This is a genomic window from Streptomyces antarcticus (genome assembly GCF_026627255.1).
Taxonomy (GTDB): Bacteria; Actinomycetota; Actinomycetes; order Streptomycetales; family Streptomycetaceae; genus Streptomyces; species Streptomyces antarcticus.
Window position 1 is genome coordinate 1 of sequence record NZ_JAPNLM010000037.1, and the last position, 56436, is coordinate 56436.

Below are 56436 nucleotides of genomic sequence, written 5' to 3' on the forward strand. Positions count from 1 at the left end.
GCGGACGGGTCTTGGAGCCAGGGCCCGGGGGGCGGGTCTCGGGGCCGGGGCCAGGGGGTCGGGCCTCGGGGCCGGGGCCCGGGGGCGGCGGACGGCGGTCGGGTCTCGGGGGGCGGATCCCGGGGGCGGCGGACGGCGGTCGGGTCTCGGGGGGCGGATCCCGGGGGCGGCGGACGGCGGTCGGGTCTCGGGGGGCGGATCCCGGGGCCGACGGACGGCGGTCGGGTCTCGGGGGGCGGATCCCGGGGCCGACGGACGGGGGACGGTGGTCGGCGGTCAGCTGCCGGCGGTCAGCTGCCGGCCGGCAGGCGGCAGGGGTCGGCGGGCGGCCGTCAGCGGCCGGCCGGGGCCGGGGGCCGGTCGGCGTGCAGGCGGGTCGCCACCCAGGCGCCCACCAGCGCGACGCACGCCATCGGCAGGAAGACCACGACGAAGGCCCCCGGGTGCGTGGCGCCCGCGTCGGCGGCGTCCGCCACGGCGTGCGCGGCCCCGACGGAGCCCCCGCCCAGCGCGGCGAACGCGGCGCCGCCCCCGGCCAGCAGGACCACGTTCGCCAGCGCGTCGGAGATCTGCAGCGCGGCGGAGTTGGACCCGGCCTCCTCCGGCGCCGACAGCTTCAGCAGCAGCACGCTCGTCGAGCCGATCACCAGGCCCATGCCGAGGCAGCCCACCGCCCAGGCCAGCGCCAGCGTCCACACCGGCACGGACTCGATCAGCACCGCGGGGGCGGCCGCGATGGCCACCGCCACCATGATCATCCCGCCGACCATCAGCCGTTCCCGGTACGGCGCCATCCGCCCCTTGGACTGCATCCACGACCCGGCCGCCCAGGTCACCCCGCCCAGCGCGAGCGAGAACCCGGCCATCGTCGGGCTCAGCCCCCGCTGGGTGACCAGCATCAGCGGTACGAAGCTCTCCGCCGCGATGAACGACCCCGCCGCCACCCCCCGCAGCAGCACCACCGACGGCAGCCCGCGCCGCGCCCGGTACGTCCCGCGCGGCAGCAGCCCCAGCACCGCGGGCACCATCAGGGCCGCGCCGGCGGCGGCCGGCAGCAGCGACAGCCACCGCAGGTCCTGGGCGGCGTACTGGAGCAGGCCCGCGCCCGCCGAGATGCCGAGGGCCAGCCGGATCCGGCGCCGGTCGAAGGCGGCGGGCCCTGCGGCGGTGTCGACGGGGCCGGAGGCCGTCCGGCGGATCGCGGGCAGCGCGACGGCCAGCGGAACGACCACGAGGGCCGGTATCCCGAGGAAGACCCACCGCCACCCGAGGTGCTCGGTCACCGTCCCGGAGGCCAGCGGGCCCACGATGGACGGCACCACCCAGCTCGCGGCGAAGGCCGCCATGATCGCGGGGCGCAGCCGCTCCTCGTACGCCCGGCTGACGACGACGTAGAGCGCGACGATGACGAGCCCCCCGCCGAAGCCCTGCACGGCCCGCCCGAGCACGAACACCCACATGGAGCCGGCCGTCCCGGAGAACACCAGCCCGGCGGCGAAGGCCCCGATGCCGACGGTGAGCGGCCGCAGCGGCCCCTGCCGGTCGGCCCACTGGCCGGACAGGACCATGCCGAAGAGGCTGGTGGTGAAGTAGGCGGAGAAGGCGAAGGCGTAGAGCGCAATCCCGTCGAGCTCGCGGGCTGCGACGGGCATGGCCGTGCCGACGGCGGTCGCCTCGAAGGCGATCAGGAAGACGACGGAGATGATCCCGATGCTGAGCGTCCGGTACGCGGGCCCCAGAATGCCGCCCGCCGGCGGGGTCGGAGCCGGGGCGGCAATCTGGGGCACACGGGGTTCAAGGGCGCTCATCGCCCCAGAGTAAGGGGCGTGGACAGCTTTCAGCCCTGTCAATTGGGCGGATCCCCCCTCAGCCCCCAGCCCTAGGACCGAGCTGCCACCCAACCCGCCCGGCGCCCACGCCGTCAGCCGGCGGGCAGCGCCGCCGCCTGCTCGGGCAGCCCGCCGCCGTCCCGGCAGCCCAGCTCCCTGGCCAGGGCGCGGGCGGCGGAGTGCGCGATGAGGAGGTAGTCGTTCCCGAGCTCGGCCTTCCGGGAGACCCGTTCCCACTGGTCCTCGAAGGTGGTGGTGACCCTGCGGCTCCCGTCGCCCCAGACCCGGGGACTCTCGCAGTCGAAGGCGATCGCCCGGGCGTTCTCCCTGTTCGTCACCCGGACGCCCTTGCCGAGTTCGCCGTCGGGCCCGGGCCTGAGCCGGATCTCCCCGACCCGGCCGCCCGCTCCGACCTGCCCGGTCGCCAGACACACCGGTACGGGAGCCAGGTCCTCCACGGCCTGTGCCATGGCCGCGGCGCTGACGGCCTGGTCGTCGTCCGGAATCAGGTACGAGGACTGCAGCACCCGCTCCATCGCCTCCCCGGCCGCCGCGTCGAGCAGCCCGGGACAGCCGTCCCCCGTAGCCACGATGGCCTGCTTCGCCGGGCGCCTGGGAGCCTCGGTGTCCGCACCGCACCCCGCGGTCAGGACCGCTCCCGCCACCAGCGCGCAAGCCCGCGCCACCCGCTTCCCCGACCACCCCACGCCTCGGCCCTCCGGCGCCCGGGGCGCGGTCGCGGTCACGTACCGCACTGCGTCTGCTGCTTCGCCACGTCCATGAGCTTCGTCATGAGGCCGGTGAAGTGCGGGCGCGAGGTACCCCGCTTCATGTGCTCCACGGAGCCGCTGATCATCAGTTCGAGCCCGAAAGAGTCCTGCGCGCCCTGGCAGGTGAAGGTGACGAATGCCCCGGTGTCCCACACGTAGCCCCTGTCGCCCAGGGGCAACGGGTCCGGGGCGGGCTGGCCCGGGTCGGGCTGGAAGAAGAAGCTCTCCCCGAGAGGCTGTCGCCGGATCGCGACGCTCACCCGGTGTTCGCCGTCGACGACGACCTCGCACGACGCCTCGCGCCGCGTCGCGGTCAGCCGTGCGTCGATCGGCGACATCTCCTTGACGGTCTTCCCGGGCCCCATCAGCGGCTCCAGGTCCGACCGGGTGAACGCGCCGAAGCACGTGCGTTCGGGCAGGTACGAGGAAGCCGCCGGCTCCTCCCCCGAGCAGCCCGCCAGTACCGTGGCCGCGACCAGCACGGCCCCGGCCGCGCGAAGGACCCGGGCGCACCCCATCACTTGCCTCCGTTCGACGTGGCGATTTGACCACGGCCGACCGCGTGGCCGTTCGCCGTCTCGGACGAGGCCACACCGGCCAGGGCGTCGATGCTCCGCTGGTTCATACCGGTTCCCTCAGCGGCCTTGCGCACCGACTCGGCCGCGGAAACACCTGCCTGCTTCTGCGCGTTCGTGTAGTCGATCACGGCCTTGTCATCGGCTTCGTCGTTCTCCTTCGCCTGGTCCTTCTTGGCTCCCTCGACCACGCTCTCCGTGATGTCCTCCTGGAGCCATTCCAGGACGTCCCCGGCCAACGGAACCAGTTCGAGGTATTTTCCACCCGCGGCACTGATCCCGCGGTTGATCCACTTCGCGTTTTCCTCGACGCCCTTGACGTATTCCTCCGCCTTGTGGCCGTTCTCCGCGAACGAACCCTCGGCCCTCGCCTCCGACAGGATGCCCGCGATCTGGCCGCCGGGGTGCACCACGGTCTTGATCGCCGCGTCCAGTTGCTCGTACTCGTTGCGGTGCTCGAAGACGTCGTTGATGAGCATCGTCGTGTAGGTCCGCTGGGAGGTGGTGATGGCGCCGTAGGCGTCCGGGTCCTGGGCGACCGCGCTGATGAAGTCCGCCATGGTCTTCTTGTCGAACACGGCCCGTTCTCCGTTGGCCTTTATCATGTGGCTCGCGTCGTCGGCCGATGCCTGGATGTCCGGCGCGTACTCCGCCGCCATCTGGCCGAAGTGACCGGAGAGTCCCTTCAGCGGCCCGTCGGGCTCGCCCGGCTTCGCCGCCACGAGTTCCGGCTTGTCGCCGACCTTCTCGACGACCCGTTCCATGACGGATGCCATCTCCTTGGTGTGCGCCACGGGAGGGGAGTCCTCGTCTCCGGGGCCGCGGTGGGAGACGGCGGCCATGAGCGCGTCGCCGACGGCCTGCTGGGCCGGGTGCAGGTCCCCGGTCCTGGTGATGTCGAAGCTGTCCATGTGGGGCTTCTTGTCGAGCACGTAGTCGACCATGCCCTGATCCTCGCCGTGCTTCCCGCCGACCGCCTTGTCGTCCTTGGTGACGATGCCGTCGTGGTTGCTGTCCTCGCGGACCGGCTCGTTGAAGAAGGCCGTCGCCGCGTCCGGGTTGTTGACGAGGGCCTCCATGAGCCCCGTCAGCGGGTAGAAGCCGCGGTCGCCGCCCTCGCCCTGATTGAGCGCCATGTCCATGCTCATGGGGGTGGTGTACTCCCACGCCTGCGGGTTCTTGCGGTCCATGGCGATCATGTCCCGCCCGACCGAGGTCAGGAACTCCGTGTCGTACTTCCCCTCGCGCAGCAGCGCGCCGAGCGCCTGGTAGCCGTAGATCTTCGTCACTCCGCCGGTGACGTCCATCTCCTTGCGGCCGGCCTTCATCAGTCCGGTCGTCCAGGCGGCGTCGAGGTGGTGGGGGATGTCCTTGTGCGTGGCCAGGCCGAGCAGGGCGCCCATGTCGCTCTGGATGTTCGCCACCATCAGCGCGCGGTCCCGGCCGATCGGGCCGAGGCCCGTCGCGTCGAGCGACATCTTCGAGTACATCTCCAAGGTGCCCTCGGGACCGATGGTCCGGTAGAAGCCCGTCGCGAACTCCGGGTCCTCCCGGTTGTCGTCGAGCAGGTCCTCCAGTTCGCGCAGCGCCTCGACGTTGCGGGCCGTGCCGCCCTCGCCGGTGACCTTCTTCATCAGGTCTGCGGCCCGCGCCGCCTGCTCGGCGTCCAGGGTGGTGAACGCGGGTCCGCTGAAGTCGTGCTGGTCCCCCGCGTTCGCCCGCAGGACGCGGCAGAGCGAGTCGTCGGCGTCCGCCGCGTCCTCGACCGCCCGGTTGATGCGGGCCTGCCAGGCGTCGCGGTTCGTGCGCAGCGACTGCTGGTAGTCGGGGTCGTGCCGCGCGGCGTTCCGCTCTCCCTCGGTGGCGAGCGGCAGGGCCGTCACGCGGCCGGTCGCGTCCACCTGGAAGCCGGCCGCCGGAGCCTCCGCGACGAGCCTCTTCAGCTGGTCCTGCGCGGCTTTGAAGGTGGCATGGGCGTCGGCTAGGACGCCGTGCATGCCCGTGGCCTCCTTGGCCGCGTCCTCGAACTCCTTGGCCGTCTTGGTGACGAACTCCCGCGCCACACCGGCGGTGACCCCGCTCCACTGGGCTTTGTCGGCCTTCGCCTTCAGGCCGTTGCGTGCCCCTTCGGCCATCTCATGCAGCTTGCCCGCCATGGCCTTCCAGTCGGTCACGGCGGCCTGAAGCTGCGCCAGCGGCGCGTTCATCACGTTCTCGTACGTCAGCACGGGGGCGCCTACTTGAGGTAGCTGTCGAGGGCGGACGTGGTGAAGTCGGCGCGGAGCTGCTGCTCGTCCTTGGCGTGCGAGGAGAGCGAGTAGTTCAGGCCGTTGGAGATGTTCGCGCAGGCGGCCACGAGGGTCTTGACCTGGCTCTCCCAGGTGGTCTGCGCCTTGGACAGGGCCGCCCCGCTCGCGAAGTTCTCCTTCGTGAGCGCACCCGCGGCCTCGGTGGTGGCGGTGGCCGCGTGCTTTCCGTCGGTCTGCAGGCGCGCGTGCAGCTTGTAGGCCTCGGAGCCGATGGCGCCGATGTGGTCCTGGTTGAGTTCAAGGTCCCCGCCGCCACCACCACCGCCGGGCTCGGGGGCCACCTGGTTGAGCCGCATGGCGACCTGGGCGGTGGCCGTGGCGCGCGCCGCCGACCATTCCTCGTCGAACGACATCCCGTGAACTCCCTCTGAAGGTGCGGTCCGGTCAGCGGTTACTGCGGCGTACGACCACGGCTGTGACGGCGCCGCCGATCAGCAGGCAGGCACCCAGCCCGATGCCGAGCCAGGGCAGAAGGCTGCCATCTTTCTCCGCCGCCTCGGCGCGGGGCGCCGGCGACTCCGCCGCCTTGCCGTCCGGGGAGGCCCCGGGCGCCGGCGACTTGGCCGCCGCGTCGGCGGCGGCGAGGTCGGGCAACGGGAACACGTCGGCGGGACCGGGGTCGCCCGGCGTGGGCAGCGCGATGCGGGGCCGGACGACGCCGTAGCCGACGTAGTCGTTGCGCTCGGCACCGTCGGTGGGCTTGCCAGCGGTGTTCAACAGGACGCGGAGCACCTGGTTGTTGGTCCAGTCCGGATGCGCGGCCCAGAGCAGGGCGGCGGAGGCGGAGGCGAGGGCCGAGGCGTCACTGGTGCCGTGATTCTTACAGACCCCTGACTTACTCGTGCAAGCCGTGACAATGTCGATTCCCGGGGCTGAAAGGTCCACCTGCGGACCGTGCTGCGACTCGGCCGTCGCCTTCCCGTCCGCACTGACCGCACCGACCCCGACCACTCCGGGGGTCGCGGCGGGGTAGAGCGTCGCATTGGTGGTGTCGCCACTATTGCCGACGCCAGCAAAGATCAGCTTCCCCTTGGACAGTGCGTACTTCACGGCAGCCGCCCGTTCGCGATCTTCCTCGGGCTTGGCACCCATCGCCATGGAAATATTGATAATCTTGGCGTCGCTATCTGCCGCGTACCGAATGCCCGCGACGATGTAGGGGGTCGTCGCTCCCTCCATAATGTCAGGTACGCGGATCGGAAGAACCTTGACGCCAGGCGCGAGCCCGTAAGCGCCATCGCCCGTCGGGTGCTTTCCCGTACCGGCGATGATTGCAGCCATGGTGGTGCCGTGACCGTGGTAGTCATTGCCTTTGTCCCCTGGGGCGTCACCGACAGGAAAAACAGCGCCGGGGAGAACTTGCCCTTCGAGTTCAGGAATGCGATTGACGCCGGTATCGATCACCGCGACGGTGACCCCTTTGCCCGTGCTGATCTTCCACAAGTCATCGGCCTTCATAGCCTCGAGATGCCACTGCTGTGAACGAATCGTGTCCGCGTAAGCCGGGGTCGCCGCGACCCCGGCCAGCAGAAGACCCACGAGGGCCGAGGTCGCCTTGCGCATGCGCATCCCGTACAACGTCCGATCCACTCAGTCGATCACCGGCGGGACAACACGACGGTTGCCCTGCCAGGTCTCTTCGTCCTCAGCCAGGTAGTCGGGGCGTTCGCCCGCCTGGTCTTCGCCTCGCCTGCCCGCAGTCCGCGCACCGGCACCCGCATGGCCCACAACGCCCGAACCCGTGCCGCCATTGGCGTTCCGTACGAGGCCTGAACCGCCCGGTGTGAACGGTTGCCCGCCCGTTGTCGGACGCCCGGCCGCACCCGCCTGACGTCCTCCGACGACGCCACCCTGTTCCATGGCCAGTCGGCGACCCGCCGCGGAGCCTGCTGCGGCGCCGTGGCCGCCGCCGAGCCCTCCGCCCATGCCGCCACCCATTCCGCCCATGCCACGGCCTGCCTGCGCCCCTTCGGCGCCGATGACCGTGCCGCGGGGGATGCCCGCGCCGGGACCGCCGGACGCCACCGGCCGGCCGCCGACGATCCCGCTGTCACGCGGACGCATCCCGGGGAAGCCACCGACGCCGCCAACCCTGCCGCCGACACCGCCGGGTCCGCTCACGCCGGGCAGGCTGACCCCGCCGAAGCCGCCGGGTCCGATACCGCCGCCACCGCGCGCCTTCACACCGCCGACCGACGGCAGAGTAAGCGGCGGAATCATCCCAATAGGGTGGATACCGCCACCGCCCGGTCCGCCGGGCAGCGGTCCGCCGGGGGTGCCCGCAGTGGCCGAGGGCAGCGTAGTCGGCGGAAGGGTCGCGACGTGGTCCAGGTTCACGTTGACGTGACGGTCCGGTGACTGCACTACCGCATCAGGGCCCGTCGTGGGCTGCAGAACACTGTTCGGCTGTGTGTGGTGGCCAGGAGTACCGCCCAGATCACCGACGGCCGCTATCCCATCGCGCCTCTGCGGCCGAGAAGAAGCATCGGCCGTACCCGCGCGGCCAGGTCCTGCGCCCGCCGCGTCACCGTCTCGCGCCAAATCACCTATCCCGTCGACGCCTTTCGGCACGAGCACATCCGGCGGAGGCGGGAAGGTAGGAGCCACCGCTTTGTTCATCTCCGTCGACGACAGCTCATACGCCTCGGCCAGCTTCTTCATCAGCTGCACGGCCTCGGTGTGGTCCGAGTTCAGCTTCGACTGTGCCTGCGGGCCGATCGTCCGCGAGTCCGGGTCGTTGCGGAACTTGCGGGCCGCCTCCAGGTTCGCCGCCGCGTCCGTGTCGTAGGCCGGCATGGACTGCGCCTCGTACATCTTCTGGACGGCTTGCGTCATCCAGTGCGAGCCGTGGGCGCTGTAATCGCTCAACCGCAGCGTCGCGTTGTGCGCACGGCGGACCCACTCTTGGAAGGCGACGGCTCCTTCGCCCTCCCAGCCGGTCACCTGGTGCTTCCTGAGCTTCTCCGCGATCTGGGCGATGTCCGCGGCAGCCTTCTTGAGCTGCTCGGCCCGCGCCTTGACCCTGTTCGGGTCCAGCGCGTCACTCATCGCCTTGAGCTGCTGGTGCGTGAACGCCTCGAAATCCGTCGCCATCAGATGTCGCCTCCCGGCGCGTTGCCGTCGTGGGCCGGAGCCGGGGTGCCCGCGTTCTTGAGCTGTTCCTCCGGGTCACGGGACCGCACGTAGTGCTGCTGCGCCTCCCTGGCCAGGGCCGCCATGCGCTGCTTCGTCTCCAGGTCCACGCCCTCGTACCCCTTGCCCGCCGACAGCACCGCGATCCCCAGGCCCTCGATCTGCCCCGCCAGGCCCTTCGAGAGCTTCTCCAGCTCCGTGGTGACCGTGTTGTACGACGCGTAGATGGCGGTGGCCTCAGCGAAGCCCTGGCCCAGGGCGGCCTGGGTCAGGGTGCCGTTCGCCAGTCTCTTGTGGTCCGCCTCCGACCCGCCCAGCTCCTCCAGCAGGGCATCCACCATGCCCTTGTACTCCTTCAGCGAGTCCTGCTGGACCGCCAGGGCCGCCGCCTGCGCCCTGATCGCGTCCGCGATACCCGCCGTAGGGCCCAACCCGAACAGGCCCGCCCCGTTGTCCTCTGCCACGATGGCCTCCCCGACTCCCCGTCATCCCCGTGGGTACGGCGTCCCCGCCGCACCCCGTCCCCGTTCGCACCCGCTCGCGCGCGAACGCGAGCAGGCTCACTGATCACTCTAGCGACCGGCGCCGACAGCCCCAACCCTGGGGTTGCACGTGCAATGCGGCTCACACCATCAGGAGTTGGATACGGCCACCGCCGCCGAAGGCCTGATCGGAAGCCTGTTCACCGGCCGCCCCGTCGCCGCCCGTACCGCCGACGCCACCGCCGCCGGCGTCGTCACCACGGGCGCCGCGCTCGCCGCCTTCGCGCCGAACGGGGCCACCACGTCCCGCTCCTCCACCAGCTTGACGATGCGCACCGCCGGGGCGTCCAGGGAAGTCGGCAGGGCGTAGCCCGTCAGGTCCGGGTGGCGGACGAGGCCCCCGACCGTGCGGAGGTTCTCCGTCAGGGCCGCGCCGACGCCCTGCGTGACGCCGGCCTCGATACGGGCCCGCAGCTGGCGGGGGTTCAGGACGCGGCCCACGTCCTGGGCGACGGCCAGCTCGACCACCCGTACCGACCCCAGCTCGATGTCGACATCCACCACCGCGCGGATCGCGCAGAAGGCCAGGCCGACGAACGCGTCGCCCTGACCGTCACCGTCCAGCGGCTCCGTCGGGTGGGGGCGGCACTGGGCCGTGGCCCACAGTTCCTTGCCCTCCATCGCCTCCAGGACCGACACCGAGAACGCGCCGTCGTACGACGTGATCCGGCCGTCCGTGATCTGCAGGAGCTCGGTGGACATGCCCAGCTTGTGCGCCATCGGCTGGAGGAGCTGCGTGCGGACCATCTTCGCCGCCCGCTCCACCGCGCCGCCCGACACCCACGTGTGGCGGCCGTGCGCCGCCGGTCCCGCCGGGGGCTGGTCGGTGTCGACCGGGGCCATCGCGACCTCGTCGACGCCCAGCACCTCCTGGACGATCTGGCGGGCGAGCGTCGCGAAGCCCTGGCCGGTGTCGACCGCCGCGCAGATGACCGTGGCGACGCCGTTGACGACCTTCACCGTGGCCGTGGACACCTCGTCCGCGCCCTCCGCGCCGAGCATGTGCACCATGCCGACCCCGTACCCGACCCCGCGCCGCACCGCGCCCGGCTCGCCCGCGCCCTCCGGGCCGCCGGGCAGCAGCCACTCGTCCTCCGAGGTGTCCTTCGGGAGGGCCGGCAGCTCGACGTCCCGTACCGCGCGCAGGAGTTCGGCGACCGGCGCGGGGCAGGTGACCGTCTGGCCGGTGGGCAGGAGGTCGCCGGTGGCCAGCACGTTGCGCATGCGCAGTTCGGCGCCGTCGATGCCGAGGGCCACGGCCAGCTTGTCCATCTGGCCCTCGTACGCGGCGCACACCTGCATGGCGCCCTCGCCGCGGACGTGGCCCGACGGCGGGTTGTTGGTGCGTACGACCCAGCCTTCGACGAAGGCGTGCGGGACGACGTACGGGCCGCAGGCGAACGCGACCGCCGCCGCCAGGGACTCCGAGGAGGAGTCGGCGTACGCGCCCGCGTCCATCAGGATCTGGGCCTCGACCTTGACCAGGCGGCCCTCGGCGTCCGCGTGGTGGCGGTAGCGCAGCAAAGTGGGGTGGCGGTGCGTGTGGCCGAGGAAGGACTCCTCGCGGGTCGCGGCCAGCTTGACCGGGCAGCCCGTACGCAGGGCCAGCAGGCCCAGCGGCAGCTGGAAGGCGGCGTCCTCGCGGTCCGCGGTCGCGCCGGGGACCCCGGTGACCACGACGCGGACCCGGTCCGGCTCCAGCCCGAAGCAGGCGGCGGCCAGGTCGCGGTCGGTGTGCGGGTCGGTGGATGCGGTGTACAGCTCCACGCCGCCGTCGGGGCGCGGTACGGCCAGCCCGGCCTCGGCGCCGATGGGCGCGGGGTCCTGGCGGCCGATCCGGTAGAGGCCCTCGACGACGACCTCGCCGGTGGCGTCCGGATCGCCGTAGCGGAGCGGGATGTGCCGGATCAGGTTGCCGTCGGGGTGCAGGGCGGGGGCGCCGAAGGACTGCTCGGGGTCGGTGACGGCGTCGAGGAGCTCGTACTCGACGGCGATGGCGGCCGCGGCGAGCCGGGCGGTGTCGGGGTGGTCGGCGGCGACGGCGGCGATGGCCTCGCCGTGGTGGCGCACGAGGTCGTGCGCGAACACCGGGCGGTCGGCGACGCGCCGGCCGTGCGTGGTGGCGCCGGGGACGTCCGCGTGGGTGACGACGGCGCGCACGCCGGGCATCTCGGCGGCGGCCGAGGTGTCGATGGACACGATGCGGGCGTGGGCGTGCGGGGAGCGCAGTACGGCGGCCCACAGGAGGCCCTCGGCCCACAGGTCGGCGGCGTAGGGGAAGGTCCCCTCGGCCTTGGCCCGGGTGTCGGCGGCGGGCACGGAGGCTCCGATGCCGCGCGGCGCCTGGTCCGGCGCCGCCTCGGCGGGGGCGCCGGGCGCCTTGGCCGCGACCGAGTTGTTGACCGCTGCCGTCGCCGTCGCCGCGTCCTGCCCGCTCACTCCGTGCCCCCGCTCACTCCGTGCCTCCGTGGTGGATGCCGCCCTCGCCGGGCGGCGCCTGGTGCGGAATACGCGGCTCCGTCCCGGTCTGCGCACCCGTCCCGCCCCGCACACCGGACCCGGCCTGCACACCAGACCCGGCCGCACCCGCCGCACCCGCCGACGGCTCGGCAGCGGCCGCCTCGCGCCCCGCGACGACCTCGCGGACGGCGTCGACGACGCCCGCGTAGCCGGAGCAGCGGCAGAGGTTGCCGCACAGCGCCTGGCGGGTCTCCAGCTCGTTGGGGGCGTGGTTGCCCTCCAGCAGGTCGTGGATGGTCATCGCCATGCCCGGCACGCAGAATCCGCACTGCACCGCACCCGACCTGCACAACGCCTGTTGCACGTCCGACAGTTCCCCGTCCGTCGCGAGCCCCTCGACGGTACGGACCTCGCTGCCGGCGGCCGTCGCGGCCGGCACCAGGCAGGAGGCGACGAGCCGGCCGTCGACCTGCACGGCGCAGGCGCCGCACTCGCCCTGCGAGCAGCCGTCCTTGGCGCCGGCGAGGCCGAGGCGCTCGCGCAGCACGTACAGGAGGGACTCGCCGATCCAGGCGCCGGTGACGGGCCGGTCGGCGCCGTTGACGCGCAGGACGTAGGAGGCCGCCGGATGCTCGTGATGGGCGACGGCGGCGGTACCCGTCTCATCTTCGTACGCCGGCCCCTCCGCCGGGAGCTCCCCGGCAGTGCCCTCGCCCCGCAGTGTCACGGCACGGTCGGCGGTGTCCGCGTCCGGCACGTGCGCGGCCCTGGTGTCCGCGGGGGCGGGGCCCGTTCCGGCGAAGCCGCGGCCGTCGGTGTCGGCGCGCTCCCCCGCGGGACCGCCGTCCTCGGCGCCGGCGGAACCGTACCCGGCATCCGGGGCCGGGCCGTAGCCCACACCCGCGTCGGGGTCGGGGTCTGGGTCGGACTCCGCCGCCGCCTCTGGGGCGGCTCCGGCCGGCAGTCCGGCACCGGGCTCGGGACCCGGCTCCGCATCCGTCCCGGAAACCGGCTCGGGAGCCGGCTCGGAAGTGTGCGCTTGCCCCGGCGCGTGCCGCTGCTCCGGCGCGTGGCCGAAGGCGGCGAAGCCGTGCCCGTCGGTGTCCGCGTACCGGGCGGGCCGCGGCGACCCGTCGGCCGGCGCGGCGGGTTCGGGCTCCGGCTCGGTCCGTACGCCGCCGAAGAGGTCCAGCCCGCCCGGGGCCGGCCGCTCCCCCGCGTCCGGCGTCGCCGCCGGGCCGTGGGCGGCGTCGATGTCGTGCGGGGCCGGGTGCGCCGGCTCCCCCTCGGACAGCGGCTCCCCCTCGGACAGCGGCTCGCCCTCGGGCAGCGGGGTACCCACGCCGGGGCCGCCCAGCACGCGCGGTCCGCGCCGCGAAGCGCCCACGCCGGGACCCCCGGGAACCCGCCCGGCCTCGGCGGCCGCCACGGCGGCGTCGGTGCCCGGCAGTACGCCGGAACCGGGCTCGCCCGACGGCTGCCGCGCGGCGTAACCGCGGGCGTCTTCGAAGTCGGGGTGGTTCGCCCACGGGGCGGGGGCGCCGCCCGGGAGCGTCGCCGGGGCCTGGCTCCAGTCGGCGTCCAGCCCGCCCTGCCTGAAGTCACCGGACCGACCCGTGACGTCACCCAGGTCGTACTGGCCGGACACCTCACTCAGGTCGTACTGCCCGGACGCCTGGCCCAGGTCGTACTGACCGGAAGACGCCTGGCCCACGTCGTACTGACCGGACACATCGCCCCGGTCGTACTGACCGGACACATCGCCCAGTTCATACTGACCGGACACGCCGCTCAGGTCGTACTGGCCGGACACCTCGCTCAGGTCGTACTGGCCGGACACCTCGCCTTGTTCAGACAGTCCGGGCATGGCCCACTGCCCGGTGGCCGAGTCCGCGACGGCGCCCGCGGCCTGCGCGTCGTGCGCCGCCTCCGGGAAACCCCACTCCGCGGTCTCCCTCTGCCCCTGCACCTGGCCCTGGCCGTAGGCCTGAGCCTGGCCGTGCCCTTCCCCCTGCCCCTCCCGCTGCCCGTCCCGCTGCCCCGGCTCCGCAGGGGCGAACGCCGCCGCCACCGAAGCCGGCAGCGGGATCGACGCCGGAATGGGCCCGCCGACCGGGGCCGGCCCCTGGCCGACCACCCTGCCGGAGGCGGTGCCGGGCGTCGGGCCGGCGGGTGCCGAGCCGGCGGCTTCCGGCCACTGCACCGGGATCGTCCAGGTGCCGGTGGCGGCCGGATCCGTGGTGGCCGAGCCGAGCGGCACGATCATCGGCGGCGGCACGTAGCCGTGCCCGGGCGCGGCCAGGGGCTCCCCGGTGCCGAGCGCGTCCAGCATGTCCTGCGGCAGCTTCACGAAGGCCGTCGCGTCGGAGTCGTACTCGCCGCCGTGCGGCACCGGCTCCCAGCCCCATTCGGGACTCGCGGAACCCGCGTTGCCCGGGTCCCCAGTCGCTCCGCTCACGTTCCCGTTCCCGTTCCCACTCATGAGGTCAGCGCCCTCCCCAGGGCCCTCCGTGCCAGTACGGCCACCGTCCGCCGCAGGTGCAGCACTCCGGGAGCCACCGGCTCCCCCTGGTCGGGCACGCAGGCCGCCGCGACGTACTCGCCGAAGGCCTCCAGCGCCTCGGGGGCCAGGCTCCGCTCCCCGTCCCAGTCGATCAGCGAGGCCACCCACTGCTCGGCCTCCAGCGGCCGCAGCGGCATCGGGGCGACCGCGCCGATCGCGCAGCGCACGCCCCGGCGCGCGGGGTCCAGTACGAGGCCCACGGACGCCACCGCGCGCCCGGGCCCGGTCCGGCCCGTGGCCTTCAGGAACACCTGGGGCGCGTGCAGCAGCGGCACCCGGACGAAGCCGATGAGTTCCCCGGGCCGGAGCATCTCGCGCCCGGCGAGCAGGTGCGACACGGGGATCTCGCGCGATCCGCCCGGGCCGACGATGACGAGCACGGCTTCCAGCGCGGCCAGCACGGGCAGGGCGTCGCCGGTCGGCGCGGCGGTGGCGATGTTCCCGCCGAGGGTGCCGGCGTTGCGGATCTGCGGGGGCCCGGCGGCGCGTGCGGCGGCCGCGAGCGCGGGGATCAGGGCGGCGAAGTCCGGCCGCCCCATCCGGGCGTGGGTGAGGCCCGCGCCGAGCAGGGCGTGGCCGTCCTGGTACTGCCAGCCGCGGATCTCGTTGATCCGGCCCAGCCCCACCAGCGCGGCGGGCCGCAGCTGCCCGGCGTTGACGGCGGCCATGAGGTCGGTGCCCCCGGCGACGGGGACGGCGGCGGGCATGGCCGTGAGTGCCGCGACGGCTTCGTCGAGCGAGGCCGGCAGCGTCACGGACTGCGCCGCCTGCGACCCCTGGGACCCGTGAGGCCCCTGAGGTGAATGCGGTGCGTGCGGTGCGTGCGGTGCGTGCGGTGCGTGCGTGGTCAACCCGGCTGCCCCTTCCCGATGTCCCGGTCCCGGCGCTCACGCCTGTCCGCCGTACGGTACGTCCTCACCGCCGGGACGTGGCAACTCTGGCACATCTTCCGGGCCGCCCGGCGCGAGGGTGGGCCGGGCGGCGTCCGCCCCCGGCCGCCCCGGCCCATCGCCCGTTTTTCCCCGTATCCACCGAAATCGAGGAAGAGTTCCGGTTCGAAGAGTTCCCGCGGTGTTCGGGTTCCCGCCGTCACACGTTCGGAGGTTCACCCTCGATCGGACGTCCGAGCACACCGGGCCGGCGCTGCCACGCCAGCGGTCCGCCCGGCGGCCGGTAGCCGACACCGAGCGAGTCCAGCCGACGGTAGTGGGTGGCCATCCGCTCCTCGAAACCGGCGAAGTCCCGCTCCTCCGGGGCCGGCTGCCACGACCACACCACTTCGGCGAAGGCGGCGAGCCTGGGGAACACCTGGTAGTCGACGCGCCCTTGATGTTCCATCACCTCGGTCCACACGTTGGCCTGGGCTCCCAGGACGTGCGCGGCCGCCTCCGGCGACAGCTTGGGCGGCACCGGCTCGAAGCGGTACACGTCCTCCAGCGACCGCACATACCCGATGGGCACCGGCTCGTCGGGCCCGCCCGCCTGACGGTGGTCCAGGTACACCTGCTGCTCGGGGCACATCACCACGTCGTGCCCCGCCTCGGCAGCGGCGATGCCGCCCGCGTAGCCGCGCCAGGAGGAGACGGCCGCGCCCGGCGCCAGCCCGCCCTCCAGGATCTCGTCCCAGCCGATGAGCCGCCGGCCGCGCTCCGCGAGCCAGCCGTCGAAGTGGCGGATGAACCAGGACTGCAGGCCGTCCTCCCCGTCCGCCCCCAGCTCCGCGATCCGCGCCTGGGCGGTGGCGGAGGCCCGCCACTGCTCCTTGGGGCACTCGTCCCCGCCCACGTGTACGAAGGGCGAGACCTCCGCCGGGAACAGTTCCAGCAGCTCCTCGAAGACCCCCTCGTAGAACCGGAGCACGGCTTCGGTCGGCGCGAGCACGTTCGCGGTGATCCCCCAGTCGTCCCACACCTCCAGCGCGGCCGTGTCGACGACGTCGGTGTTGCCCAGTTCCGGGTAGGCGGCGATGGCGGCCTGCGAGTGCCCCGGCACGTCGATCTCGGGAACCACCCGGACGTGCCGCTCCGCCGCGTACGCGACGATCTCGCGGATGTCGTCCTGGGTGTAGAAGCCGCCGTGCGGCGTCTCGTTCCACAGCGGCGAGGCCCGGTGTCCCCACCGGCTGCGCGCCCGCCACGCGCCGACCCCGGTGAGGCGCGGGTGGCGCTTGATCTCGACGCGCCAGCCCTGGTCGTCCGTCAGGTGCAGGTGCAGCACGTTGAGCTTGTGCGCGGCGAGCAGGTCGATGTACCGCAGTACGCCGTCCTTGGGCATGAAGTGCCGCGCGACGTCGAGCATCATCCCCCGCCACCCGAACCGGGGGCCGTCGACGACGGCGGCGTACGGCACGCTCCAGGTCCGGCCGGGCAGCGGCGCCCTGCGGTACGCGTCGGGCCCGAGGAGCTGACGCAGCGTCTGCGCGGCCCAGAACAGCCCGGCCCCGCTCGCGCCCGTCAGCTCCGCGCCGTCCGCGCCGATGTCGATCCGGTACGCCTCCGGGCCGGACCCGCCGGCGCGTACGGGGTCGATGCGCAGCCGCAGCTCCCCGGGTTCCCCGGGTGCGGCGTCCGGGAGGCTCCAGCCGGTGGCCGCGCCGAGTTCGCGGCGCAGCCAGCGCGCGGTGTCCTCGGTGCCCGGGCCGGCGTCGAGGGCCGGGTCGGCCCCGAAGGCGTGGTGGTGTCCGTCCTCGTGGGGAACGGCGATCCGGGGTGCGGGGATCAGGTCCATGCGTCAGCCCTTCGCGGCAGCCAGCCTGTTGCACCCTGCGCAACGCTGGTTCCACAGGGTGCTTGCGCGGCCGACCCTAACGCGCGCCGCGGGCACGGGAAAGGCCCCCGGGGGTGCGCCGACGCGCGCCCCGGGGGCCCTCGGTCCTGCTCTGAGCGGCCGGACCTACTTGTCCTTGCCGCCCTTGTCCTTGTCCCCGCCGGCGCCCATGGACTCGTAGATCTCCTTGCACATGGGGCAGACCGGGTACTTCTTCGGGTCGCGGCCCGGCACCCACACCTTGCCGCAGAGCGCGACGACGGGGGTGCCCCCGAGCGCGCTCTCCATGATCTTGTCCTTCTGGACGTAGTGGGCGAAGCGCTCGTGGTCGCCGTCACCGTGCGACACCTGCGGCGTCGGCTCTACGAGGGTCCCCGTGCCAGTCCCGCGCTCGGGCTCAAGAGTGCTCATGGAACCCAGAGTACCGACCCCCGCCCGGGTCAGTTCAGCGACGGGTCGTCCGGATACGTGGCGACCATCGCGAGGTCGCCGCGCTGGCGGCGCAGCACCGCCCGCCAGAGGCGTTCCGGGTCGGGGAACGCCACGTCGCCGGGCTCCGACTCCACCACGTACCAGGCGCCGTCGCCGAGCTCGCCCTCCAGCTGTCCGGGCCCCCATCCGGAGTAGCCGGCGAAGATGCGCAGGCTCCCGAGGGCCGCGGCCAGCAGCTCCGGCGGGGCCTCCAGGTCCACGAGCCCGATCGCCCCGTGCACCCGGCGCCAGCCGAGGGGGCCCTCCTCGCCCGGGATGACCGCGACGCCCAGCGCCGAGTCCAGTCCCACGGGTCCGCCCTGGAAGACCACGCCGGGCTCGCCGGCCAGTGGCGCCCAGGGCAGCAGGACGTCACCGACCCCCACGGGGGTCGGCCGGTTGAGGACGACGCCGAGCGAGCCCTGCTCGTCGTGGTCGAGCAGCAGCACCACGGCGCGGTCGAAATTCGGGTCCGCGAGGGCGGGGGTGGCAACGAGCAACCGCCCTGTGAGGGAGGACACCTCGGTCATGCCGCCATGATCTCGCACATTCGTCCTTCCGGGGGATCGGACGGCGAGATCGAATCCCGCGCAGCTCAGGACGCACGCCGGAGGCGGGGGACACCCGTCGGCGGAGCGGGCGGAACGCGACGCTCCGCCATGGGGTGGATACGGAGGGTGTTGTACCGAATTCATGACAGTCCTACGGCCGCGTCAGCCCTACGAACAAAGGGGTGGTGACCCTTACTCTTCTCACTGGCCCCCTGCCCACCCCTCCCGGAACGCGAGATTCATGACCGGCATCAGTGACGATGTACTGCTTGTCCACGGCGGCACCCCGCTCGAGGGCGAGATCCGTGTCCGCGGTGCGAAGAACCTCGTGCCCAAGGCCATGGTCGCCGCTCTGCTCGGCAGCGGACCCAGCCGGCTGCGCAACGTTCCCGACATCCGTGACGTGCGCGTCGTGCGCGGGCTGCTCCAGCTCCACGGGGTGACGGTCCGCCCCGGCGAGGAGCCGGGCGAGCTGGTGCTCGACCCGACCCACGTCGAGAGCGCGAACGTCGCCGACATCGACGCCCACGCGGGCTCGTCGCGCATCCCGATCCTCTTCTGCGGCCCCCTGCTGCACCGCCTCGGCCACGCCTTCATCCCGGGCCTGGGCGGCTGCGACATCGGCGGGCGGCCGATCGACTTCCACTTCGACGTGCTCCGCCAGTTCGGCGCGACGATCGAGAAGCGCGAGGGCGGTCAGTACCTGGAGGCCCCCCAGCGCCTGCGCGGCACCAAGATCCGCCTGCCCTACCCGTCGGTCGGCTCGACCGAGCAGGTGCTGCTGACGGCCGTGCTGGCCGAGGGCGTCACCGAGCTGAGCAACGCCGCGGTGGAGCCGGAGATCGAGGACCTCATCTGCGTACTGCAGAAGATGGGCGCGATCATCTCCGTCGACACCGACCGGACCATCCGGATCACCGGCGTGGACAGTCTCGGCGGCTACAACCACAAGGCCCTCCCGGACCGCCTGGAAGCCGCCTCCTGGGCCTCCGCGGCGCTGGCGACCGGCGGCAACATCTACGTGCGCGGCGCCCAGCAGCGTTCGATGATGACGTTCCTGAACACCTACCGCCGTGTCGGCGGGGCGTTCGAGATCGACGACGAGGGCATCCGCTTCTGGCACCCGGGCGGCCCGTTGAAGGCCATCGCGCTGGAGACGGACGTGCACCCCGGTTTCCAGACCGACTGGCAGCAGCCGCTCGTCGTGGCCCTGACGCAGGCCTCCGGCCTCTCCATCGTCCACGAGACGGTCTACGAGTCCCGGCTCGGTTTCACCTCGGCGCTCAACCAGATGGGTGCTCACATCCAGCTGTACCGCGAGTGCCTGGGCGGCTCGGCCTGCCGCTTCGGCCAGCGCAACTTCCTGCACTCGGCGGTCGTCTCCGGCCCCACCAAGCTGCAGGGCGCCGACCTGGTCATCCCCGACCTGCGCGGCGGGTTCTCGTACCTGATCGCGGCGCTGGCGGCGGAGGGCACCTCCCGGGTCCACGGCATCGACCTGATCAACCGCGGCTACGAGAACTTCATGGAGAAGCTCGTGGAGCTCGGCGCGAAGGTCGAGCTGCCCGGCGGCGACCTCGTCTGAGCCGTCCCACCGGCCCCGAAGGCCCCCCGGACCCCGCAAGGGGGCCGGGGGGCCTTCCCGTGGCCCCTCCACGGGCCCGCACGGCCCTCAACGGCCCCTGACCGGCGGGGAGGACCCGGAGCGGCGGTACGGCCCCGCACGCGCCGAAGGGCGGCCACCCCGTACGGGGTGGCCGCCCTTCGGCGTTCCTGCGTCACGCTGCCGTCCCGGGGGCCGGTGCGGCCCTCGGCACAAGGGCGGACTACTTGCCCTTGGCGGCTTCCTTGAGCTTGGAGCCCGCGGAGACCTTCACGCTGTAGCCGGCCGGGATCTGGATGGGGTCGCCGGTCTGCGGGTTGCGCGCGGTGCGAGCGGCACGGTGGGTGCGCTCGAAGGTCAGGAAGCCGGGGATGGTGACCTTCTCGTCGCCCTTGGCGACGATCTCGCCGACGGTCTCGGCGAGCGCGGCCAGAACGGCGTCGGCGTCCTTGCGGGTCACCTCGGCGCGCTCGGACAGAGCGGCCACCAGCTCACTGCGGTTCATGTTGTACTCCCGTGTTCAACTTGCCTTAGAGGCGTGAGATCGAAGCCGATGCTGCCAGGGCCCTCGGACAGTCCCCGGACCCGGGTCTGAACGTCAGACCCTCTCGCCCGGTTACGCATCCTGCCCCCACCAGCGGCGGGAAAGCCAATCCGGCACCCGCCGGGGTCACACGAAAAGCGCCACAGTCACGCGGCGGTGACGCTCCGTCCGCCTTCGGTGGATGCGGACCGCGGACCGCACGGGCATCCCCGCAACCCTAGAGGCGGCCCGGCGGGCCCGCATCTCGCGACGCGCCGGGATCAGGAGGGCGTGAGGGCGCTCACAACGGCCGTCAGGCCCCCGAGGCGGCCTTGCGGACGGCTCCGGCGACCGCGCCGGCGACCTTGTCGTTGAACACCGACGGGATGATGTAGTTCGCGTTCAGCTCGTCCTCGCCGACGACGTCCGCCAGCGCGGCGGCCGCGGCCAGCATCATGTCCGTGTTCACGGTGCGGGACTGAGCGTCCAGCAGACCGCGGAAGACACCCGGGAAGACCAGCACGTTGTTGATCTGGTTCGGGAAGTCGGAGCGGCCGGTGGCCACGACGGCGGCGGTCTGGCGGGCGATCGCCGGGTCCACCTCGGGGTCCGGGTTCGCGAGCGCGAACACGATGGCGCCCTCGGCCATGGCCGCCACGTCGTCGCCGGAGAGCACGTTCGGGGCCGAGACGCCGATGAAGACGTCGGCGCCGACCACGGCCTCCTTCAAGGTGCCCGTGTAGCCCTCGGGGTTGGTGTTGTCGGCGATCCAGCGCAGCGGGGAGTCGGCGGCCGCGTCGACGAGGTCGGGGCGGCCCGCGTGCACGACGCCGTGGATGTCGGCGCTCACCGCGTTCTTCACACCCGCCGCGAGCAGCAGTTTCAGGATGGCTGTACCGGCCGCGCCGGCGCCCGACATGACGACCTTGACGTCCCCGACGGCCTTGCCCACCACGCGCAGTGCGTTGGTGAGGGCTGCGAGGACCACGATCGCGGTGCCGTGCTGGTCGTCGTGGAAGACGGGGATGTCGAGGGCCTCGCGCAGCCGTGCCTCGATCTCGAAGCAGCGCGGCGCGGAGATGTCCTCGAGGTTGATGCCGGCGAAGCCCGGGGCGATCGCCTTGACGATCGCGACGATCTCGTCGGTGTCCTGGGTGTCGAGGCAGATCGGCCACGCGTCGATGCCGGCGAAGCGCTTGAAGAGGGCGGCCTTGCCCTCCATGACGGGCAGCGCGGCCATCGGGCCGATGTTGCCGAGGCCCAGTACGGCGGAGCCGTCCGTCACGACTGCGACGGAGTTGCGCTTGATGGTCAGGCGGCGCGCGTCCTCGGGGTTCTCGGCGATGGCCATGCACACGCGGGCCACGCCCGGGGTGTAGATCATCGAGAGGTCGTCGCGGTTGCGGATGGGGTGCTTGGACGCCATCTCGATCTTGCCGCCGAGGTGCATCAGGAAGGTCCGGTCGGAGACCTTGCCGAGGCTCACGCCCTCGATGCCGCGCAGCTTCTCGACGATCTCGTCGGCGTGCGCGGTGGAGGTCGCGGCGATGGTGACGTCGATCCGGAGCTTCTCGTGACCGGAGGCGGTCACATCGAGGCCGGTGACCGAGCCGCCGGAGGACTCCACGGCGGTGGTGAGCTGGGAGACCGCGGTACCGCTCGCGGGCACTTCCAGGCGGACCGTCATCGAATACGAGACGCTGGGCGCCGTTGCCATGGCCGTGTTCCTCTTCTGTCCCTGGTTTTCGCTGTACACACAGAGCCCCGCGCACGGCAGGCGTGGCAGGACCTGTTGTCCGATCGTCCCACCTACCAGCCGGTACAAGGTAACCAGCTACAAATTCCGGAAAGACACTTCCACCATACGAGAGAGTTGGGGCGCGCGGAATGGTGGGTTGATACAAAACAGGTCCGCGCCCCCCACGGAGTGGAGGGCGCGGACCTGGTGTGACGAGCCACTTCGGACACTGCCGAGAGCTGTCGGGTACTGCTGACGTGTATGACACCGACCCGCCATGCTCGCCTCGCGGCAAGTGGTCGCTCTAAGCGACGAAGGTTGGGCCCGGGGGCTTGGATCGAGTCGGTGCCGTAACCAGGCTAACAAAGGATCGCCGGAAGTGATCCCCCTCCCGGGGGCGGATTTCGGACACCACGCTCCCGGCTGCCGACCATCCGGCCGTACGGCCCGGCGGCTACGGCAGCAGCAGCTCCGGGACCCCGTCCGCGCCGGGCCGGTCGCGCTCCGCCGAGACCACCGTGAGCTGCTGGGTCGCGCGCGTCAGCGCCACGTAGAGCACCCGCAGGCCCGCCGGGGACTCGTCCGCGATCTCCGCCGGGGAGACCACCACCGTGGCGTCGTACTCCAGCCCCTTGGCCTCCAGGCTGCCCAGCGCGACCGCCCGCCCGCCGAGCTCCGCGAGCCAGCCCGCGGCCTCCGCGCGCCGGTCCATGGCCACGACCACGCCGACCGTGCCGTCGACCTGCTCCAGCAGCCGCCGCGTCTCCTCCCGCACCGCGGCCCCCAGGTCTCCCCCGGCGGCCGTGAAGCGGGGCTCCAGGCCCGTGGAGCGCACCGCGGTCGGCGGCTCCATGCCCGGCATCGCCAGGCGCAGCACCCGGGAGGCCACCTCGGCGACCTCGGCCGGGTTGCGGTAGTTCACGGTGAGGGTGAACCGGCGGCGAGGACGGCTGCCCAGGGCCTCGTCGCGGGCGGCGGCCGCCTCCTCCGGATCGGTCCAGGACGACTGCGCCGGGTCGCCGACCACCGTCCAGGTCCCCACCCGGCCGCGGCGGCCCACCATCCGCCACTGCATCGGCGTCAGGTCCTGGGCCTCGTCCACGATGACGTGCGCGTACTCGGTGCGCTCCGCCGCGAGCCGCTCGGCCCGCTCCCACTGGGTCTCCTCGCGGGTCGGCATCAGCTCCTCCAGCCCGCTGAGCTGGTCCAGCGGGTCCATCTCCCGCTTGCGCCTGGGCCGGGCGGGCGCGCCGATGAGCAGCTGGAGCTCGTCCAGCAGGGCCACGTCGTGCACCGACAGGGGGCCCTTGCCGTCGGGGCCGGCCCGGCGCAGCGAGCGGGCCAGCTGGCGGGTCTCGCGCGGGCTCAGGTCCCGGCGCGACCAGCGGCCGAGCCGTCGCTCGTCGGCCATCGAGGCGAGGACCGCGCGCGGGGTCAGCTCGGGCCACCAGGCGCCCAGGAAGCCGATGAAGGCGTCCTCGGTGGAGACGTCCTCGTCGAAGGCGGAGCGCAGCTCGGCGGCCAGCTCCGGGTCGCTGTGCCGGCCGGACCCGCCGGACTTCGCGTACAGCGCGTCGAGCAGCAGCTTGCGGGCGCGCGGGCGCAGCAGGTTGACGGGCGCGGTGCCGCTGAGCACGTTCTGCCGGATGCGGTCGAGTTCGGCGGACTCCAGTTCCTGGCGGCGCCCGAAGGCCACCACGCGCAGCCGGTCGGGCGCGTTCCCGAGCTCCAGGGCTCCCCGTACGGCCTTGCGCAGCACCGTGAGCATCCGCGAGGAGCCCTTGATCCGGGCCGTGGCCGGATCGTCGTACGTGGTCGCCTCGGCGCCGTCGACCAGCGAGCCGAGCGCCCGGATGGCGACCTGGCCCTCCTCGCCGAGGGAGGGCAGGACGCCCTCGGTGTACGCGACGAGCAGCGGCGTCGGGGAGACGATCAGGATGCCGCCGGAGTAGCGGCGCCGGTCCTGGTAGAGCAGGTAGGCGGCGCGATGCAGGGCGACGGCGGTCTTGCCGGTGCCCGGCCCGCCCGCGACCTCGGCCACGGACGCGGCGGGCGCCCGGATGACCAGGTCCTGTTCGGCCTGGATGGAGGAGACGATGTCCCGCATCGAGTGCGTGCGGGCCCGCCCGAGGGCGGCCATCAGGGCGCCGTCGCCGATGGCGGGCAGCTCCCGGCCGTCCAGGGAGGCGGTGACCTCCGGGCGCATCAGGTCGTCCTCCACGCCCAGCACCTTGCGGCCCTTGGAGCGGATGACGCGCCGGCGCACGACGCGGCCGGGCTCCTTGGGCGTGGAGCGGTAGAACGGCGCGGCGGCCGGCGCGCGCCAGTCGATGACCAGCGGCGCGTAGTCGGAGTCCAGGACCCCGATCCGGCCGATGTGCAGCGTCTCGGCGATGTCGGCCGTGAGGTCCTCGCGGATCGCGTCGTCGGCCGGCTCGACCGAGGTGAACGCGCCGTCCGGCCCGCGCTCCCCGTCCTTGCCGAGGACCATGTCGATGCGTCCGAAGAGGAAGTCCTCGAACTCGTTGTTGAGCCGGTTGAGGTGGATTCCGGCCCGGAAGACCTGGGCGTCGCGCTCGGCGAGGGCGCCGGGCGTCCCCACCTGGCCCCGCTTCGCGGCGTCGTTCATCAGGAACTCGGCCTCGTGGATCTTCTCTTCAAGGCGTCGGTACACCTGGTCGAGATGCGTCTGCTCGACCCCGATCTCCCGATCGCGGACGGAATCCGCCGTGCTGTCGACAGCGGCATTCTGCGCGGCCACCAAGGCCCCCTTCTGATGTGCATGGGCGACCGTCAACCGTACGCGAATCCGCGGCCTGTCCGCATGCCCGTTCCGGAACCGGTCTCGCGGGCTGGTACGCGGCCTACCGCGGCCCGGCCGCCAGGACCCGCCGACGGTGCCGGGCGACGCGCTCGCGGTTGCCGCACAGCTCGCTGGAACACCAGCGGCGCCGGTGGCCGCGGGAAGTGTCCAGGTAGACCCGGGTGCAGCCGTCGCCCTCGCAGGTCCGCAGCAGCGCCAGGTCGCCGGGGTCGGTCAGCAGCTCGACGGCGTCCCGGGCGACGGCGGCGAGCAGCGCGCCGCATCCGACGCCCCCGCACAACTCCCGTACGAGGTGCCCTTCCTGGTCCCGTACCGCGCACAGGCCCGGGGGTGGTCCGGCGGCCAGCGCGTTGACCCGGGCGAGGGCCTGCGCCGTTCCGGGGGGCGGGGCGGTGGCCTGCGCCGGGGCGGTGGCCTGCGCCGGGGCGGTGGGCGGCGCCGGGGCGGTGGGCGGCGCCGGGGCGGTGGGCGGCGCGCCCGCCGCGGCGGGCTCCGCCCGTACGAGGACCTCCACGTCGCCGCGCAGGGCGCGGAAGGCGGCCACCCAGTCGGGCCCCACCCGGGCGAGCGGCGTCCGGTCGGGCACGAGGCCGGCCCCGGCGAGCCACAACCGCAGGTCGTCGCCGTCCGCGAGCCCCTCGTGGGGGGCGCACGTGGCCACCAGGTCGAGGCAGAGCCTCCCGGAGTCGAACCACATGCCCGTCACCGCCTCGCCCGCCGCGGCCCGGCCGCCGTCGCTCCTCCCAGAGTGCCCGCGGGCGGCGCACGGCGGAAGCCCCCGGGCGGCCCGGACCGGTTCAGCCGGCCGGCGGCGGCGGGTCCTCGTGCAGCAGCCGCTGGAACAGGCGGTGGTCGCGCCAGGCGCCGTTGATGTGGAGGTAGCGCGGAGCGAGCCCGTACTGCACGAAGCCGGCCTTCGCCAGGACCCGCTGCGAGGCCAGGTTGCCGACGAGGGTCCCGGCCTCGACCCGGTGCAGCCCCACCTCGTCGCGGGCGGCCCGGCAGACCTCCTCCAGGCCGGCGGTGGCCAGGCCCCGGCCGTTCCACGCCTGGTCCACCCAGTAGCCGATGCCTCCGCTGCACAGCGGCCCCAGGACGATGGACCGGAGCGTGATCGCCCCGACGGGGGCGCCCGTGGCCGCCTCGACGTACACGTACGGGACGGACCGGCCCGCGTCCCGGAGGGCCAGCTCCTCCTCGATGCGGGCGAGCTGTCCGGCCTCCGTGTAGAAGGCGGCGGTCCGGTACGGCTCGGTGGGGGCCAGATACGCCCGGTTGCGGACCATCGCGTCGGCGAGCCCGGCCGCGTCCCCGGGCTCCAGCCCCCTCATCTCCACTCCGTCAATGATCATCCCGGCACGCTAGCCGACGCCCGCGGACCGTGCCCAGACCCGCGGACCGTGCCCAGACCCGCGGACCGGGCCCGGCCGGAGCCCCGGAGGGGTCGGGCGTCATCCCGGGCGCACGTCCGCGTACTTGAGGTCCCCGCCCGCGTCCAGCGCCAGCCGGTACCCGCGCTTGACCACCGTCTGGATCAGCTTCGGCGAGCCCAGCGCCACCCTGAGGCGGGCCATCGCCGTCTCCACGGCGTGCTCGTCGCTCCCCGCCCCCGGCAGCGCCCGCAGCAGGTCCGCCCGCGACACCACCCAGCCCGGCCGCCGCGCGAGCGCCCGCAGCAGCGCCATCCCGGCCGGTTGTACGGGCCGCAGCTCCGCGTCCAGCAGCACCGCGTGCCCGCGCACCTCCAGGCGGTGCCCGGCCACCGGCAGGACCCGGGCCCGGCCCGGCAGTTCCTGGCAGAGCAGCTGCACCAGGGGGCCCAGCCGGAAGCGCTCCGGATGCACCGTGTCCACCCCGTGCGCCTGGAGCGGCAGCGCGGTGACCGGCCCCACGCACGCGGAGAGCACCGGGCCCCGCAGCGCCGCGAGCACGGGTTCCCGTACGCCCCGCTCCGCGGCCCGGGTCAGCAGGGAGGCCGCCGCGGGCGCCGAGGTGAAGCTGACCGCGTCCACCGCGCCGGCGGCCACCGCGTCGAGCAGCCGGTCCAGCGGCGCGAGGTCCTGCGGCGCCATCCACCGGTACACCGGGACGACGACGACTTCGGCGCCACCGGCCCGCAGCGCCTCCACGAAGCCCGGCAGCGGCTCGCCGTGCAGCTGGAGCGCGATCCGCCGGCCGGCCACGCCCGCCGACAGCAGCCGCTCCAGCACCTCGGCCAGCGACTCCGACTCCGGCGACCAGGTCTCCACGAGCCCGGCGGCCCGGACGGCGCCCTTCACCTTCGGCCCGCGCGCGAGCAGTTCCGTCCGGCGCAGCCGCTCCAGCAGCTCCTCGCCGATCCCCCACCCGTCGGCGGCCTCGATCCAGCCGCGGAACCCGATGGCGGTGGTGGCGACCACCACGTCGGGCGCGCGGCCCAGCAGCTCCTTCGTGGCGGCGAGCAGCTCGCTGTCGTCGGCCAGCGGCACGATCCGCAGCGCGGGCGCGTGCAGGACGGCGGCCCCGCGGCGGCGCAGCAGGGCGATCAGCTCGTCGGCGCGCCGGGCGGCGGTCACCCCGACGGTGAAGCCCGAGAGGGGACCCGGACCGGTGTGCTGCCTGTGCTCGTACATGTGACCTGCCTTGCCCAGTGGGTCGGTATCGCGCCGCGGGGAGCGGTGGGGGAAGCGGGCGCGGGCGCGGAACCGAGCCTGCACGCACGGCGTGTCAGGCTCGGTTCCACCGTATTTCGCGGCCGTTAACCGCCGTTACACCGAGGTGAGCTGCGGTTTCGCCGCCGCACCCGGCTCCGGGACGATCACCGAGGCCGGCCGGCGAAGGTATACCGCCCAGGTCACCGCGCAGCACAGCGCGTAGAAGCCGAGGAAGGTCACGAAGGCGGCCGTCCCGGATCCGGAGGTGGTGAACGCCTGCCGGAACACCAGGTTGATGCCGAGTCCGCCGAGCGCCCCGACCGCGCCGATCAGCCCCATGGAGGCCCCCGACAGCCGCCGCCCGTACGCCGCCGCGCCCTCCCCGTCCATGCCCCGGGCCAGCGCCTTGGCCTGGAAGATGCCCGGGATCATCTTGTACGTCGAGCCGTTGCCGAGCCCGCTGAGGACGAACAGCGCGACGAACCCGACCAGGAACACCGCCAGCGACTCCCGCACCGAGGCGAGGATCACGACCCCGGTCGCCGCCGCCATGGCCACGAAGGTGCCGAGCGTGATCCGCGCCCCGCCGAAGCGGTCGGCGAGCGCCCCGCCCACCGGCCGGACCAGCGAACCGAGGAGCGGCCCCACGAAGGTCAGCGAGGCGGCCTGGAGGGGGGTCCGGCCGAACTGCGTCTGGAGGACCAGGCCGAAGGCGAAGCTGTAGCCGATGAAGGACCCGAAGGTGCCGACGTACAGGAACGCCATGATCCAGGTGTGGGGCTCGCGCACGGCCTCCCGCACCGCGCCGGTGTCGTTCCGTACGGGTGCCAGGTTGTCCATCCGGACCAGGGCCAGTACGGCCGCGACCACGATCAGCGGGAGGTAGGCGGCGAGCAGCAGCCTCGGGTGCCCGGCTCCGGCGGTGGCGATCACCAGCAGCGCCGCGAGCTGCACCACGGGGACGCCGATGTTGCCGCCGCCCGCGTTCAGCCCGAGGGCCCAGCCCTTCTTGCGCAGCGGGAAGAAGGCGTTGATGTTCGTCATCGACGAGGCGAAGTTTCCGCCGCCCACCCCCGTCAGGGCGGCCACCAGCAGGAACGTGCCGTACGAGGTCCCGGGCTCCATGACCACCAGCGCGGCCACGGTCGGCGCGAGCAGCAGCAGCGCGCTGACGACGGTCCAGTTCCGGCCGCCGAACCGGGCGACGGCGAAGGTGTACGGCACCCGGACCAGGGCTCCGACGAAGGTCGCGGTCGCGATGAGGAAGAACTTCCCGGCGGGGTCGACGCCGTATCCGGGGCCCATGAAGAGCACCATCACGGACCACAGGGACCAGATGGAGAAGCCGATGTGCTCGGACAGTACGGAATACAGGAGGTTGCGGCGGGCGGTCCGCTCCCCCGACTCCCGCCAGAAGACCTCGTCCTCGGGGTCCCACCGCTCGATCCAGCGGCCCCCTTTGCGCGGTGCGGTCGTACCGGTCATCACACGCCTCCACAGCTGTCGCGTCCGTGGTGACGACGTTAGGAACGGCGCGTTTCAGCCCCGGTCCCCGCCCGATGACCGCCGGGATACCTTGCTCTCACCCGCCGACGGGGCCGGGTGTGAGCCGCCCGGGACCCAGCTGCCTGCGGGCGGTACGAGCCACCCGCGCTCGGCGGCCAGTCCGGCGGCCGCGGTGCGCAGGGCGTCCAGGCCGGGGTGGCCGAAGCCCTTGCGCCACACCATCGACAGCGGCGACAGCGGCACCGGCCCGGTCAGCGGCCGCTTCACGCAGCCGGGCATGTCGGGGAAGTCCACCGCGACCAGCACGGGATTGCCGGTCTTGGCCATCACCCGCCCGAACTCCTCCTTACCCATGGCGACCGGCGCGGGCGGCGCGACCTCGATGCCCCGGCCGGCGAACAGTTCGCGCGCCAGGCCCGTCCACTCCAGGGTCCGCGGGTTCCCGGCCCCGGCGTACACGGACTCCCCGGCCAGCCCGTCCAGCGGTACGGCGTCCCGCCCGGCCAGGGCGTGGCCCTCGGGCAGCAGCACGGCGAGCGGCTCGTACCGTACGGGGCACCGTTCGAGGCGGGCCCGCAGCGCCGGGCCGAGCCCGTCGGCGTACCCGAACGAGACGTCGAGCCGCCCGGCCGCGATCTCGGCGGCGGCATGGGTCAGCCCGCTCTCGAAGCGGGCCATCAGCTCGCAGTCGGGGGCGAGTTCGCGGGCCCGCTCCAGGACGGTGCGGCCGGTGCCGGGCCCGTCGGTGTTCACGTCGACCAGCAGCGCGCGCGGCTCGGCGCCCCCGCCGAAGGCGGCGGCGAGCTCCTCGTGCGCGCGCAGCACCCGGCGGGCCAGCGGCAGCAGCCGCTCCCCGTCGGGGGTCAGCTCCACCTGCCGGGTGGTCCGTACGAACAGGGCGGCGCCCAGGTCCCGTTCGAGGCGCCGGACGTCCCGGCTGAGGGCCTGCTGGGCGACGTACAGGCGGGCGGCGGCGCGGGTGAAGTGCAGCTCCTCCGCGCACGCGACGAAGCCGCGCAGCAGCCGGGGTTCCACATCGCGGGGCATCACCACCGGAGACTAACAACGCAGGAGCGTGAATGGGCCCTGAACAGGTGTTGGACCCGGGCCAGGACCGGGCCCGAGGCTGTGACCATGCCCACCGTGCCCGCCCGCACCACCTCCGCCCCGGCCGCCTCCGCCTCGGCCTCCGCCCGCACCGCGCCCGCCCCGGCCGCCTCCGCCTCCGCCCGTACCCCGCCCGCCCGCACCGCGTCCCCCGGCTTTTCCGCGTCCGCCCGGGCCGCCTCCGGCGCCGGGTCCGGCGCCCGTCCGGTCCGGATGACTGTCACCGGCTCCACCCTCGTCATCGCCGCCCCCACCTCCCCCGCCGCCTCGGCCGCCGCTCCGGCCCGGGCCGCCGGACGGGCCCCGGCCCCCGTCCGGCGGGCCCGTGCCCAGGGCCCGTACCGCCGGCTGTTCGCCCTCCCCGGCACCCGCGCCTTCACCGCCGGGAACCTGCTCGCCCGGCTCCCGATGGGCATGTTCGGGGTCAGCGCGGTCATGATGATCGCCGGCCAGCGCGGCTCGTACGCCCTGGCCGGGGCCGTCACCGCCACCGGCCTGGCCGCCACGGCCCTGGTCGCCCCCTGGACGGCCCGGCTGGTCGACCGGCACGGCCAGGCCCGGATCGCGCTCCCCGCGGCCCTGATCGCCGTCCTGGGCTCCCTCTCCCTGGTCGTCTGCGTCCGCCTCGACGCCCCCGCCTGGACCCTCTTCGCCTCGTACGCCGCGACCGCCACCACCCCGAACATCGGCGGCATGTCCCGCGCCCGCTGGACCCACCTGCTGCGCGGCTCCCCGGCCGCGCACCACACGGCGATGTCCTTCGAACAGGCCGCCGACGAGCTGTGCTTCATGCTCGGCCCGGTCCTCGCGGCCGTCCTGTGCACGGCCGTCTTCCCCGAGGCGGGCACCCTCACGGCCGCGGTGCTGCTCCTGGCCGGGATGCTGGTCTTCACCTCCCGGCGGGCCACGGAACCCCCGGTGTCGGCGGCGCCGCGGGGCGGCGCGTCCCCGCTGCGCGCCCTGGGCCCGCTCCTGCCCGTCTTCCTGGCCACCGGCGTGGTCTTCGGCTCGATGGAGGTCGCCTCGATCGCCCACCTCGCCGCGCACGGGCTGGGCGCCGCATCCGGGCCCGTACTGGCCCTCCAGGCGGCGGGCTCCTGCGCGGCCGGCCTGGTCTACGGCACCCTGCGCCCCCGCGGCCTGCCGTTCTGCCTGTCCGCGATGGCCGCGCTGATGGCCCTCCCCTGGGCCGCGGCGGCCGCCGGCTCCCTGCCCGCCCTGGCCGGCGCGCTCCTGCTGGCCGGGATGGCCACGGCCCCGACGATGGTCACCGCGATGTCCCAGGTCCACGCCCGTATCCCGGAAGGCCGGCTCAACGAGGGCATGACCCTCGCGGTCACCGCCATCCTCACGGGCATCGCCGCGGGCTCCGCCTCGGCCGGCCTGCTCGTGGACCACTTCGGCACCACGACGGCCTACCTGCTGCCCGCGGCGGCGGCCGCGCTCGCCCTCCCGGCGGCCGCGGCGGGCGGATTCATGCGGCGGCCGAGTGATCGTTCCCGCGTGGTACGCACCGCTTCCGGCCGGGATCGGACATAACTGGGGTGTCTCCCCAGCGCCCTTCCCTTTGCGGAGGAACTTCCCGTGCCTTCTTCCCGTTCCGTCCCCGCTGCCCTGATCGTCGCGGCCGTCACCGCGACCTGTCTGGTGCCCGCCGTCCCGGCCCTGGCCGACTCGGCCGGCCTCCGGTTCTCCCAGCCGTACCTGCCCTCGATCGCCCCGGGCCGGACGGGCCGCGTCGTCATCGCGGCCGTCAGCGGTGCGGAGCCGGTCACCAGCGGCACGTTCCGCATCACCGCCCCGGACCGTACGACCTTCCCGGAGGCCCGCTTCTACTGGAACGGGCAGCGCGCGGCCGCCCCGTGCACCCGCTCGTCCGACGCCCGGCTGCTGACCTGCGAGGCCGGGACCCGCGCCGGCTTCGCCTTCCCCCGCGACGCGCGGACGCAGCTGGGGGTCGCGCTGCGGGTGGACACGGACGCCCCCGAGGGCACCACGCTGGGCGGCGGCGAGTGGGCCACCGGCACCGGCGAGGCGGCGCTGTTCGGCGTCGCGACCCCCGTGACCGGCCCGAAGGGCGACGACGGCGAGCCCGGCCACGAAGGAAAGCCCGGCCACCACGGCAAGCCGGGCCGCCCCGGCCCCCAAGGGGAGAAGGGCGAGAAGGGTGAAAAGGGCGACCGCGGAGACCGCGGCGACCAGGGAGACCGCGGCGACACCGGCGCGACCGGCCCCGTCGGCCCCCGGGGACCCGAGGGACCCCGCGGGGAGCAGGGCCCGTCCGGCGGCCCCAAGGGCGACAAGGGAGACAAGGGCGACCGCGGAGACCGAGGCCCGCGCGGCGACCGCGGGCCGGCCGGCCCCAAGGGCCCCAAGGGCACCAAGGGCACCAAGGGCGGCAAGGGTGACAAGGGCGACCGCGGCCCGATCGGAACGCAGGGCCCCCAGGGGCCGAAGGGCCCGAAGGGCGACCGCGGCCCGCAGGGATCCCAGGGCCCCCAGGGACCGAAGGGCGACTCCGGCAAGCCCGGCCAGCCCGGCACCTGCAAGAAGTGCGGCGGCCACCACGAGACCCCACAGCCGAAGGCCCGCATCGTCTCCCCCGGCAAGGGCCTCGGCATCCACTCCGGCCCGGGCACCGGGTACGCGAAGAAGGGCAAGGCCCTGACCGGCGACGTCGTCGCCGTCCAGTGCAAGGTCAACGGCCAGACCGTCGACGGAAACGCGATCTGGTACAAGCTCGCCGACGGCCGCGGCTGGATCGCCGCCCGCTACGCGAAGAACCTCAACAAGGTGCCGGTCTGCTGACAGGCATCCGCCGCACCCCCCGACGAAGGCCCCGCAGCCCCGAGACTGCGGGGCCTTCGCCTCTACAGGGCGAGCCATCACGGGAAGAACGGTACGTATTTGCGGTACAAGTTTCGTACGGTAAACTCGTACAACTCAGAGAGGGGTGCCCGCGATGTCCATAAGCGCCAGCGAAGCCCGAGCCACGCTTTTTCCGCTGATCGAGCGCGTCAACACCGACCACGATCCGGTGCGCATCACCTCCAAGAACGGCGACGCCGTCCTCATGTCCGCCGCCGACTACGACGCGTGGCAGGAAACCGTCTACCTCCTTCGCTCGCCCGCCAACGCCCGGAGGCTCATGGAAGCCGTGGCCCGCGACCGCGAGAGCGCACCCACGGTCGCCAAGACCATGGACGAGCTTAGGGATCTGGCAGGAGGCGAGGAGTGAGGAGTGTTCACTTCGACCCGGACGCCTGGGAAGACTTCCTGTTCTGGCTCGGCTCGGACCGCAAGACAGCGCGCAGGATCACCCGCCTGATTGGTGAGATCCAACGCGACCCCTTCAGCGGGATCGGCAAGCCCGAGCCACTGAAGGGCGAGCTGTCGGGCTACTGGTCACGCCGCATCGACGACGGGCACCGTCTCGTGTACCGGGCGGACGCCAAAGAAGTGAAGATCCTCAAGGCGCGTTACCACTACTGACCCGCACCACGAGAAAACCCCCTGACCTGGCGAAGTTCTCGCAGGTCAGGGGGTCTTTTCACATGGGGTGGTGGAGATGGCGGGAATCGAACCCGCGTCCAACGGTGCAGAAGCAGGGCTTCTCCGAGCGCAGTCCGCTGCGCTTTTCTCAGCCCCGGAGATCACACGGACAAGTCTCCGACGGGCTCAGTCACTGTTTGATTTCCCTCCAACCCCCGTGACCGGGGCTAGAGGTTTAGATCCCTAATTGACGCCAGGATCCGGACCGGGACCACTTCCGGGCTGACGCTCCTCACAGAGGCTTCAGCTCACTGTTATTAGGCAGCGAGGGTGAAGCGGGAGTTATCGCTCTTGGTGTTGGCGATTATTGTTTGCGACATGTGGTTAGCGAGATCATTGCCGCTTCCTCGGCTCGCTTCCCCTGCATCGACATCCGCTGTCGAAACCGATCATCCCCATGTTTTTTTATCAACGTGCCCCACCGCGAGCGGGAGGCGCTGACGCCATCCTACGCGAAGTGGACCACCTCGTGCCAGGAGGTTAAACCGTGCCCCGCTGTTTGCGCCGCACGGCCGAGACCGCCCGGTTCGTCTCGCGCGTGTCCTGCTTCTCGCGGAGCGTCTGCCGCTTGTCGTACTCCTTCTTGCCCTTCGCCAGCGCGATCTCGATCTTGGCCCGGCCGTCCTTGAAGTAGAGGGCCAGCGGCACGATCGTGTGCCCCGACTCCTGCGCCTTCCGCTCCAGCTTGTCGATCTCCTCGCGGTGCATGAGGAGCTTGCGCTTGCGCCGGGCGCTGTGGTTGGTCCAGGTGCCCTGGCTGTACTCCGGCACGTGGACGTTGTAGAGCCACGCCTCGTTGCTCTCCATCGTCACGAAGCCGTCGGCCAGCGAGGCCCGGCCCTGGCGCATGGACTTGACCTCGGTTCCCGTGAGCACGAGACCGCACTCGTAGGTGTCGAGGATCGTGTAGTCGTGGCGCGCCTTCTTGTTCTGGGCGATCAGCTTGCGCCCTTTTTCCTTAGCCATAGTGCGGTCATTTTCGCACTACGGACCCACCCCGAGGCCACCCAATACCGTGGCGGCCCGTTCCTCGGCCCCGTCGCCCGCCGCCAGGTCCGGGGTGATGCCGGCGCCGTCGAGGCTGCGGCCCGCCGGGGTGCGGTACGTGCCCACCGTCAGCTCGGCCACCGAACCGTCCGGGAGCGCGGTCGGCATCTGCACCGAGCCCTTGCCGAAGGTCCGGCTGCCGACGGCCACCGCCCGGCCGCGGTCCTGGAGAGCGCCCGTCAGCAGTTCGGCCGCGCTCATCGTGCCGCCGTCGACCAAGGCCACCAGCGGCCGGGCCGTGTCGCCGCCGGGGGCCGCGTACAGGGCGCGCTCCTCGCCCCGTACGTCGTACGTGGCCACCAGCCCGCCGTCCAGGAAGGCGGAGGCCGCCGTCACCGCCTCGGCGACCAGCCCGCCCGGGTTGCCGCGGAGGTCGAGCATGACCCCGGCGCCCGCCGGAGCCTCGCGGACGGCGGTCCTGACCCGCTCGCCCGAGCCGCGGGTGAAGGAGGCGACCTTGATGACGGTGATCCCGCCGGGGAGCCGGCGTACGGTCACCGGGTCGGCGCGCAGCTGTTCGCGGCGGACGGTCTCGGTGAGGTCAGCGCCGTCCCGGCTCAGGTTCAGCACGACGGGGGTGCCGGCCGCGCCGCGCAGCAGGGCGATCACGTCGTTCACGGCCAGGCCGGTGACGGCGTGCCCGTCGACGCTCAGCAGCCGGTCGCCGGCGCGCAGGCCGGCCCGGGCGGCGGGGCTGTCGGGCTGGACCTTGTCGACTTCGATCAGGCCGTCGCGGACGCGTTCCGCCCAGAGCCCGACGCCGGTCCAGCGGCCGTCGAGGTCCTCGGCGAAGGCCGCGTACTCGCCCCGGTCGTAGACGGTGCCCCAGCGGTCTCCGCTGCGGCTGACCACCTCCTGGGCGGCCTTCTTGCCGGACTTGCCCTCGGCGACGGCCTCGGCCGCGGCCCGGGCGACGGCCTCCCGGTCGGCGGTGCCGCTCGCGCGGGGCGTCGCGGCGGGATCCGGGGCGGGTGCGGGGGCGGTGGCGCCCGCCGCGCGGACGGCCGGGGCGGCGGGCTCCGCGCGGTCCCAGCAGCCGGTGCCCGCGGCGGCGGTGACGGCCGCGAGGAAGGCCAACGTCAGGACGGCCCCGCGACGCAGGTCGCGGGGCCGGAGACAGAGGGCGGGCGGAGCCGGCATGGCGCCGAGTCTAGGACAAGCCCCGCGCCGGCACGGATGGTTGACCGGACAGCTCGCGGGGCGCTTGTCACACCTTCAGGTACTTGCGCAATGCGAGGAAGGCGGCCACCGAGGGCATCAGGAGGCCGATGAACAGCACGTACGGGAGCTTTGCGATCACCGAGCTCCAGCCCATGAAGTCAATGATCTGGATCTTGGTCCGCAGTTCGAAGCCGTGGTCGATCACGAAGTACTGCCCGGAGACGAGCATGAGGCAGGCGATGACCGCGCCGATGAGACCGGCGACGGCGGCCTCCATGATGAAGGGGACCTGGATGTAGAAGCTGGAGGCGCCCACCAGCCGCATGATCCCGGTTTCCCGCCTCCGGCTGAAGGCGGAGACGCGCACCGTGTTGACGATCAGCAGCAGGGCCACGATCAGCATGATCAGCATGATGCCGAGGGCCGCGATGTTGACGTAGTTGAGGATCTTGAAGAGGACGTCGATGGCCTGGCGCTGGTCGTCGACGGTGTGGATGCCGTCCCGCCCGGCGAAGGCGGAGGTGACGACCTTGTACTTCTCCGGGTTCTTGAGCTTGACCCGGAAGGACTCCTGCATCTGGTCCGGGGTGATGGAGGAGGCGAGCGCGGTGTGCCCGTACTGCTCCTGGTAGTGCTTGTACGCCTCGTCGGCCGACTCGTACGCGACGGACTTGACCAGGTCCATCTGCTTGAGCTCGGTCTCGATCTGCTTCTTCTGGTCGGCCGTCACCGCGCCCTTGAGGCAGGTGGTGACTCCCGCGGCCTGGGTGGGCGTGCCGTCCGCCTTGGTGTTGGATTCACTGGCCTCCTGCGCGTCCTGCTTGTTGCACAGGTAGATCGTGACGTTGGCCTTGTCGTACCAGTAGCCCTTCATCTTGCTCACCTGCTCGCGCATGAGCAGGGAGCCACCGAACAGGGCCAGCGACAGGGCCACGGAGATGATGACCGCGAAGGTCATGGTGAGATTGCGACGGAGGCCGACGCCGATCTCCGACATGACGAACTGGGCGCGCATGGCGTCCTTTCAGTGCTGGTAGCCGTAGACGCCGCGCGACTGGTCGCGTACGAGACGGCCCTGTTCGAGTTCGATGACGCGCTTGCGCATCTGGTCGACGATCTGCTGGTCGTGCGTCGCCATGATCACGGTGGTGCCGGTCCGGTTGATCCGGTCCAGCAGCTTCATGATGCCGACGGAGGTCTGCGGGTCGAGGTTGCCCGTGGGCTCGTCCGCGATCAGCAGGGCCGGGCGGTTGACGAAGGCGCGGGCGATGGCCACGCGCTGCTGCTCGCCGCCGGAGAGCTCGCCGGGCATCCGCTGCTCCTTGCCGCCGAGGCCCACCAGCTCCAGCACCTGCGGGACCGCCTTGCGGATCTCGCCCCGGGGCTTGCCGATGACCTCCTGCGCGAAGGCGACGTTCTCGGCCACCGTCTTGTTGGGCAGCAGCCGGAAGTCCTGGAAGACGGTCCCCAGCTGGCGCCGCATCTGCGGGACCTTCCAGTTGGAGAGCTTGGCGAGGTCCTTGCCGAGGACGTGCACCTGGCCGTGGCTCGCCCGCTCCTCGCGCAGGATCAGCCGCAGGAAGGTGGACTTGCCGGAGCCGGAGGAGCCGACCAGGAAGACGAACTCGCCCTTCGCGATGTCCAGGGAGACATCTCTGAGTGCGGGGCGGTTCTGCTTCGGGTAGGACTTGGAAACGCTGTCGAATCGGATCACGGATGCACCACGGTCGCCGGGAGTAGGTGTGCGTGACCATACGCGAACGGGCGCGGGGTGTGGACCCGGCATCCGGAGTTGCCCGTTTTATCCCCGGGTCCGGAGGGGTCCCGTCCGGGACTGTCCGGAGGGGCCGCGCCGAATGTCGGGGAAGCTGGCACAGTGGTAGGGGGAACGGACCGGTTCCCGCCGCCGTTGTACGAGCGGAACCGAGGGTGAGAGGAGGAGCGCATGACATATGACCGGCTCGTGTGCGCGAACTGTGCCGCACCCGTCAGCCAGGGCCGCTGCCCGGTGTGCCGGGCGAACCGGGAGCGCCTCCAGCGGGAGCACGAGGGCCCCTTCTCCGGCCTGAACCCCGTGACGCTGATCGCGCTCATGGTGGTCCTCGTGGCGGCGCTGGCCCTCGTGGTCCAGCAGACCGCGTAGGAGGCGGACGCCGGCGCGGCCGCGCCGCGTACCGATCACCCCCGGCAGTACGAAGGGCCCGGACACCTGAAGGTGTCCGGGCCCTTCTCCGGTCCCGGAGCCCGTACGGCTCGCGGATCCGGACTGCTCGACTGCTCTAGGCGGTCTGCTCCTGCTGCTTGCGCCAGCGGATTCCGGCCTCCAGGAAGCCGTCGATCTCGCCGTCGAGAACGGCCTGCGGGTTGCCGACCTCGAACTCCGTCCGCAGGTCCTTGACCATCTGGTACGGGTGCAGGACGTAGGAGCGCATCTGGTTGCCCCAGGAGCTGCCGCCGTCCTTCAGGGCGTCCATCTTGTCCTTCTCCTCCTGGCGGCGCCGCTCGAGGAGCTTGGCCTGGAGGACGTTCATGGCGCTGGCCTTGTTCTGGATCTGCGAGCGCTCGTTCTGGCAGGAGACGACGATGCCGGTCGGGAGGTGCGTGATGCGCACGGCCGAGTCGGTGGTGTTGACGCCCTGGCCGCCGGGGCCGGAGGCGCGGTACACGTCGACGCGCAGTTCGCCCTCGTCGATCTCGACGTGGTCGCTGGACTCGACGACCGGCAGCACCTCGACGCCCGCGAAGGAGGTCTGGCGGCGGCCCTGGTTGTCGAAGGGCGAGATCCGCACGAGGCGGTGGGTGCCCTGCTCGACGGAGAGGGTGCCGTAGGCGTACGGGGCCTTGACGACGAAGGTGGTCGACTTGATGCCGGCCTCCTCCGCGTAGGAGGTCTCGTAGATCTCGGTCGGGTAGCCGTGCCGCTCGGCCCAGCGCAGGTACATGCGCTGGAGGCGCTCGGCGAAGTCGGAGGCGTCGACGCCGCCGGCCTCGGCGCGGATGTTGACCAGGGCCTCGCGCTCGGCGTACTCGCCGGAGAGCAGGGTGCGGACCTCCATCTCGTCCAGCGCCTTGCGGACGGAGACCAGCTCGGTCTCGGCCTCCACGAGGGTGTCCGCGTCGTCCATCTCCTGGGCGAGCTCGAAGAGGACCGCGAGGTCATCGATGCGCCCGCGCAGGGTCTCGGTCTTGCGGACCTCGGCCTGGAGGTGCGAAAGCTTGCTCGTGATCTTCTGGGCGGCCTCCGGGTCGTCCCACAGGGACGGCGCGGCGGCCTGCTCCTCGAGGACGGCGATATCGGCCCTCAGCTTGTCGAGGTCCAGGACGGCCTCGATCGACCCCATGGTCGAGGAGAGGGACTTCAGCTCTTCGGAAACATCGACGACTGCCACGGGTCCAGCGTAGCCGGTCCCCGGAGGCCGCCGTCCGGGCAGGCCGAATCACCCGTACTGGTGGCGGGGCGTACGGGCGTACGCTCACGTTATGACCGTTCTCGTCGTCACGCGCCTCGTCCAGCGGCGTCATGTGGACCACATGCGCGTCACGACGACGGGCTGTCAGCCGCCGGACCCTCACCGAGCCTGATCCACCCCGATCCGACTTGGGTCCTGCACGCGGCCCACGGTCCCGGCGCCACCCCTGCCGGCGGCCCCCTCCACCCGCGGCCCCGCCACCTCTGGGAACAGGACCCCGTGACATCCGAAACGGAGCCGTCATGCCGTCCGCGCACACCCTCCCCGTCCTGGACCTCTCCCGGGCCGACGACCCGGCCCTGCGGGCCGCCTTCCTCAACGAGCTGCACGCGGCCGCCCGGGACACCGGTTTCCTGCACCTGACCGGGCACGGCGTCACCGACGCCGAGACCGCCCGGATCCTGCAGCTGACCAGGGCCTTCTTCGCCCTCCCGGAGGCCGACCGGCTCGCCGTGAGCAACCTGCGCTCCCCGCACTTCCGCGGCTACACCCGCATCGGCGCCGAGCTGACCGGCGGGGCCTCGGACTGGCGCGACCAGCTGGACGTGGGCGCCGAGCGGCCCGCGCCGGTGCTGGGTCCGGACGATCCGGCGTACCTGTGGCTGGAGGGGCCCAACCAGTGGCCCGCGGCCCTGCCCGAGCTGCGCGGCGCGGTACTGGAGTGGCAGGCGCGGCTGGCCGCGGTGGCCCACCGGCTGCTCCGGGAGCTGCTGGCCTCGATCGGCGCCCCGGCCGGCTTCTTCGACGCGGCCTTCGCGGACCGGCCGCACCTGCACACCAAGCTGATCCGCTACCCCGGCTCGGCTCCGTCCGGCACCGACCAGGGCGTGGGCGCCCACAAGGACTACGGGTTCCTCACCCTGCTGCTCCAAGACTCGGTCGGCGGTCTCCAGGTGGTCCGCGACGGCGGCTACCTGGACGTGCCGCCGCTGCCGGGGGCGTTCGTCGTCAACCTGGGCGAGCTGCTGGAGATCGCGACCGAGGGCTACCTGACGGCGACCGACCACCGGGTGATCAGCCCGCCGGGGTCGGTGGAGCGGTACTCGGTGCCGTTCTTCTACAACCCGCGGCTGGACGCGGTGGTGGAGACGGTCCCGGGCGACTACCTGCGGGCGGCGCCCGGGGTGGCGCACGACGCGGGGAACCCGCTGCACGCGGAGTACGGCCGCAACGAGCTGAAGGGCTGGGTACGGGCCCACCCGGCGGTGGCCCGCCGCTGGCACCCGGAGCTGGTGGCGGCGTAACCGGAGGGGCCGCCGGGGGCCGCCGGGGCTGTCGCAGGCCGCCGGGGGCCGCCGCGGGCCGCAGGCGGTCCCGGGCGGCTACGGCGAGCGGGTGCCCGAGTTCTTGGTGTCCTGCGGGGGCGGGGTCTCCTCGCCGCCGGAGAGCGCGAGCCACGTGCCGACCCCCACCACGGCGGTCAGCGCCAGGGCCGACGCGGACAGCACCAGCCGCCGCTTGCGCGCGGCCTCGGCACGGTGCCGGGCGGCGCCCGGGCGGTGGCCGCCGGCCGGTCTCGGGACGCGGGCGGTGCCGAGCGCGCCGCCCGCCAGCTCGTCCGGACCCGGCACCCGCATCGAGGTGTGCGTGTCCCGGTTGGAGTCGGTCGCGGAGCCCGGCACCAGCGGGACCACGGCGCGGCGCCGCACCGGGCCGGCGGGCGGCTCCTCGGGATCCGGTTCGCCCGGACCGGCGTCGTCGGGTTCGTCCACGTCCAGCGGCGGCATCCCGACCAGCATCGGCAGCAGGTCCCGCAGGCGGGCCGACAGCTCCGACGCCCGCAGCCGTGACGCCGGGGCCTTGGCCAGGCACTGCACGACGAGCTGCCACAGCTCGTCGGGGATCCCGGGCAGCGGGACGACCGTCTCGGTCACGTGCCGGCGCAGCACGGCGCCGGGGTGGCCGCCGCCGAACGGGGTGAACCCGGCCAGCAGCTCGTACAGGACGGTGGCCAGGGCGTAGATGTCGACCGCGGCCCGCGGGGGCAGGCCCTCCACGATCTCGGGGGCCAGGTAGTCCGGGGTGCCGGTGATGCGGGTGGTCGGGGCCGAGGCCCGGCCCGTGGTGGCCCGCCGCGGGGAGTCGATCAGCTTGGCGACGCCGAAGTCGGTCAGCAGCGCCGGGTGGGATCCGCCGGGGCCGAGCGGGCCCTGCATGTCGAGCAGCACGTTCTCGGGCTTGACGTCCCGGTGCACGACCCCGGCCGCGTGGGCCGCGGCCAGCGCGTCGGCGACGTCGGCGACGATCGCCACGGCCGCCTCGGGGGCGAGCCGCCGCTCGCGGTCGAGGCGCGTGCGCAGGTCGGTGCCGCGGACGAGGTCCATGACGAGGGCGAGGTCGTTGCCGTCGACGACGAGGTCGCGGACGGAGACGACGTGCGGGTGCTCCAGGCCGAGCAGCGCGCTGCGCTCCTGGACGAACCGTCCGACCAGCTCCTGGTCGGACGCGAGGTCCTCGCGCAGCAGTTTGACGGCGACGGGGCCTTCCGGCCCCTCGCCCAGCCACACCGTGCCCGCGCTGCCGCGCCCCAGGATCTGGTGCGCGGTGTACCGGCTGCCGATCTTCCGTGCCACGACTGCTCCCTCAGCGGCTGGCGTACGCACCAAAGCTACGCGGCCGGGTGGGGGTTGGAAGCCAGTAGGGGGCCCGATTCGCGGCGACCTTCACTTCTGGGGACGAAATCACGCCCCAGAAGTCGACAAATCCACGAACTCGGCACTACGACGGCCCGGTTCAGGGCGTACCGGAGCTCCCGGAGCCCGTGGAGTCGCCGATGGAGCCGATGAAGTCGGCGGCCTCGGTGCCCCAGGTCCACAGCTGGTCCCACCAGCCGCGGCCGGTGCCGACCCACTCCTGGAGCGGGGTCAGCTCCCAGACCAGCCAGCCCGCGACGAAGAACAGCAGAACCATGACCAGGCAGCCCTTGAGGCAGCCGAGGCCGGGGATCCGCACCGGGTTGGCGCTGCGGCGGCGGGGCTCCCGCGGTTCGCGGGGTTCCCGCGGCGGCCGCTGCTGCGGCGGCGGGCTCTGCGGGGGCTGCTGCGGCTGCGGCTGCCGGTACTGGGGCTGCTGCGGCTGCTGGTACTGCTGCGGCTGGTAGTGCTGCGGCTGGTAGTGCTGCGGCGGCGGGGGCGCGTACTGCTGCTGCGGTTGGTACTGGGGCTGCTGCGGCTGCTGGTACTGCGGCGGCGGGCCCTGGCGGTACGGCTGCTGCTGCGGCGCGCCCTGCGGCGGCCGCTGCTGGGGGCGCTGCTGCGGCGGGGGCGGCTGCCGCTGCGGGCGCCGGCGCATGGGGTCCTCGCCCGGGTCGAGGTACTGCATCTGCGTCTGCTCGTTGCGGTCGCGGACGGCGCGCATCTGCGACTCCCATGGGTGCGGCTGGTCCGGCCGCTGTACGGGAGGCATCACCGACGTCGGGTCGGCGCCGCCCGCCGGCCCGGTGCTCGGCAGCACGGAGGTCGCGTCGGCCGCGCCGATCGGGGGCAGGACGCTGGTCATGCCGTTCGGGTCGTAGCCGCCCATGGGCGAGCCCGCGGAACCGGGCAGGACCTGCGTGGCGTCGCCGGCGCCCGGGGTCGCGGGGACCGGCGCGGGCGAGGGGTCGGGGGCGAGCAGCGCGCCGACGCCGAGCGCGGCCTCCACCTCGGAGGGCGCGGAGTGCACGCCGATGCCGGCGGCGACGACCCGCAGGCCGCGGGCCAGGCTCTCGGCGCTGGGGCGCTCGTCCGGCTCCTTGCTCAGGCAGCGCTGGATGACGGTCCAGAGCGGCTCGGGCAGGGTCGAGGGGCGCTGCGGCTCCTCGCTGAGGTGGCGGTGGAGCACTTCGAGCGCGGTGCCGCCGGCGAACGGCGGGCGTCCGGTGACCAGCTCGTACAGCAGGATGCCCGCGCCGTAGATGTCGACGGCGGAGGTCTGCGGGCGGCCCTCGGCGGACTCGGGGGCGACGTAGGCCGGGGTGCCGACGAACTCGTGCGTACGGGTCAGGCCCGGGGAGTCCGCGAGGCGGGCGATGCCGAAGTCGGTCAGCATCGGCTTCATCTGCCCGCCGCGCTCGTCGAGCAGCACGTTGGCGGGCTTGAGGTCGCGGTGGACCACCCCGTCGGCGTGGCTGGCGGCGAGCGCGTCCGCGATCTGGGCGGTCAGCAGGCTCGCGGCGACGGGGGTGAAGGGCCCGTTCTGGCGGAGGTACTTGTGCAGGTCGGGTCCGTCGATGAGGTCCATGACCAGCGCGAGCAGGTCGCCCTCGACGACGAGGTCGCGCGTGCGCACGATGTTGGGGTGCGTCAGGCGCAGCAGGACGGAACGCTCGCGCAGGAAGCGCATGACGATGTCGGGGTCGTGGGCCAGTTCCTCTTTGAGGACCTTGATGGCCACGGTCTCGCCGGGATGGCCGGCGACCGCCGCATCCGCACCCGCGGCCTCCCGCTGGCGGGCACGCCAGACGGTGCCCGTGGCGCCGCGCCCGAGCGGCTCTTCGAGCAGGTACTTGCTGCCGACTGGCCGCACGTCTCGCGCTCCCTGCTGTCGTCGTGCCGGCGCGTTTTTCGCGCCGCCGTCCATCGATGGGTTTTCCGGCCCACTCTAGGGGGTGTCCCCGGGGAAGACGCCGGGCGACGGAGGTTGGTTGCCGTACGTATGTACGGAGGGTGATGTTCGCCGGGTATGCCGGGGGCGATTTTCCCCGCTTTCCCCGGCCCGCTGTCCGGATCCCGACGCAGGCCGGACCGCACCGGCAACAATCAAGATCACTTGTTGCCGGGTGCCGGGCGTGTTGTCGGCGACAGGTGCGAGGATGCACCCGTACGGACGGCACGGGACGGGAGCCCCGCCTTCCGGCAGACCTGACCGGACGACGCGTCCGTGCCGGGTGGGGGGTGACCGGGCAGCCGTGTCCCGCGATTCCCCTGCCGGGCGCACGCACCGCGCAGAAGGGACCGCTCACTGCGATGCAGATCCGGCTGACCGTCCTTGGGTCGCGCAGCGGCCACCAGACATCGACCGCCCCCGCGAGCTGTGACGTACTCGTCACCGCGCCCGCGGGCACGGCCCTGGCCGCCGTCGCCTCCGGGCTCGCGGCGACCGTCGGCGGGCCCGACACCGGCGGCACCATCGTGCTCTACGCCGGCGCCGAGCGGCTCGACCTCCAGCGCCGGGTGCTCGGCGAGCCCCCGCTGGTCGACGGTGCGGTGCTGGCGCTGCACGCGCCCGTCCCGGACGTACTGCCGGAGGACGGCCTCGGCGCGCCCCAGCTGCACGTGGTGGCCGGGCCCGACGCGGGCGGGGTGCACCTGCTGCACAGCGGCCAGATCCGGGTCGGGCGCTCCGCCGACGCCGATGTCCCGCTGGACGACCCGGACGTGTCCCGGATGCACTGCGCGGTCACGGTGACGGTGGACGGCCGGGTCTCGGTGGCCGACCTGAACTCGACGAACGGCACCACCCTCGACGGCTCCCCGGTGGGCCCCCGGCCGGTGGCCCTGCCTCCCGGGGCGCTGCTGCGGATCGGCGAGTCCACCCTGCGCCTCGCGGCCGGGAGCGCGGCTCCGCTGGCGGTCGCCCCCGACCTGGAGGGCCACCTCGCGGTGCCGGGCCGCACCACGCCGAAGCAGGCGCCCGCCACGGCCCCGGGGCCCGACGGGACCGGCCCGGACTCCGGCCCGGACTCCGGCTCGGGCTACGCCGCGGGCGACAGCTCGGGTGACGGCTCGGGTTTCGCCGCGGGCTACGCCTCGGGCGACGGCGCGGGCAACGGCCCGGACTCCGGCTCGGGGTACGGCTCGGGCGACGGCCGGGGCGACGACACCCCCGCGTCCGGGACCTCCCGGCCCGGCGGCCCCGGGTACGGCGGCTCCGGCACCGACGGCGCCGGGTACGCCCCCGGCGGCCGGGGTTCCGGCGCGGCCGGCCCGGGCACGCCCGCGGTCCCGCCCGCCCGCACGGCACCCGGCGGGCCCGGCACGTCCGGCGGGCCCGGCACGGCCCCCGGCAGCCCGGCGGGCGCGCCGGGCACCCCCGCCACCGCCCCGGGCCGCGCGCACGCGCCCGCGCCCGGCCCCGCGTACGGGTCCCCGTCCGCGCCCGGCCCCGCGTACGGGTCACCGTCCGCGCCCGACCCCGCCGAGGCCCCCGCGGGCCGCCGCCGGGGCCTCAGCGCCTGGGCCCGCAAGTGGGTCCGGGGGGACGAGGCGTACGAACTTCCGGCCGAGCCGGAGGCCGTGCCCGCCGCCTCCGCCGCCCCCGACCCGGACGACCCGGCCGCGCTGCTGCTGGCCGCCCTCGGCCCCACCGAGCGGCTGTGGTCGCGCGGGCCCGGGCACCCCGGGGTGCTGGACCTCGGGCTCGGCGCGGGCAGCCGGGTCGACCTGCGCGCCGTCGGATCGCTCGGTCTGGCCGGGCCGCGCGCCCGCCTCGCCGGGGTGGCCCGCAGCGTCGTGGCGCAGCTGGCCGCCCTGCACGCGCCGGGTCAGCTGGAGATCGTGCTCGTCTGCACCGACCGGGCCCGCCCGCTCGCCGAGCGCCGCCGCGACTGGGGCTGGCTCGGCTGGCTGCCGCACGTACGCCCCGCGCACGGCCAGGACTGCCGGCTGCTCCTGGCCTACGACCGCGACCAGGCCGCCGCCCGCACCGGGGAGCTCACCCGGCGCCTGGACGACGGCCCCCTCGGCACGCACTGGGCCGCCGCCGACCCCGAGGGGGTCCGGCAGGCCGCCCGCGTCCACCGCGGCCCGTACACCCTGCTCGTCCTCGACGGCGATCCCGGGGCGGGCCCGCTGCGCGACGTCACCGGGCGGCTCGCCTCGCACGGCCCGGCCGGCGGCATCCACGTCATCGCCCTCGCCGACGCCCCGGCCGCCACCCCCGCCTCGCCCGTCGCCGACACGTACGAGGCGGCCTGCGCGGGCACCCCGGCCTTCCGGGACTGCGGCGCGGTCGCCCTGCTCAGCGGGGACGTGGCCACGGCCATACGGACCTTCGCCGTCACCGGCGGCCGGCCGGTCCCCTCCGGCGACACCGCCACCGCCGACGCCGTCTCCGCCGCCTGGGCCGAGCGGTTCGCCCGCGCCCTGGCGCCGCTGCGCGCCGACGGCGGCCCGGCCGAGCCCTACCGCCCGGCGGCGGCCGCCCTGCCCGCCACCGCGCGGCTCCTGGACGAGCTGGGGCTGGCACGGGCCACCCCGGCCTCCCTTATGGCCCGCTGGGCCGAGGCCACCGACCAGGGGCAGGGCACCGGCGGGCTCGCCGAGATCGTGCTGGGCAGCGGGCGGCGCGGTGCCGTCGGCGCCGAACTCGTCCACGACGGCCCGCACCTGCTGATCGAGGGGCCCGCCGGAAGCGGCCGGACCGAGCTGCTGCGCTCGGTGGCCGCCTCCCTGTCGGCGGCCGCCCGGCCCGACCGGCTGGGGCTGGTCCTGCTGGACGGGGCCGGCGGGGAGCGCGGCGACGGGCTGCTTCCCTGTACGGAACTCCCGCACGTCTCCGCGCACCTGGTGGCCTCCGACCCGCTGCGCATGCGGGAGTTCGCGCAGGCCCTGGGCGCCGAGCTGAAGCGGCGCCACGAGCTGCTGGACGGGGTGCCGTTCGCGGAGTGGCACGCCCGGCGCGAGCTCGCCGACCGGATGGTCTCGCCCCGCCAGCCCACCCCGGGCGAGCAGCGCGGCGACATCGAACCCCAGCGCACCGGGACCCTGCGGCTGCGCGCCTCGGCCCTGCGGACCGATCCGGCGGGGCCGAGCCCGCTGCCCCGGCTGGTGGTGCTCGTCGACGACTTCGACGCGCTGGTCGCGCCGGGGCTGGGCAGTACGGGCCGGCCCGCCGCCGGTTCGGTGGTGCGGGCGCTGGAGGCGGTGGCCCGCGAGGGCGCCCGCCTCGGGGTGCACCTGGTGGCCACGACCGCCCGCCCCGACCGGACGGCCGAGACCGGGCTGGCCCGGCTGACCACCCTGCGCGTGGAGCTCGACGCCCCGGACCAGCCGGGTCCCGGCCGCGGTGTGCTGCGGTACGCGGACGGGCGCACGGTCCCGTTCCAGGCCGGCCGGGTCACCGGGCGGATCCCGCGCACCGCGACCCTGAGGCCGACTGTGGTCCCGGTGGAGTGGGAGCGGATGGGCGACCCGCCGGCCCGCCGCCCGGTCCGCGAGCTGGGCAACGGGCCGACCGACCTCGCGCTGCTGGCCAGCGCCCTGGACCGGGCCTCCCACCTGGTCTCGGCGACGCCGGTGCTGTTCCCTCCCGCCCCCTGAACCCCTGCGGCGCCACCGTGACGCGGTATTGCGGGGGCGGGCAGGTCGGCGTAGACCTTGTGGTCCGGGACACACCACGGGCAACGGGGGCAGAGCCATGCGCAGGCCGGGATCGCGTCGTACGACATTCAGCTGGGCGGCCGCGGCGACCGCGGGCGTGCTCGCGCTGACCGCCTGCGGAGGCGGCGCGGACAAGGAGGACGAACCCGCCCGGGGCGGTACGACCGCGCCGGGGCCGACGGTGGAACTGCCGAAGCTGACCGGCGAGAAGCTCGAGGTCGCGGCGGTCTGGACGGGCGCGGAGCAGGAGAACTTCACCAAGGTCCTGAAGGAGTTCGAGAAGCGGACCGGGGCGACCGTCACCTTCGTCCCCGCGCAGGACCCGATCGTCACGTTCCTCGGCTCGAAGATCGCGGGCGGCGCCCCGCCGGACGTGGCGCTGCTCCCGCAGGTCGGGGCACTGGTGTCGGCGGTGCAGAACAAGTGGGCGCAGCCGGTGGGTCCGGAAGCGAAGGCGCAGCTCGACGCCAACTACTCGGCGGGCTGGAAGACGCTCGGCGCGGTCGAGGGCACCCAGTACGGGGTGTACTACAAGGCCGCGAACAAGTCGCTGATCTGGTACAACGCGAAGGCCTTCGAGGCGGCGGGCGTCAAACCGCCCACCACTTGGAAGGAGTTGCTGACGGCGGCGGACACGCTCTCCGCGTCGGGCACTCCGGCGGTCTCGGTGGCGGGCGCGGACGGCTGGACGCTGACCGACTGGTTCGAGAACGTCTACCTCTCCCAGGCGGGTCCGGAGAAGTACGACCAGCTGGCCAAGCACCAGATCAAGTGGACGGACGACAGCGTGAAGCAGGCGCTGACCACGCTGGGCGAGCTGTTCGGGCGCAAGGACTTCCTGGCGGGCGGGGCGAGCGGGGCGCTGGCCACCGAGTTCCCGAAGTCGGTGACGCAGACGTTCACCGGCGGCGACCGGCCGGCGGCCGCGATGGTCTTCGAGGGCGACTTCGTGGCGGTGAACATCGCGCAGACCGAGGCGAAGGTCGGCACGGACGCCCTCGTCTTCCCCTTCCCGGCGGTCGGCGCGAAGTCGCCGGTGGTCTCGGGCGGTGACGTGGCGGTCGCGCTGAAGCCGTCGAAGGGCGCGCAGGCCCTGCTGACGTTCCTGGCGTCACCGGACGCGGCGGAGATCCAGGCCCGCCTGGGCGGGTTCGTCTCCCCGAACAAGGCGGTGGATCCGGCCGCCTATCCGAACGACATCCAGCGGGGCATCGCCAAGGCGCTGATCGCGGCGGGCGACGACTTCCGCTTCGACATGTCGGACCAGGCTCCGGCGGCCTTCGGCGGCACCCCGGGCGCGGGCGAGTGGAAGGCGCTCCAGGACTTCCTGGCGAACCCGTCGGACGTGGCGGGGGCCCAGGCGAAACTGGAGGCGGACGCGGCCAAGGCGTACGGGAACTGATCCCGTGACGTCCCAGGCCAAGCCGGTCGCGCCGGCCGCGGCCGGCAGGTCCGCCGAGGCGCGCCGCCGGCGGCTGACCGCGGCGGCGTTCCTCCTCCCCGCCCTCGTGCTCCTCGGCGCGCTCGTCGTGCACCCGATCGGCTACTCCCTCTACCGCAGTTTCTTCGACCGCTCCGGCTCGGGCTTCGTCGGCGGCGACAACTACCGGGAGATACTGAGCGACCCGACCATCCGCACCGCGCTGAAGAACACGGCGGTGTGGGTGGTGCTGGCGCCGGCTACGGCGACAGCGCTGGGCCTGATCTTCGCGGTGCTCACCGAACGGGTGCGCTGGGGAACGGCGTTCAAGCTGCTGGTCTTCATGCCGATGGCGATCTCGATGCTGGCGGCGGGCATCATCTTCCGGCTGGTCTACGACCACGACCCCGACCGGGGCGTCGCCAACGCGGTCTGGGTCGGGGTCCACGACACCTTCGCGGAGTCCTCGGCGTTCCCCAAGGCCCGCCCGGGCCGGGACTCCCCGCTGGTGGACGCGGGCGGCGGCGCGTTCGCCACCCGCGACCCCGTACGGGCGGGCGTCCCGGTGCTGCTCCCGCTGGTCGGCGTGGCCCCGGAGGCGCTGCCCGCGGGGACCGCGGCCGCCAAGGCGGCCGGCGCCGACCCGGAGAAGGTCACCGGCACCGTCTGGCAGGACTTCACCCGGGGCGGGGGCGGCACGGTGAACACGGTCGACCCCACCGAGACCGGCTTCGCCGGAATGCGCGTCGAGGCGGTGAAGGACGGCAAGGTCGTGGAGAGCGCCACCGCGCGCGGCGACGGCGTCTTCGTCCTGTCCGCGAAGGCCGACGGGGCGCAGCTGCGGCTGCCCGCCTCGAACTTCCGGGAGGCGTACGCGGGCGTGCAGTGGCTGGGCCCGGCGCTGGTGACCGCGGCGGTCATCGGGGCGTACGTGTGGATGTGGGCCGGCTTCGCGATGGTGCTGATCGGGGCGGGGCTGGCCGCCGTGCCGCGGGAGCTGATGGAGGCGGCCCGGGTGGACGGGGCGAACGAGTGGCAGGTGTTCCGCAGGATCACCGTGCCGATGCTCGCGCCCGTCCTGGTGGTCGTCCTCGTCACGCTCGTCATCAACGTCATGAAGGTGTTCGACCTGGTCTTCGTGATCGCTCCCGGTGCGGTGCAGGACGACGCGAACGTCCTGGCGCTCCAGCTGTACCGCACCTCCTTCGGCACGGACGCCGATCCGGGGCTGGGCAGCGCCATCGCGGTGCTGCTGCTCATCCTGGTGCTCCCGGTCATGCTGGTGAACATCCGCAGGCTGCGGAAGGAAAGGTCCCGATGAGCGGATTCGAGCGGACGCCGGACCGGACGGCCGGGGCCGGAGCCGAGGCCGGAGCCGGAGCCGGAGCCGTGACGGCCGGGTCCGAGCCGGGGACCGATCCCGGGTCCGAGGCCGGGGCCAAGCCGGCAGCCGGGTCCAAGCGGGGACCCGGGGCCGAGCCGCGGCCCGGCTCCGCGCCCGGCGCCGTCGAGCGGGCCGGGCGCGGTCTGGCGGCCCGGGCGGCGGGCGGGGCGCTGCGCGTGTTCCTGGTCGCGGCCGCGCTGTTCTGGCTGCTGCCCACCCTCGGCCTGCTCGTCTCCTCCTTCCTCGCCCCGTCCGACCTCGACAAGGGCGGCTGGTGGGGGGCGCTGACCGCGCCCTCCCGGCTCACGGCCGACAACTACGCGCGGCTGCTGGCCAACGACACGATCACCGGGTCCCTGCTGAACACCCTGGCGATCGCGCTTCCGGCGACCCTGCTCGTGCTCGTCCTGGGCGCGTTCGCCGGGTACGCCTTCGCCTGGCTGGAGTTCCCCGGCCGGGACTGGCTGTTCCTCGTCGTCGTGGGGCTGCTCGTGGTCCCCGTCCAGGTGGCGCTGATCCCGGTATCCGAACTCTTCGGCACCATCGGCCTGTTCGAGACCACGGCGGGGGTGGTGCTGTTCCACACGGCTTTCGGGCTGCCGTTCGCCGTGTTCCTGCTGCGGAACTTCTTCGCGGAGATCCCGCGCGAGCTGCTGGAGGCGGCCCGGCTCGACGGGGCGGGCGAACTGCGGCTGTTCGCGCGGGTGGTGCTGCCGCTGGGCGGTCCGGCGCTCGCCTCGCTCGGCATCTTCCAGTTCCTGTGGGTGTGGAACGACATGCTGGTCGCGCTCGTCTTCGCCGACTCGGCGAACCCGCCGGTCACGGTCGCGCTCCAGCAGCAGGTGCGGCAGTTCGGGAACAACATCGACGTGCTGGCGCCGGGCGCGTTCCTGTCGATGGCGGTCCCGCTCGTCGTCTTCTTCGCCTTCCAGCGGCAGTTCGTCACGGGGGTGATGGCCGGCGCCGTCAAGTGACGTCGCCGCGCGGTGCGGCACCCTCTGGATCACGGTGTCGACGTGCGGAGTTGACGCTCCGTAACCCGAATGCCGCACGCCGCGTAACCCGATCGCCACGCCGGGGGTTCCTGGGCCATATGCCCGCCCGCCGACCCCTGGATGTGCCGTGCCCCGGTTCAGCGTCATCGTGCCCGCGTACAAGGTCCAGGCGTACCTCCAGGAGAGTCTGGACTCGGTCCTGACGCAGTCGTACCCGGATCTGGAACTGATCGCGGTCGACGACGCCTCCCCGGACGCCTGCGGCTCGATCATCGACGAGTACGCGGCCCGCGACCCCCGGGTCACCGCCGTGCACCTGGCGCACAACCTGGGGCTGGGCCCGGCCCGCAACGCGGGTCTGGCCCGGGCCACCGGCGACTACCTGCTCTTCCTCGACGGCGACGACACCCTCGCCCCCGGCGCCCTCCAGGCCATCACCGACCGGCTGAAGGCCACCGGCTCCCCCGACGTCCTCGTCTACGACTACGCGCGCACCTTCTGGACGGGCGAGCTGATCCGCGACCGGCTGCCGGAACGGCTCTCGGAGGAGGGCCCGGCCAGTTTCCGGCTCGCCGACCGCCCGGCCCTCCTCGGCATGCTGATGGTGGTGTGGAACAAGGCGTACCGCCGCGAGTACGTGGAGCGCGAGGGCCTCTCCTTCCCGCCCGGCTTCTACGAGGACACCCCCTGGACCTACCCGGCGCTGCTGGCCGCCGAGTCCGTCGCCGTCCTGGACCGGGTCTGCGTCCACTACCGCCAGCGGCGGACCGGATCGATCCTGACCACCACCAGCCGCCGCCACCTCGACGTCTTCGACCAGTACGACCGGGTCTTCGGCTACCTCGCCGGCCGCCCCGAGCTGGAGCGCTGGCGCCCCACCGTGCACCGGCGGATGGCCGAGCACTTCTGCGCCCTGTACGCCGACCCGCGCCGCCTCCCGCGCACGAGCCGCGCCGAGTTCTTCGCCCGGGCCTCCGCCCTGCTGCGCCGCTACCGGACCCCCGGCGGCGGGGGCGCTCTGCCGCTGTCCCCGTCGCGGACCGACCGGGTCCGGCACACCCTGATGCGGCTGGGGGCCCGGCGCGCGTACCGGCTGCTGTCGGTGCTCCGCTCGGCGGGGCTGGCGGCCGGGCGCGGGGCGTCCGCCCTGGAACGGGGGCTGCGGGAGTCCTGGCTGCGGCTGCACTACCGGGTGCAGCGGCTGCTGCCGCTCCGGCCGGAACTGGCGGTGTTCTCCGCGTACTGGCACGGCGGTTACGCCTGCAACCCGGCGGCGGTCGAGGCGAAGCTGCGGGAGCTGGCGCCCCGGATGCGGACGGCGTGGATCTGCGACCCGGCGCACGCCTCGACGCTCCCCCGCGAGACGGTGGCGCTGCGGCCGGGCTCGGCGGCGTACTGGAGCGCCCTGGCCCGGGCCACGTACCTGGTCACGAACGTCAACTTCGACCGCGCCCTGGTCAAGCGGCCGGGCCAGATCCTGGTGCAGACCCAGCACGGCACCCCCCTCAAGCGGGTCGGCCTCGACCTCCAGGACCGGCCGGCGGCCACCCCGACCACGGACTTCGCGGGCCTGCTGCGCAGCGCCGACCAGTGGGACTACCTGCTGTCCGCGAACCGGCACTCGACGCTGGTGTGGGAGAAGGCGGTGCCGTCCTCGTACACGACGCTGGAGTACGGCTATCCGCGCAACGACGTCTTCCACCGGGCCGGCCAGGCGGACGTGCTGGAGCTGCGCGAGCGCCTGGGCATCCCGCCGGGCTCCACGGCGATCCTGTACGCGCCCACGCACCGCGACTACCGGCGCAGCCAGCCCGACCACCTGGACTTCGAACGGGTCCTGCGGGACCTCGGCCCGCGCTTCACGCTGCTGACCCGCACGCACCTGACGTACGCGGGCTCGGGGCGGCCGCCGCAGGCGCACCCGCGGCTGATCGACGTCTCCGCGTACCCGTCGGTGGAGGAACTCTGCCTGGCGTCGGACGCGTTGGTGACGGACTACTCGTCCCTGATGTTCGACTACGCGGCGCTGGACCGGCCGATCGTGATCCACGCGGACGACTGGGAGGCGTACGAGGCGGCCCGGGGCACCTACTTCGACCTGCGGGCCTGTCCGCCCGGGGCGATCGCCCGGACCGAGGACGAGCTGGTGGACATCTTCGCCACCGGGCACTGGCAGGGCTCGCGCTCCGCGCAGCTGCGGGCGGCGTTCCGCTCGCGGTTCTGCTCGTACGACGACGGCCACGCGGCGGAGCGGGTGGTGCGCCGGGTCTTCCTCGGGCAGGCCGTCCCGCTCCCGGCGGTCGTCCCGCTGGAGGAGCGCCGCCCGGCCCCGGCCGCGCCGTCGGCGGTCCCGGAGCCGACGCTGGCCCACCTGACGGCGGGCCGCCTGACCTTCTGACGCGCGGGGACCCGTACGCCGACGCGCGCCGGGGCCCGCTCGCCACGGGCCCGCTCGCCACGGGCCCGCTCGCCACGGCACCCGGCGCCCCCGGCCGGGCCGGCCGGGGTCAGGCGGCCCGCAGGCCGGCCACCACCGAGCGGGCCAGGTCGTCCAGGTAGTCCTCCGGGACTACGTCGCGGACCACCACCTGCCGCCAGTACAGCGGGCCGATCGCCAGGTCCAGCGCCCGGTCCGGGCAGGTCCCCTCGGGCAGCTCGCCGCGCGCGACGGCCTCCGAGACGATCCCCTCGGCCATCCGGCGCTGCCCGTCCAGCAGCGCGCCCCGCACCGCGTCCGCGATCTCGGGGTTGCGCGCCGCCTCGACCAGCAGGTCGGGGATGACCGCGGAGGCCACCGGGTGCCGCAGCACGTGCGTCATGACCTCCAGCAGGGCCCGTACGTCCCCGTACAGGGACCCGGTCGACGGCACCGGCAGGCCGTCCACGGCGAAGGCGGCCACCAGGTCGAGCACCAGGTGCAGCTTCGACTTCCACCGCCGGTAGACGGCGGTCTTGCCGACCCCCGCGCGGCGGGCGATGCCCTCGATGGACATCCGCGCGAAGCCGACGGCGGCCAGCTCCCCGACCACCGCCTCCCGGATCGCCTCGGTCACGTCCTCGCGCAGGACGGCGGCGCCGGCGGGCTGGCGGCGGGCGGGGGTGGCGGCGGGGTCGGAGGTCATGCGGAGAGCATAGCGGCCCCCTTCGTCACGACGATACGGTTGCGTCCCGACGCTAAACGTTCTACTGTCGCCGTAGCGACGATACGGTTCCGTCCCATCGCTCGCGACGCCCCGACCCCGGCGAAAGCGACCCCAGTGACCACCGCGACCGCACCCTCGACCGCCGCCGCCGCGGCCCGCCCGATCCCGCCGGAACTCACCCGGCTCGCGGCCGAGCACGGCCTGACCCTCAGCGGCGCCCGCCCCACGCTCCCCCGGTACCTGGCGCAGCTGTGGGGCCGCCGCCACTTCGTCACCACGTACGCGACCGCCCGCATGCAGGCGCAGTACAGCACCGCGAAGCTCGGCCAGGTCTGGCACCTGGTGACCCCGCTGCTCAACGCGGCGGTCTACTACTTCATCTTCGGCGTCGTCATGCACGCCAGCCACGACGTGCCCGACTACGTGCCGTTCCTGATCACCGGCGTGTTCGTCTGGGACTTCATCGGCAGCTCCGTCAACGCCGGCACCCGGGCCGTCCACAGCAACCGCGGCCTGGTCCGCGCCCTGCACTTCCCGCGCGCCAGCCTGCCGATCTCCAGCGTCGTCCAGCTCTTCCAGCAGCTGCTCGTCACCATGGGCGCGCTGGTCATCCTGCTGCTGGCCTTCGGCCAGACGCCCGCGCCCTCCTGGTTCCTGGTCGCCCCGACCCTCGTGCTGATGGCGGTGTTCGCGGCCGGCTGCGCCATGGTCATGGCCCGCATCGGCAGCAAGAACCCCGACGTCAGCCAGCTGATGCCGTTCGTCCTGCGCACCTGGATGTACTCCTCGGGCGTCATGTGGTCCATCGACCAGATGCTCCGGACCGACCAGCTGCCGCACTGGGTGTCGACGGCGCTGAAGCTCAACCCGGCGGCCGTCTACATCGACCTGATGCGCTTCGCGCTCATCGACAGCTTCTCCGCCCACTCGCTGCCGCACCACGTGTGGCCGGTGGCCATCGGCTGGGCGCTGCTCGCCGGCGTCGGCGGATTCATCTACTTCTGGAAGGCAGAGGAGGAGTACGGACGTGGCTGACACCTCGAGCACCAAGACGCACCCCCGCCCCACCCCCGCACCGGCGGACCCCGCGTCCCGGGTGCCCACGGTCATCGCGCACGACGTGCACGTCGTCTACCGGGTCCAGGGCAGCGGCGGCCGCAAGGGCGGCGCCACGGCCGCCCTGAGCCGGGTCTTCTCCCGCAAGCGGGCCCCCGCCGCGCGCGAGGTGCACGCGGTCAAAGGCGTCAGCTTCACCGCGTACAAGGGCGAGGCCATCGGCCTCATCGGCTCCAACGGCTCGGGCAAGTCCACCCTGCTGGCCGCCATCGCCGGCCTCCAGCCGGTCGCCGCGGGCACGATCTTCTCGCACGGCCAGCCCTCCCTGCTGGGCGTGAACGCCGCACTGATGAACGACCTGACGGGCGAGCGGAACGTGGTCCTCGGCGGCCTCGCCATGGGCATGAGCCGCGAGCAGATCAAGGAGCGCTACGGGGACATCGTCGACTTCTCCGGCATCAACGAGAAGGGCGACTTCATCTCGCTGCCCATGCGGACGTACTCCTCGGGCATGGGCGCCCGGCTGCGGTTCTCCATCGCCGCCGCGAAGGACCACGACGTGCTGATGATCGACGAGGCCCTGGCCACCGGCGACGCGGCCTTCCAGCGCCGCAGCCAGGCCCGCATCGAGGAGCTGCGCGAGCACGCGGGCACGGTCTTCCTGGTCAGCCACGGCATCAACACGGTCCGCGAGACGTGCGACCGCGCGATCTGGCTGGAATCGGGCGTCCTGCGCATGGACGGCCCGTCCTCGGAAGTCTGCGCCGCCTACGAACGCTCCACCCGCTCCTGAGACGCACCCCCCTCAGCCCCGCCAACACTAGAGGCGCACCCCCCTAGCCCCACCGACGCTTGAGGCGCACCCCTAGCCCCGCCAACGCTAGTGCGTTGTCCACGAACGTTGGCCGGGTCGGTCAGGCGGCTTGGGGCCGTGGTCGGCCCCAGCGCTGTTGGCGCTCGCTGCGGACCTTGGCGCGTTCGCGACGTTGGGCGGCCAGGACGTCGG

44 protein-coding genes and 1 other RNA gene are annotated in these 56436 nt (G+C 73.5%); 14 read left to right on the plus strand and 31 right to left on the minus strand.

From position 1 onward, the window contains the following. Window positions 1-332 precede the first annotated feature (332 nt). From OTB16_RS34665 to OTB16_RS34730, 14 genes are all read right to left on the minus strand, one after another. Window positions 333-1808, minus strand: a complete 1476-nt coding sequence (locus OTB16_RS34665; RefSeq protein ID WP_267726277.1) for an MFS transporter — start codon at window positions 1806-1808, stop codon at window positions 333-335. Between the two features lie 113 nt (window positions 1809-1921). Further along, window positions 1922-2419, minus strand: a complete 498-nt coding sequence (locus OTB16_RS34670) for a hypothetical protein (RefSeq protein WP_267726279.1) — start codon at window positions 2417-2419, stop codon at window positions 1922-1924. A gap of 152 nt (window positions 2420-2571) precedes the next feature. Further along, a complete protein-coding gene (locus OTB16_RS34675; protein ID WP_267726281.1) occupies window positions 2572-3117 on the minus strand; it encodes a hypothetical protein in 546 nt (181 codons plus the stop codon). Next, complete coding sequence (locus OTB16_RS34680) at window positions 3117-5402, minus strand: hypothetical protein (RefSeq protein WP_267726282.1); 2286 nt, start codon at window positions 5400-5402, stop codon at window positions 3117-3119. The genes OTB16_RS34675 and OTB16_RS34680 overlap by 1 nt, the downstream gene beginning before the upstream one ends. A gap of 8 nt (window positions 5403-5410) precedes the next feature. Further along, window positions 5411-5836, minus strand: a complete 426-nt coding sequence (locus OTB16_RS34685; RefSeq protein ID WP_267726284.1) for a hypothetical protein — start codon at window positions 5834-5836, stop codon at window positions 5411-5413. Window positions 5837-5867: 31 nt separating this feature from the next. Continuing rightward, window positions 5868-7046 carry a type VII secretion-associated serine protease mycosin gene (mycP, locus tag OTB16_RS34690; protein WP_267726286.1) on the minus strand — a complete coding sequence of 393 codons (1179 nt, stop codon included), beginning with the start codon at window positions 7044-7046 and terminating at the stop codon, window positions 5868-5870. 27 nt (window positions 7047-7073) lie between these two features. Continuing rightward, window positions 7074-8576 carry a WXG100 family type VII secretion target gene (locus OTB16_RS34695; protein ID WP_267726288.1) on the minus strand — a complete coding sequence of 501 codons (1503 nt, stop codon included), beginning with the start codon at window positions 8574-8576 and terminating at the stop codon, window positions 7074-7076. Next, a complete protein-coding gene (locus OTB16_RS34700; RefSeq protein ID WP_267726290.1) occupies window positions 8576-9079 on the minus strand; it encodes a hypothetical protein in 504 nt (167 codons plus the stop codon). The genes OTB16_RS34695 and OTB16_RS34700 overlap by 1 nt, the downstream gene beginning before the upstream one ends. A 168-nt stretch (window positions 9080-9247) precedes the next feature. After that, window positions 9248-11488 (minus strand): xanthine dehydrogenase family protein molybdopterin-binding subunit, encoded by a 2241-nt coding sequence (locus tag OTB16_RS34705; RefSeq protein ID WP_267726370.1) that lies wholly within the window; start codon window positions 11486-11488, stop codon window positions 9248-9250. A 121-nt stretch (window positions 11489-11609) separates the two neighbouring features. Beyond that, window positions 11610-14075 (minus strand): 2Fe-2S iron-sulfur cluster-binding protein, encoded by a 2466-nt coding sequence (locus OTB16_RS34710; RefSeq protein ID WP_267726292.1) that lies wholly within the window; start codon window positions 14073-14075, stop codon window positions 11610-11612. A gap of 20 nt (window positions 14076-14095) precedes the next feature. Further along, window positions 14096-15031 (minus strand): FAD binding domain-containing protein, encoded by a 936-nt coding sequence (locus OTB16_RS34715; RefSeq protein ID WP_420717857.1) that lies wholly within the window; start codon window positions 15029-15031, stop codon window positions 14096-14098. A 238-nt stretch (window positions 15032-15269) separates the two neighbouring features. Beyond that, window positions 15270-16907, minus strand: coding sequence for a beta-N-acetylhexosaminidase (locus OTB16_RS34720; protein ID WP_267726295.1), 1638 nt, complete (start codon window positions 16905-16907; stop codon window positions 15270-15272). A gap of 165 nt (window positions 16908-17072) precedes the next feature. Beyond that, window positions 17073-17357 carry a DUF3039 domain-containing protein gene (locus OTB16_RS34725; RefSeq protein ID WP_053679372.1) on the minus strand — a complete coding sequence of 95 codons (285 nt, stop codon included), beginning with the start codon at window positions 17355-17357 and terminating at the stop codon, window positions 17073-17075. A 29-nt stretch (window positions 17358-17386) separates the two neighbouring features. Next, window positions 17387-17947, minus strand: coding sequence for a YqgE/AlgH family protein (locus OTB16_RS34730; RefSeq protein ID WP_267726300.1), 561 nt, complete (start codon window positions 17945-17947; stop codon window positions 17387-17389). A 262-nt stretch (window positions 17948-18209) separates the two neighbouring features. Here OTB16_RS34730 and murA point away from each other — a divergent pair, with 262 nt between their 5' ends. Further along, window positions 18210-19553 (plus strand): UDP-N-acetylglucosamine 1-carboxyvinyltransferase, encoded by a 1344-nt coding sequence (murA, locus tag OTB16_RS34735; RefSeq protein WP_267726302.1) that lies wholly within the window; start codon window positions 18210-18212, stop codon window positions 19551-19553. Between the two features lie 241 nt (window positions 19554-19794). Here murA and OTB16_RS34740 read toward each other — a convergent pair whose 3' ends face one another. The 8 genes from OTB16_RS34740 to OTB16_RS34775 form a co-directional block, all read right to left on the minus strand. Next, the gene (locus OTB16_RS34740) at window positions 19795-20076 is read right to left on the minus strand and encodes an HU family DNA-binding protein (protein WP_007264399.1); all 282 of its coding nucleotides are present in this window, start codon (window positions 20074-20076) and stop codon (window positions 19795-19797) included. A 331-nt stretch (window positions 20077-20407) separates the two neighbouring features. Continuing rightward, complete coding sequence (locus OTB16_RS34745) at window positions 20408-21811, minus strand: NAD-dependent malic enzyme (RefSeq protein ID WP_267726323.1); 1404 nt, start codon at window positions 21809-21811, stop codon at window positions 20408-20410. Between the two features lie 475 nt (window positions 21812-22286). Continuing rightward, complete coding sequence (locus OTB16_RS34750) at window positions 22287-24593, minus strand: HelD family protein (protein ID WP_267726325.1); 2307 nt, start codon at window positions 24591-24593, stop codon at window positions 22287-22289. Between the two features lie 103 nt (window positions 24594-24696). Further along, a complete protein-coding gene (locus OTB16_RS34755; protein ID WP_267726327.1) occupies window positions 24697-25353 on the minus strand; it encodes a CGNR zinc finger domain-containing protein in 657 nt (218 codons plus the stop codon). A 100-nt stretch (window positions 25354-25453) separates the two neighbouring features. Next, window positions 25454-26008, minus strand: coding sequence for a GNAT family N-acetyltransferase (locus OTB16_RS34760; protein ID WP_267726329.1), 555 nt, complete (start codon window positions 26006-26008; stop codon window positions 25454-25456). Between the two features lie 99 nt (window positions 26009-26107). Next, window positions 26108-27268, minus strand: a complete 1161-nt coding sequence (locus tag OTB16_RS34765; RefSeq protein ID WP_267726331.1) for a uroporphyrinogen-III synthase — start codon at window positions 27266-27268, stop codon at window positions 26108-26110. A 135-nt stretch (window positions 27269-27403) separates the two neighbouring features. Further along, entirely contained in the window at window positions 27404-28774 is a 1371-nt protein-coding gene (locus OTB16_RS34770; RefSeq protein WP_267726333.1) for a nitrate/nitrite transporter, read from the minus strand. A gap of 54 nt (window positions 28775-28828) precedes the next feature. After that, a complete protein-coding gene (locus tag OTB16_RS34775; RefSeq protein ID WP_267726335.1) occupies window positions 28829-29842 on the minus strand; it encodes a LysR family transcriptional regulator in 1014 nt (337 codons plus the stop codon). A 273-nt stretch (window positions 29843-30115) separates the two neighbouring features. On the opposite strand from OTB16_RS34775, the gene OTB16_RS34780 reads away from it, so the two are divergent. The 4 genes from OTB16_RS34780 to OTB16_RS34795 all read left to right on the plus strand — a co-directional run bounded on the left by OTB16_RS34780 (window position 30116) and on the right by OTB16_RS34795 (window position 33394). Continuing rightward, entirely contained in the window at window positions 30116-31441 is a 1326-nt protein-coding gene (locus OTB16_RS34780; protein WP_420717862.1) for an MFS transporter, read from the plus strand. A gap of 45 nt (window positions 31442-31486) precedes the next feature. Then, window positions 31487-32710: an SH3 domain-containing protein gene (locus OTB16_RS34785; protein WP_267726339.1), complete on the plus strand. Its 1224-nt coding sequence runs from the start codon at window positions 31487-31489 to the stop codon at window positions 32708-32710. Window positions 32711-32864: 154 nt separating this feature from the next. After that, window positions 32865-33140 carry a type II toxin-antitoxin system Phd/YefM family antitoxin gene (locus OTB16_RS34790; protein WP_267726341.1) on the plus strand — a complete coding sequence of 92 codons (276 nt, stop codon included), beginning with the start codon at window positions 32865-32867 and terminating at the stop codon, window positions 33138-33140. Then, window positions 33137-33394 carry a Txe/YoeB family addiction module toxin gene (locus OTB16_RS34795; RefSeq protein ID WP_267726342.1) on the plus strand — a complete coding sequence of 86 codons (258 nt, stop codon included), beginning with the start codon at window positions 33137-33139 and terminating at the stop codon, window positions 33392-33394. The genes OTB16_RS34790 and OTB16_RS34795 overlap by 4 nt, the downstream gene beginning before the upstream one ends. A gap of 68 nt (window positions 33395-33462) precedes the next feature. Here OTB16_RS34795 and ssrA read toward each other — a convergent pair. From ssrA to ftsE, 5 genes are all read right to left on the minus strand, one after another. Next, window positions 33463-33851, minus strand: a transfer-messenger RNA (tmRNA) gene (ssrA, locus tag OTB16_RS34800). 83 nt (window positions 33852-33934) lie between these two features. Then, window positions 33935-34420, minus strand: coding sequence for an SsrA-binding protein SmpB (gene smpB / locus OTB16_RS34805; protein ID WP_267726344.1), 486 nt, complete (start codon window positions 34418-34420; stop codon window positions 33935-33937). An 18-nt stretch (window positions 34421-34438) separates the two neighbouring features. After that, complete coding sequence (locus tag OTB16_RS34810; RefSeq protein WP_267726346.1) at window positions 34439-35641, minus strand: S41 family peptidase; 1203 nt, start codon at window positions 35639-35641, stop codon at window positions 34439-34441. Window positions 35642-35708: 67 nt separating this feature from the next. Continuing rightward, complete coding sequence (gene ftsX / locus OTB16_RS34815; RefSeq protein WP_267726347.1) at window positions 35709-36677, minus strand: permease-like cell division protein FtsX; 969 nt, start codon at window positions 36675-36677, stop codon at window positions 35709-35711. A gap of 9 nt (window positions 36678-36686) precedes the next feature. Next, window positions 36687-37376, minus strand: a complete 690-nt coding sequence (gene ftsE / locus OTB16_RS34820) for a cell division ATP-binding protein FtsE (protein ID WP_267726349.1) — start codon at window positions 37374-37376, stop codon at window positions 36687-36689. A gap of 231 nt (window positions 37377-37607) precedes the next feature. On the opposite strand from ftsE, the gene OTB16_RS34825 reads away from it, so the two are divergent. Continuing rightward, on the plus strand, window positions 37608-37805 hold the full coding sequence (locus OTB16_RS34825; RefSeq protein ID WP_267726351.1) for a hypothetical protein: 198 nt from the start codon (window positions 37608-37610) through the stop codon (window positions 37803-37805). A 136-nt stretch (window positions 37806-37941) separates the two neighbouring features. On the opposite strand, the gene prfB is transcribed toward OTB16_RS34825, so the two are convergent. Next, window positions 37942-39051 carry a peptide chain release factor 2 gene (prfB, locus tag OTB16_RS34830; protein ID WP_267726353.1) on the minus strand — a complete coding sequence of 370 codons (1110 nt, stop codon included), beginning with the start codon at window positions 39049-39051 and terminating at the stop codon, window positions 37942-37944. Between the two features lie 323 nt (window positions 39052-39374). Between prfB and OTB16_RS34835 the strand changes: the two genes are divergently transcribed. Then, the gene (locus OTB16_RS34835; protein WP_267726355.1) at window positions 39375-40376 is read left to right on the plus strand and encodes an isopenicillin N synthase family dioxygenase; all 1002 of its coding nucleotides are present in this window, start codon (window positions 39375-39377) and stop codon (window positions 40374-40376) included. A 78-nt stretch (window positions 40377-40454) separates the two neighbouring features. Here the strand turns inward: OTB16_RS34835 and OTB16_RS34840 are convergent, their stop codons facing one another. Both OTB16_RS34840 and OTB16_RS34845 read right to left on the minus strand, forming a co-directional pair. Next, entirely contained in the window at window positions 40455-41705 is a 1251-nt protein-coding gene (locus OTB16_RS34840; protein WP_267726357.1) for a serine/threonine-protein kinase, read from the minus strand. Between the two features lie 160 nt (window positions 41706-41865). After that, entirely contained in the window at window positions 41866-43638 is a 1773-nt protein-coding gene (locus OTB16_RS34845) for a serine/threonine-protein kinase (protein ID WP_267726359.1), read from the minus strand. Between the two features lie 440 nt (window positions 43639-44078). Between OTB16_RS34845 and OTB16_RS34850 the strand changes: the two genes are divergently transcribed. From OTB16_RS34850 to OTB16_RS34870, 5 genes are all read left to right on the plus strand, one after another. Continuing rightward, the gene (locus OTB16_RS34850) at window positions 44079-47372 is read left to right on the plus strand and encodes an FHA domain-containing protein (protein ID WP_267726361.1); all 3294 of its coding nucleotides are present in this window, start codon (window positions 44079-44081) and stop codon (window positions 47370-47372) included. Between the two features lie 97 nt (window positions 47373-47469). Continuing rightward, window positions 47470-48834, plus strand: coding sequence for an ABC transporter substrate-binding protein (locus OTB16_RS34855; RefSeq protein WP_267726363.1), 1365 nt, complete (start codon window positions 47470-47472; stop codon window positions 48832-48834). Window positions 48835-48838: 4 nt separating this feature from the next. Further along, window positions 48839-50173 (plus strand): carbohydrate ABC transporter permease, encoded by a 1335-nt coding sequence (locus tag OTB16_RS34860; protein WP_383904798.1) that lies wholly within the window; start codon window positions 48839-48841, stop codon window positions 50171-50173. Further along, a complete protein-coding gene (locus OTB16_RS34865) occupies window positions 50170-51210 on the plus strand; it encodes a carbohydrate ABC transporter permease (protein WP_267726365.1) in 1041 nt (346 codons plus the stop codon). The genes OTB16_RS34860 and OTB16_RS34865 overlap by 4 nt, the downstream gene beginning before the upstream one ends. A 148-nt stretch (window positions 51211-51358) precedes the next feature. Then, complete coding sequence (locus OTB16_RS34870) at window positions 51359-53629, plus strand: bifunctional glycosyltransferase/CDP-glycerol:glycerophosphate glycerophosphotransferase (RefSeq protein ID WP_267726366.1); 2271 nt, start codon at window positions 51359-51361, stop codon at window positions 53627-53629. Window positions 53630-53738: 109 nt separating this feature from the next. Here OTB16_RS34870 and OTB16_RS34875 read toward each other — a convergent pair whose 3' ends face one another. Beyond that, on the minus strand, window positions 53739-54353 hold the full coding sequence (locus tag OTB16_RS34875) for a TetR/AcrR family transcriptional regulator (RefSeq protein ID WP_267726368.1): 615 nt from the start codon (window positions 54351-54353) through the stop codon (window positions 53739-53741). A gap of 135 nt (window positions 54354-54488) precedes the next feature. Here OTB16_RS34875 and OTB16_RS34880 point away from each other — a divergent pair, with 135 nt between their 5' ends. Then, window positions 54489-55409 (plus strand): ABC transporter permease, encoded by a 921-nt coding sequence (locus OTB16_RS34880; RefSeq protein ID WP_420717860.1) that lies wholly within the window; start codon window positions 54489-54491, stop codon window positions 55407-55409. Next, window positions 55402-56223, plus strand: a complete 822-nt coding sequence (locus OTB16_RS34885; RefSeq protein ID WP_420717861.1) for an ABC transporter ATP-binding protein — start codon at window positions 55402-55404, stop codon at window positions 56221-56223. The genes OTB16_RS34880 and OTB16_RS34885 overlap by 8 nt, the downstream gene beginning before the upstream one ends. Window positions 56224-56436 lie beyond the last annotated feature (213 nt).

Coding starts and splice junctions, on each gene's coding strand:
- OTB16_RS34665 (WP_267726277.1), bottom strand. CDS start 1,808: ATGAGCGCCCTTGAACCCCGTGTGCCCCAGATTGCCGCCCCGGCTCCG.
- mycP (WP_267726286.1), bottom strand. CDS start 7,046: ATGCGCAAGGCGACCTCGGCCCTCGTGGGTCTTCTGCTGGCCGGGGTC.
- OTB16_RS34730 (WP_267726300.1), bottom strand. CDS start 17,947: ATGACCGAGGTGTCCTCCCTCACAGGGCGGTTGCTCGTTGCCACCCCC.
- OTB16_RS34725 (WP_053679372.1), bottom strand. CDS start 17,357: ATGAGCACTCTTGAGCCCGAGCGCGGGACTGGCACGGGGACCCTCGTA.
- OTB16_RS34835 (WP_267726355.1), top strand. CDS start 39,375: ATGCCGTCCGCGCACACCCTCCCCGTCCTGGACCTCTCCCGGGCCGAC.
- OTB16_RS34755 (WP_267726327.1), bottom strand. CDS start 25,353: ATGTGGTTCGACTCCGGGAGGCTCTGCCTCGACCTGGTGGCCACGTGC.
- OTB16_RS34675 (WP_267726281.1), bottom strand. CDS start 3,117: ATGGGGTGCGCCCGGGTCCTTCGCGCGGCCGGGGCCGTGCTGGTCGCG.
- OTB16_RS34745 (WP_267726323.1), bottom strand. CDS start 21,811: ATGGCAACGGCGCCCAGCGTCTCGTATTCGATGACGGTCCGCCTGGAA.
- OTB16_RS34685 (WP_267726284.1), bottom strand. CDS start 5,836: ATGTCGTTCGACGAGGAATGGTCGGCGGCGCGCGCCACGGCCACCGCC.
- OTB16_RS34855 (WP_267726363.1), top strand. CDS start 47,470: ATGCGCAGGCCGGGATCGCGTCGTACGACATTCAGCTGGGCGGCCGCG.
- OTB16_RS34790 (WP_267726341.1), top strand. CDS start 32,865: ATGTCCATAAGCGCCAGCGAAGCCCGAGCCACGCTTTTTCCGCTGATC.
- murA (WP_267726302.1), top strand. CDS start 18,210: ATGACCGGCATCAGTGACGATGTACTGCTTGTCCACGGCGGCACCCCG.
- OTB16_RS34850 (WP_267726361.1), top strand. CDS start 44,079: ATGCAGATCCGGCTGACCGTCCTTGGGTCGCGCAGCGGCCACCAGACA.
- OTB16_RS34695 (WP_267726288.1), bottom strand. CDS start 8,576: ATGGCGACGGATTTCGAGGCGTTCACGCACCAGCAGCTCAAGGCGATG.
- OTB16_RS34865 (WP_267726365.1), top strand. CDS start 50,170: ATGAGCGGATTCGAGCGGACGCCGGACCGGACGGCCGGGGCCGGAGCC.
- smpB (WP_267726344.1), bottom strand. CDS start 34,420: ATGGCTAAGGAAAAAGGGCGCAAGCTGATCGCCCAGAACAAGAAGGCG.
- OTB16_RS34780 (WP_420717862.1), top strand. CDS start 30,116: ATGACTGTCACCGGCTCCACCCTCGTCATCGCCGCCCCCACCTCCCCC.
- OTB16_RS34720 (WP_267726295.1), bottom strand. CDS start 16,907: ATGGACCTGATCCCCGCACCCCGGATCGCCGTTCCCCACGAGGACGGA.
- ftsX (WP_267726347.1), bottom strand. CDS start 36,677: ATGCGCGCCCAGTTCGTCATGTCGGAGATCGGCGTCGGCCTCCGTCGC.
- OTB16_RS34775 (WP_267726335.1), bottom strand. CDS start 29,842: ATGCCCCGCGATGTGGAACCCCGGCTGCTGCGCGGCTTCGTCGCGTGC.
- OTB16_RS34810 (WP_267726346.1), bottom strand. CDS start 35,641: ATGCCGGCTCCGCCCGCCCTCTGTCTCCGGCCCCGCGACCTGCGTCGC.
- OTB16_RS34760 (WP_267726329.1), bottom strand. CDS start 26,008: ATGATCATTGACGGAGTGGAGATGAGGGGGCTGGAGCCCGGGGACGCG.
- OTB16_RS34770 (WP_267726333.1), bottom strand. CDS start 28,774: ATGACCGGTACGACCGCACCGCGCAAAGGGGGCCGCTGGATCGAGCGG.
- OTB16_RS34740 (WP_007264399.1), bottom strand. CDS start 20,076: ATGAACCGCAGTGAGCTGGTGGCCGCTCTGTCCGAGCGCGCCGAGGTG.
- OTB16_RS34875 (WP_267726368.1), bottom strand. CDS start 54,353: ATGACCTCCGACCCCGCCGCCACCCCCGCCCGCCGCCAGCCCGCCGGC.
- OTB16_RS34765 (WP_267726331.1), bottom strand. CDS start 27,268: ATGTACGAGCACAGGCAGCACACCGGTCCGGGTCCCCTCTCGGGCTTC.
- OTB16_RS34825 (WP_267726351.1), top strand. CDS start 37,608: ATGACATATGACCGGCTCGTGTGCGCGAACTGTGCCGCACCCGTCAGC.